This is a genomic window from Labrenzia sp. THAF35 (genome assembly GCF_009363595.1).
Classification (GTDB): Bacteria; Pseudomonadota; Alphaproteobacteria; order Rhizobiales; family Stappiaceae; genus Roseibium; species Roseibium algicola.
Window position 1 is genome coordinate 4,098,562 of record NZ_CP045380.1, and the last position, 57,671, is coordinate 4,156,232.

The 57,671-nt window shown below is 58.2% G+C and carries 40 protein-coding genes (1 of these 40 running past the window's edge); 16 read left to right on the forward strand and 24 right to left on the reverse strand.

The genetic code is table 11. The features are described from left to right. Positions 1-571: the 5' portion of a PspA/IM30 family protein gene (locus tag FIU93_RS18840; RefSeq protein ID WP_055654589.1), read on the reverse strand. It extends 128 nt beyond the left edge of the window; 571 of the gene's 699 nt are visible here — the first part of the coding sequence; it begins with the start codon at positions 569-571; its stop codon lies off the left edge, out of view. Positions 572-682: 111 nt separating this feature from the next. Here FIU93_RS18840 and FIU93_RS18845 point away from each other — a divergent pair, with 111 nt between their 5' ends. Then, a complete protein-coding gene (locus tag FIU93_RS18845; protein ID WP_022998342.1) occupies positions 683-1,270 on the forward strand; it encodes a TetR/AcrR family transcriptional regulator in 588 nt (195 codons plus the stop codon). Positions 1,271-1,312: 42 nt separating this feature from the next. On the opposite strand, the gene FIU93_RS18850 is transcribed toward FIU93_RS18845, so the two are convergent. From FIU93_RS18850 to FIU93_RS18860, 3 genes are all read right to left on the reverse strand, one after another. Continuing rightward, positions 1,313-3,376 carry a M13 family metallopeptidase gene (locus tag FIU93_RS18850; protein WP_152506433.1) on the reverse strand — a complete coding sequence of 688 codons (2,064 nt, stop codon included), beginning with the start codon at positions 3,374-3,376 and terminating at the stop codon, positions 1,313-1,315. Positions 3,377-3,532: 156 nt separating this feature from the next. Beyond that, a complete protein-coding gene (locus tag FIU93_RS18855) occupies positions 3,533-5,014 on the reverse strand; it encodes a protein adenylyltransferase SelO (protein WP_152506434.1) in 1,482 nt (493 codons plus the stop codon). 126 nt (positions 5,015-5,140) lie between these two features. Continuing rightward, positions 5,141-5,788: a TetR/AcrR family transcriptional regulator gene (locus FIU93_RS18860; RefSeq protein ID WP_055654581.1), complete on the reverse strand. Its 648-nt coding sequence runs from the start codon at positions 5,786-5,788 to the stop codon at positions 5,141-5,143. Between the two features lie 442 nt (positions 5,789-6,230). Between FIU93_RS18860 and FIU93_RS18865 the strand changes: the two genes are divergently transcribed. After that, positions 6,231-7,526 (forward strand): HlyD family secretion protein, encoded by a 1,296-nt coding sequence (locus tag FIU93_RS18865; protein ID WP_209010167.1) that lies wholly within the window; start codon positions 6,231-6,233, stop codon positions 7,524-7,526. A 216-nt stretch (positions 7,527-7,742) separates the two neighbouring features. Further along, on the forward strand, positions 7,743-9,299 hold the full coding sequence (locus FIU93_RS18870; protein WP_152506436.1) for a DHA2 family efflux MFS transporter permease subunit: 1,557 nt from the start codon (positions 7,743-7,745) through the stop codon (positions 9,297-9,299). Between the two features lie 42 nt (positions 9,300-9,341). On the opposite strand, the gene FIU93_RS18875 is transcribed toward FIU93_RS18870, so the two are convergent. From FIU93_RS18875 to FIU93_RS18885, 3 genes are read right to left on the reverse strand one after another with little or no spacing between them, the layout of a single operon-like run. After that, entirely contained in the window at positions 9,342-11,396 is a 2,055-nt protein-coding gene (locus FIU93_RS18875) for a hypothetical protein (RefSeq protein WP_152506437.1), read from the reverse strand. Between the two features lie 32 nt (positions 11,397-11,428). After that, positions 11,429-12,718 (reverse strand): phosphatase PAP2 family protein, encoded by a 1,290-nt coding sequence (locus tag FIU93_RS18880; RefSeq protein WP_152506438.1) that lies wholly within the window; start codon positions 12,716-12,718, stop codon positions 11,429-11,431. A 45-nt stretch (positions 12,719-12,763) separates the two neighbouring features. Beyond that, positions 12,764-14,563 carry a FlgO family outer membrane protein gene (locus FIU93_RS18885; RefSeq protein ID WP_152506439.1) on the reverse strand — a complete coding sequence of 600 codons (1,800 nt, stop codon included), beginning with the start codon at positions 14,561-14,563 and terminating at the stop codon, positions 12,764-12,766. 772 nt (positions 14,564-15,335) lie between these two features. On the opposite strand from FIU93_RS18885, the gene FIU93_RS18890 reads away from it, so the two are divergent. The 3 genes from FIU93_RS18890 to FIU93_RS18900 are packed head-to-tail and all read left to right on the forward strand — an operon-like array spanning position 15,336 to position 19,155. Continuing rightward, a complete protein-coding gene (locus FIU93_RS18890; RefSeq protein WP_152506440.1) occupies positions 15,336-16,784 on the forward strand; it encodes a tyrosinase family protein in 1,449 nt (482 codons plus the stop codon). 1 nt (position 16,785) lies between these two features. After that, on the forward strand, positions 16,786-17,610 hold the full coding sequence (locus FIU93_RS18895; RefSeq protein WP_152506441.1) for a DUF2182 domain-containing protein: 825 nt from the start codon (positions 16,786-16,788) through the stop codon (positions 17,608-17,610). An 18-nt stretch (positions 17,611-17,628) separates the two neighbouring features. Beyond that, complete coding sequence (locus FIU93_RS18900) at positions 17,629-19,155, forward strand: hypothetical protein (protein WP_152506442.1); 1,527 nt, start codon at positions 17,629-17,631, stop codon at positions 19,153-19,155. Here the strand turns inward: FIU93_RS18900 and FIU93_RS18905 are convergent, their stop codons facing one another. The 3 genes from FIU93_RS18905 to FIU93_RS18915 all read right to left on the reverse strand — a co-directional run bounded on the left by FIU93_RS18905 (position 19,156) and on the right by FIU93_RS18915 (position 22,493). Next, entirely contained in the window at positions 19,156-19,641 is a 486-nt protein-coding gene (locus FIU93_RS18905) for a hypothetical protein (protein WP_139314078.1), read from the reverse strand. Between the two features lie 411 nt (positions 19,642-20,052). Further along, positions 20,053-20,634 carry a dienelactone hydrolase family protein gene (locus tag FIU93_RS18910; protein ID WP_152506443.1) on the reverse strand — a complete coding sequence of 194 codons (582 nt, stop codon included), beginning with the start codon at positions 20,632-20,634 and terminating at the stop codon, positions 20,053-20,055. 323 nt (positions 20,635-20,957) lie between these two features. Beyond that, complete coding sequence (locus FIU93_RS18915; RefSeq protein ID WP_152506444.1) at positions 20,958-22,493, reverse strand: arylsulfatase; 1,536 nt, start codon at positions 22,491-22,493, stop codon at positions 20,958-20,960. A 495-nt stretch (positions 22,494-22,988) separates the two neighbouring features. On the opposite strand from FIU93_RS18915, the gene FIU93_RS18920 reads away from it, so the two are divergent. Next, entirely contained in the window at positions 22,989-23,969 is a 981-nt protein-coding gene (locus tag FIU93_RS18920) for a transporter (protein WP_286202368.1), read from the forward strand. 252 nt (positions 23,970-24,221) lie between these two features. Here FIU93_RS18920 and FIU93_RS18925 read toward each other — a convergent pair whose 3' ends face one another. Next, positions 24,222-27,905, reverse strand: coding sequence for a vitamin B12-dependent ribonucleotide reductase (locus FIU93_RS18925; protein WP_152506445.1), 3,684 nt, complete (start codon positions 27,903-27,905; stop codon positions 24,222-24,224). A 641-nt stretch (positions 27,906-28,546) separates the two neighbouring features. Here FIU93_RS18925 and FIU93_RS18930 point away from each other — a divergent pair. Both FIU93_RS18930 and FIU93_RS18935 read left to right on the forward strand, forming a co-directional pair. Then, positions 28,547-29,257 (forward strand): response regulator, encoded by a 711-nt coding sequence (locus FIU93_RS18930; RefSeq protein ID WP_075282094.1) that lies wholly within the window; start codon positions 28,547-28,549, stop codon positions 29,255-29,257. Positions 29,258-29,462: 205 nt separating this feature from the next. Next, positions 29,463-29,849 (forward strand): NADH:ubiquinone oxidoreductase subunit NDUFA12, encoded by a 387-nt coding sequence (locus FIU93_RS18935; protein ID WP_022998394.1) that lies wholly within the window; start codon positions 29,463-29,465, stop codon positions 29,847-29,849. Positions 29,850-30,097: 248 nt separating this feature from the next. Here FIU93_RS18935 and aat read toward each other — a convergent pair whose 3' ends face one another. The 5 genes from aat to FIU93_RS18960 all read right to left on the reverse strand — a co-directional run bounded on the left by aat (position 30,098) and on the right by FIU93_RS18960 (position 35,354). Beyond that, positions 30,098-30,778, reverse strand: a complete 681-nt coding sequence (aat, locus tag FIU93_RS18940) for a leucyl/phenylalanyl-tRNA--protein transferase (RefSeq protein ID WP_022998396.1) — start codon at positions 30,776-30,778, stop codon at positions 30,098-30,100. A 141-nt stretch (positions 30,779-30,919) separates the two neighbouring features. Further along, on the reverse strand, positions 30,920-32,266 hold the full coding sequence (gene accC, locus FIU93_RS18945) for an acetyl-CoA carboxylase biotin carboxylase subunit (RefSeq protein ID WP_022998397.1): 1,347 nt from the start codon (positions 32,264-32,266) through the stop codon (positions 30,920-30,922). 15 nt (positions 32,267-32,281) lie between these two features. Next, positions 32,282-32,752, reverse strand: a complete 471-nt coding sequence (accB, locus tag FIU93_RS18950) for an acetyl-CoA carboxylase biotin carboxyl carrier protein (protein WP_031268390.1) — start codon at positions 32,750-32,752, stop codon at positions 32,282-32,284. A gap of 321 nt (positions 32,753-33,073) precedes the next feature. Beyond that, a complete protein-coding gene (locus tag FIU93_RS18955; RefSeq protein WP_152506446.1) occupies positions 33,074-33,877 on the reverse strand; it encodes a DsbA family protein in 804 nt (267 codons plus the stop codon). Positions 33,878-33,935: 58 nt separating this feature from the next. Then, positions 33,936-35,354 carry a M48 family metalloprotease gene (locus tag FIU93_RS18960; protein WP_200863737.1) on the reverse strand — a complete coding sequence of 473 codons (1,419 nt, stop codon included), beginning with the start codon at positions 35,352-35,354 and terminating at the stop codon, positions 33,936-33,938. Positions 35,355-35,611: 257 nt separating this feature from the next. Between FIU93_RS18960 and FIU93_RS18965 the strand changes: the two genes are divergently transcribed. Then, a complete protein-coding gene (locus FIU93_RS18965) occupies positions 35,612-36,781 on the forward strand; it encodes a pyridoxal phosphate-dependent aminotransferase (RefSeq protein WP_152506447.1) in 1,170 nt (389 codons plus the stop codon). A gap of 78 nt (positions 36,782-36,859) precedes the next feature. On the opposite strand, the gene FIU93_RS18970 is transcribed toward FIU93_RS18965, so the two are convergent. Next, positions 36,860-39,682, reverse strand: coding sequence for a ribonuclease E/G (locus FIU93_RS18970; protein ID WP_152506448.1), 2,823 nt, complete (start codon positions 39,680-39,682; stop codon positions 36,860-36,862). A 688-nt stretch (positions 39,683-40,370) separates the two neighbouring features. Between FIU93_RS18970 and FIU93_RS18975 the strand changes: the two genes are divergently transcribed. The 3 genes from FIU93_RS18975 to prfB all read left to right on the forward strand — a co-directional run bounded on the left by FIU93_RS18975 (position 40,371) and on the right by prfB (position 45,600). Beyond that, complete coding sequence (locus FIU93_RS18975) at positions 40,371-41,648, forward strand: N-acetylmuramoyl-L-alanine amidase (RefSeq protein WP_152506449.1); 1,278 nt, start codon at positions 40,371-40,373, stop codon at positions 41,646-41,648. Between the two features lie 188 nt (positions 41,649-41,836). After that, entirely contained in the window at positions 41,837-44,308 is a 2,472-nt protein-coding gene (locus tag FIU93_RS18980; RefSeq protein WP_035909305.1) for a penicillin-binding protein 1A, read from the forward strand. Positions 44,309-44,468: 160 nt separating this feature from the next. Then, positions 44,469-45,600, forward strand: a protein-coding gene (prfB, locus tag FIU93_RS18985; protein ID WP_139314079.1) for a peptide chain release factor 2 whose coding sequence is annotated in 2 segments (ribosomal slippage) — positions 44,469-44,534 and positions 44,536-45,600 — 1,131 coding nt in all. Because the reading frame shifts where the segments join, the coding sequence is not laid out codon by codon here. A 72-nt stretch (positions 45,601-45,672) separates the two neighbouring features. On the opposite strand, the gene FIU93_RS18990 is transcribed toward prfB, so the two are convergent. From FIU93_RS18990 to bcp, 3 genes are all read right to left on the reverse strand, one after another. After that, positions 45,673-47,025, reverse strand: a complete 1,353-nt coding sequence (locus FIU93_RS18990) for a M23 family metallopeptidase (protein WP_022998406.1) — start codon at positions 47,023-47,025, stop codon at positions 45,673-45,675. Between the two features lie 90 nt (positions 47,026-47,115). After that, positions 47,116-47,928: a ferritin-like domain-containing protein gene (locus FIU93_RS18995; RefSeq protein WP_209010431.1), complete on the reverse strand. Its 813-nt coding sequence runs from the start codon at positions 47,926-47,928 to the stop codon at positions 47,116-47,118. 56 nt (positions 47,929-47,984) lie between these two features. Continuing rightward, a complete protein-coding gene (gene bcp / locus FIU93_RS19000) occupies positions 47,985-48,452 on the reverse strand; it encodes a thioredoxin-dependent thiol peroxidase (RefSeq protein ID WP_152507637.1) in 468 nt (155 codons plus the stop codon). A gap of 245 nt (positions 48,453-48,697) precedes the next feature. On the opposite strand from bcp, the gene FIU93_RS19005 reads away from it, so the two are divergent. Further along, positions 48,698-51,943 carry an AsmA-like C-terminal domain-containing protein gene (locus FIU93_RS19005; RefSeq protein WP_209010168.1) on the forward strand — a complete coding sequence of 1,082 codons (3,246 nt, stop codon included), beginning with the start codon at positions 48,698-48,700 and terminating at the stop codon, positions 51,941-51,943. Between the two features lie 126 nt (positions 51,944-52,069). Here the strand turns inward: FIU93_RS19005 and tyrS are convergent, their stop codons facing one another. Both tyrS and FIU93_RS19015 read right to left on the reverse strand, forming a co-directional pair. Then, complete coding sequence (gene tyrS, locus FIU93_RS19010; RefSeq protein ID WP_152506450.1) at positions 52,070-53,323, reverse strand: tyrosine--tRNA ligase; 1,254 nt, start codon at positions 53,321-53,323, stop codon at positions 52,070-52,072. A gap of 123 nt (positions 53,324-53,446) precedes the next feature. Further along, on the reverse strand, positions 53,447-53,665 hold the full coding sequence (locus FIU93_RS19015) for a hypothetical protein (protein WP_022998411.1): 219 nt from the start codon (positions 53,663-53,665) through the stop codon (positions 53,447-53,449). Positions 53,666-53,848: 183 nt separating this feature from the next. Here FIU93_RS19015 and FIU93_RS19020 point away from each other — a divergent pair, with 183 nt between their 5' ends. Together FIU93_RS19020 and FIU93_RS19025 are read left to right on the forward strand one after the other, a co-directional pair. Continuing rightward, complete coding sequence (locus FIU93_RS19020; RefSeq protein WP_031268405.1) at positions 53,849-54,121, forward strand: hypothetical protein; 273 nt, start codon at positions 53,849-53,851, stop codon at positions 54,119-54,121. 110 nt (positions 54,122-54,231) lie between these two features. Beyond that, positions 54,232-55,278, forward strand: a complete 1,047-nt coding sequence (locus FIU93_RS19025) for a P1 family peptidase (RefSeq protein WP_152506451.1) — start codon at positions 54,232-54,234, stop codon at positions 55,276-55,278. Positions 55,279-55,445: 167 nt separating this feature from the next. On the opposite strand, the gene glnA is transcribed toward FIU93_RS19025, so the two are convergent. Continuing rightward, the gene (glnA, locus tag FIU93_RS19030; protein WP_055656579.1) at positions 55,446-56,855 is read right to left on the reverse strand and encodes a type I glutamate--ammonia ligase; all 1,410 of its coding nucleotides are present in this window, start codon (positions 56,853-56,855) and stop codon (positions 55,446-55,448) included. A 127-nt stretch (positions 56,856-56,982) separates the two neighbouring features. Beyond that, on the reverse strand, positions 56,983-57,321 hold the full coding sequence (locus FIU93_RS19035; RefSeq protein ID WP_006934743.1) for a P-II family nitrogen regulator: 339 nt from the start codon (positions 57,319-57,321) through the stop codon (positions 56,983-56,985). Between the last annotated feature and the right edge of the window lie 350 nt (positions 57,322-57,671).

The following is a 57,671-nucleotide window of genomic DNA, read 5'->3' on the forward strand; positions in this document are numbered from 1 at the left end:
CCGCTGCCGACAACGTCTTGAATTCCTGTTCGGCCAATTGGTCGCGTTCCTGGCGTCGGCGGATGTCCTCCAGCTGTCCTTCTGCAAGGGCGAGTGCCGACTGGCCGGTACTGGAGCCAAAGGACTGTGCTTTCTGGATCTGGTCGCGAACTTCAACGGTGCGTTCACCGCGCTTGAGGGCGCGCAGACGGCTCTGGGCGCGGTGCAAGGTTTCCGTGAGGCTTGAAAGATCGCCGTCGAACGATCGGATCGCGTCTTCGAGCGCCGACTTTTCGTCTTCCAGAAGTGCGATAGCTTCCGCAGCCTCTCTCGCGAGGGGTTCAAGACCTTTGAGGAGGGCGTTGCGAGCCCTGTTCTCCAGATCTTCGAGGGATGCATTGATTTGCCACAGCCGCTTGCGGTCCTGCTGCTGTTCTGCTTTGGCGCGGGCCAGAGCAACCTGGGCAGCCCGGACGGAAGCGGCGGCTGTACGCGTGTTGATGGAGAGGAGAGCAAGAGACTGATTGTCCCGGCTTTCCTCGGCGCTGGTTAGAAACAGCGCCTTCAGTTGGTTCATGAATGGCTCAAACATCGTGCCTCCCTCAAAAGGTGAACGTTGTTCACTATTTGACAAAGCCACATGATTTTGATTAGGTCAAGCATAAAAATGAACAAAGTTCACTTTTGAGGTGCGATACGGTTAATGGCCGGAGTTCAAAAAGCAAAAAGCGAAGAAACCCATCGCCGCGTTCTGGAAGCGGCGATTGCCGCTGTGGAAGCAGGGGGCATGGAAGCGGTCAACATCAGAAAGATCGCGGCTGATGCCGGTTACTCGGTGGGATCGGTCTACAAGCATTTCGCGGACCAGGATGCGTTGTTGCTTGCAGTCAACTCGGTGACGCTCGGCCGCATCAAGGATCTGATGGCATCGAAAGTCGAAACCGTGGATGAGCCCTTGGTCCGGCTCAAGGTGCTGGCGCTGGCCTATCTGGCGTTTGCGCGCGACAATCGAAACCTCTGGATGACATTGTTCAGCCATCACTTGCCTGAAGGCAAGGCGGTGCCTGAGTGGCATATTCAGGAAAATATCGCGCTTCTCGGTTTCATCGCAGCACCGTTGCGCGAACTCGATCCAAGCATGATGGAAGAAGATCTCGCAGCCCGGACCCGCACCGCTTTTGCGGCGGTACACGGTCTCGTCACGATCAGCCTGGAGGCACGGTTCGTCGGCCTGTCCGGAGAAAAGCTGGAGCAGGAAATGAACTTTCTGGTCGAGCGCCTGGCCGGGTAGGGAGGTCCCTGGCTGCCAGGCCGTAGATTACCCTGATGGGGCTTACCAGGCTCTCACCCGTTTCTCCGGTGGCAGCCACATCGGATCGCCCTCCTCGATGCCGAAAGTCTCGTAGAACGCATCGACATGCTGCAGGGCGGCAAAAGCTCGATAAGGGCTCGGAGGATGCCCGTCACCGGCGACAAGCATGCGCAGGAACGGATCGGAAGCCTTGGCCGTCCAGAACTGTGCCCAGCCGATGAAACAGCGCTTGGCCGGTGACAAGCCATCTATCTCGACATTTTCCTCAGGGTGCTCGGCCAGATAATCCATCAGGCTTTCATAGGCGAGCGTGATACCGCCGACATCGGCCATGTTCTCTCGAACATTCAAGGGGCCGTTGGCGTTAAGGCCAGGCAGCACTTCGAACGCGTTGGCCTGGTCGATCAGTTTCTGGGCCTCGCTGTCGAAGGCCTTTGCATCTGCTTCCGTCCACCAGTCACGAAAGTTGCCTTCCGCATCGTATCGGCGGCCACCACTGTCGAAACCATGGGTCATTTCGTGGCCGATGACCGCGCCGATCCGGCAGAAGCGCAAGGGAGCGTCCATGTCGTGGCTATAGGCTGGCGGCTGGGTGATGGCCGCATTGACCTCGAAGCCGTTGATGGAGGGCGTGTAGCCGGCATTAATGACGATCGGCAGCGTCGTCTGCGTGTTGAATTCCTCGTGCACGACGGGTTTTTTGATTTTCTCCAGCATGCGGTTCATGGAAAAGGCTCCAAGATTGCGCATGTTTTCTACGGGATCGTCCCCGATCTCGAGTTTGGAATAATCGACCCATTCATCGGGATAACCGACTTTGTAGTAGAAGGTGTCGACCTTCTTCAGGGCTTCGGCACGAGTATCTTCCGACAACCAATCCCGCGTTTCGACGCGCTCGCGAAACTTCCCGTGAATGCGCTCGACCATCTTGATGACTTCGGCCTTGGTCTCGTCGGAATAGTAGGTTTCCACGAAGAGCTGGCTGGCAGGATGGCCGAGGTTCTCTTTCAGCAGGTCGTACATGTGCTCCTGACGAGGGCGGTCCGTTCGGGCACCGGTCAGGACAAGATTGAACTCCTTGGCGGGTTCTTCGAAGGCTGACGTCAGGAATTCCTTGTAGTTTTCAATAACCCGATAAGCCGCATAGGCTTTCAGATCTTCAAGCGGTGTTTCCTTCAGCACTTTTGAGAGTTCTGGCAGAGCCCTTGGTTCGAACATGAAGACTGCATCGGGTTTCTCAAAGCCGACTGTTTCAAGATAGAGATCGAGGTCGAATTCCGGCACCTGTGCCTGGACCTCTTCATAACCAAGTTTGCTGTAGCGGTTGCGTGGATCGTTGCCTTCTTCGGGCGTCAGTATCCCGGCATAAAGCGCTGTTTCTATTCGAAGTGTGATGTCGGCGATGCGAGCAGCATCGTCCTCCGGATAACCGGCGACCTTCATGATTTCCGCCACATAGGCACGGTAGGCAGGAATGCGCGGATCGCCTTCCTTATTGCGCAAGAGTTCGAGATGGTGGTCCTCAACGCCGAAACTGGGACCTACTGAAAAAATTGCGTAGCGCTTGCTGTCCGCTGGATCTGCACTGGGTGCGAAAATCGCGAACAGGGCCGGTCCGGACATTGCGGCCTGGTCAGCCGCGAACCGGGTGAGGTCATCCAGGGTTTCCAGGGCTTCGATGGCGTCCAGGTCGCTTTGGATCGGTTCGATGCCTGCAGCATCCATCGCCTCGACATTCATATAGGCTTTGTAGAAATCGCCAACGAGCTGCGTCGGGCTGCCCTTGGGCGCTTCCGCGGTGCTCTCGCTTGCCTTTTTCGCAACAGCTGCAAGCTGCTTGATCAGTCTTTCGCCGATGATCGAAAAAATATCCCAACGCGCCTTGTCCACTGGCCGGTTCACCCGGTCGAGCCACTTGCCTGAAGCATAGCGATAAAAATCGTCGGCTGGATCCACAGAGGTATCCATATTCTCGGGCGAGAATTGAAGGTCGTCCGGGGTCAGCGGGGGGAGGCTGTTTTCCTCAGCGAAGGCAGATCCGGAAAGCAGCAAGGTGCTCGTCAGCAGAAGTGGGATTATTTTCATTTCAGCGCCCCCGGGAATGCTTGTTACCCCCGCGTAAGAATAGAGTTCCGGCTGCAGATGGCAATCCGATTAGTGCAAGGGTTGTGGTGACGGCGTTCGAGAGCGAAGTGGCACCTTGCGCAATCGGACCGACTGTGTCGGGCGCCAGGTTTGGTCTTACGTTCCGCAGAAGGTTTGATAGGGACCAAACGCCTCCGGGGCAGGAAGGGCATAGCTCTCAAAGCCAGTTCGTTCTTCATACGGAGTTTTTAGAACATCCAATAACTCATTGAGCATAAAATACTCTCCAGTTTCCGCGCTCTGGAGTGCCTCTTCCACCTTGTGGTTCCGTGGAATGTAGAGCGGATTGACAAGGTTCATCGCCGTTCTGGTATCTGCAGGCGCTCTGCCTTCACTTTCGAGACGTTGCATCCAGCGCTTCAGCCAGCCGTCTATCTGTGTCGGATCGACAAAAAGCTCGCGCAGCTTTTGCGGGGCGCCGACAGCAGCCTCGCTCAGGTGCCGGAAGAAGAGCGTGTAGTCGACCGATTGTTCCTGCAGGACCGAAAGCATCGTTTCGAACAGGTCCTGATCTTCCGCGGTTTCTTCCACTAGACCCAGCTTTGCACGCATCCCGTTAAGCCAGGCTGCGCGGTAGATATCAGGAAAGCGGCCGAGTTCGGCGCTTGCCAGTTCGACTGCCTTGTCCAGATCATCGGGCTGGATCAGGGGCAACAGGGTTTCGGCAAGCCGGGCAAGGTTCCATTGCATGATGACGGGTTGGCGGCCGAACGCGTATCGTCCACCATGGTCGATGGAGCTGAACACGGCTGCCGGATCATAGGCGTCAATGAAGGCACAGGGGCCATAGTCGATTGTTTCGCCGGAAATCGTCGTGTTGTCGGTGTTCATGACACCGTGAACGAACCCGACAAGCACCCAATTGGCGACCAGCGCTGCCTGGCGCTCGACTACTCCCCGAAACAGCCGGATATAGCGGTCCGGCTGTCCGGCAAGATCCGGATCGTGGCGGTCAATGGCGTAGTCGGCGAGCTGGCGGACTTTGTCCGTTTCACCGCGTGCCGCAAAATACTGGAAGGTACCGACCCGCAAATGGCTTGCGGCGACACGGGTCAACACAGCGCCCGGTTTCGGACCATCCCGGTAGATGGTTTCTCCGGTGGTTACGGCTGCCAGTGCTCTTGTCGTCGGGATGCCGAGTGCATGCATGGCTTCGCCGAGGATATATTCGCGCAAGACCGGTCCCACCACAGCCTTGCCATCTCCACCACGGGAGAAGGGGGTCGGTCCCGACCCTTTCAGCTGAATGTCCTTCCGATTGCCGGTGCTGTCGATGATCTCTCCCAGAAGAAGCGCGCGGCCATCCCCCAGCTGTGGCGAGAAGCCGCCAAACTGGTGGCCGGCATACACCTGGGCAAGGGGGGACGCGCCGTCCGGCTGACGGACCCCGGCAAAGATCTCTGCGCCTTCGGATGTTTCCAGAAGGTTGGAATCAAGGCCGAGTTCTTTTGCAAGTACACGATTCAGCACCACAAGCTGCGGCGTTGGCACCTTCGCGCCTTCCCAGGCCACATAAAAGCCGGGCAGGTCCCGTGCGTAGGAATTGTCGAACTGGAAAATGGGCGGTCGGGCGGTCATGGAACCTACAGTGTGCGGTGGCAATTGCTTTACCGCTTAATATAGGAAGTTACGCCCGTCTGTCCGCCCCGGTCAGGTCGGAAATCGAATTCATGTGAACTTTGAGGGGGGAGGCAGTGCGGCCTGTCACGCTGCGTAGGCCGCCAGAAACACCTTCACCGCTGCCGCAACATTGGTTTCGATTTCTTCTTCGCTCGGCTTTGGGCCGGCATTGAGCAGCATGCGCCTTAGAACGCCCGCCACACACAAGTCGAAAAACTGGCCTGCCGCCAGTTCGACATCGCAGTCCTTCAACTCGCCGCGGTCGATCCGCTCCTGGATGAAGGCACCAAGGTCGCGTCGGCCCTGGCATGGACCGGCTTCGTAGAGCAGAACGCCGAACTGAGGGAATTTTTCCGCAGCGCCGACTACCATGCGGAGGGTCGACAATTTTTCCGGATTCGCCATTTTCTGCAGATAACTGCGGCCGATACGGTGCAGATCGCTTTTCACGTCAGCCCTGCTGACGAGGGCTTCCCGCAGGATTTCCGCCTGGCTGAAACGTTCTTGCAGAATCAGCGCCTCGAACAGCGCTTCCTTGCTGCTGAAGTAGACGTATAGCGTGCCTTTGGAAACGCCGGCTTCCTTGGCGATAACCTCCATACTGGCGCCATCGAATCCCTTTGCCCGGAAGACTTTTCGTGCTCCGGCAAGAATCTGCCTGCACTTGGCGTTGTCGGTCTTCTGAGCCGGATCTTCGGCTGTCGCCGGTAGTTCCTGTGTTTCGGTTGTCATCGCAATCTCGAATTTCTGCCGTCTTTCAGTAGTTTACCGCTAGTATTCTGTCAAACACACGGTTTTTCTCAAAAAGCATTCCCATAAATGCAAAGGTCAACTGTTCGGCAGGTGGTTGGTCAATCTCAACACTATCGGCCAACAGGACGAACCATTCAATCTTTCCTGGTCAAACCAGCTGTGACTGCAAGTCAAAACGCCCCCTAGAAAATATCTTCGACAGGATCCGACTTCCGGACAGGTGATGCGTCTCGCGTCCCCCTCCCAAAGTGTCTTGTTGCCGTCTTGATCAACCAGGTTGTTGAACAGGGGGCTCTTGTGCATTGCGAAAAAATTCGCCGGAACCCTTGCGTTCGCCAAGGGGATGAACATATAAATGCCATTGACCGAACCGTTCAGTCAATGCCTGGGCGGTCAAGAATTTTGGGCAAAGGATACCATCGTGGCACTCAGAGAAGGCCGCAACGAAAGCGGCGCGATCGGTGGTGGGCCGCAGGCTGCGAGCCGCCAGGATCAAGACAACGAGACTTCAGTAGCCTCGAATAGCGGACAGGCAACACCATCTTCCGCGAAAGACACAAGCGATAACAAAGGCGGGCAGGTGGCAGTTTCGTCTCAGGCACAGGTAACAACCGCAACGACCACCACAGAAGCGCCTCCACCGAAAAAGAAGGGCAAGGCCAAGCGGGTCTTCACGCTGGTTCTGCTCGCCGGTCTCGGCTTTGGCGGTTATGAGGCGTACCATTGGTGGACCGAAGGCAGATTCATTGCCAGCACGGACGACGCCTATGTGACCGCGGATATCACCGTCATCCTTTCCAAGGTGTCCGGTTATGTTGCGTCTGTCGCTGTCGGCGACAATCAACGCGTGAAAGCCGGTGACGTGCTGCTGAAGATCGACGATGGCGACTACAAGCTTGCCGTCCAGTCCGCAAAGGATTCCATCGACAGTGCCCGTGCAACGGTCGATCGTATCGCGACCCAGATTACGGCGGCCAAGGCATCCGTGCTGCAGGCTGAAGCGTCTGTTGCTTCTGCCAAGGCGCAGAAGGACGAAGCTTCCGCGAACTACGATCGTCAGAAAAGACTGGCGGACAACAAGTTTGCCAGCCAGGCAACGCTTGATACCGCCGATGCCTCACTGAAAGGCGCGCAGGCGGATCTGGAGAATGCGCAGGCAGCGGTGACGCTGGCCAAAGCCAATATCGATGTGCTCAACGGCCAGAAGAAAGAAGCCGAACAGGCAGTGGTTGCTGCCAAGACAGCTCTTGAGAAAGCCGAGCGCGACCTCGCCTTTACCATCATTCGGGCACCGGTCGATGGCATCGTCGGCAACAGGGCAGCCCAGGTCGGCTCCCTGCTGCAGCCGGGAAGCCGGATTGCCGCGATCGTGCCGCTGGCCGACACTCACATCGATGCGAATTTCAAGGAAACTCAGCTCGAGGGAATTCTGCCCGGGGCAGAGGTTGAAATTTCCGTCGACGCTTATCCGGACCAGCCGATCAAGGGAACCGTGGAAAGCATTGCGCCTGCGACCGGTTCCGTCTTCAGCCTTCTGCCGGCCGAAAATGCGACAGGCAACTTCACCAAGGTGGTTCAGCGCGTGCCGGTGAAGATCAAGGTTCCGGAAGAAGAAATAACAAGCGGACATCTGCGAGCTGGCATGTCGGTGGTTGTCGAAGTCGACACCAGGACAGGTGGCCAGAAAGACAACGTCGCCCTGTCGGCGCTCCACTAGACCTTCAGATGCGGATCAAGGGTCCGTATCAAATCAAGTCCTCCCCGCGGCCTCCAACCGCACAAGCCCGGTATCCGCATCTTGCGGATGCCGCCCCTTTGAAGAGCAGACCGTCGACAGCAAGACCTGCGCGGATGTTCCAACAGTATCGAATGATCGGCCACAGGCCATTCCGTCTCTTTCGGCTGAATGACCGCCGGTTCAAGGCTACGTCACATGAGCGAGACGGCACAAAGCGCATCCATCGACGGACGCAAGCTGTTCACCTTCCTCTGCATGGTGTTCGGCATGTTCATGGCGATTCTGGATATCCAGATCGTGTCCGCGTCCCTGTCGGAAATCCAGGCCGGGCTGGGAGCTTCCCAGGACGACATTCCCTGGGTGCAGACAAGTTACCTGATAGCGGAAGTCATCATGATCCCGTTGTCCGGATACCTTTCGCGCATGCTGTCGACGCGCTGGATGTTCGCGCTGTCAGCGGCCGGGTTCACGGTAATGAGCCTGATGTGCGCCACTGCCTCCACGATCGAGGAAATGATCGTCTACCGTGCCTTGCAGGGGTTTCTCGGTGGCGGCATGATCCCGACGGTTTTCGCGACGGCTTATCTGATTTTCCCGCGTGAGAAATTCAACGTCATCTCTCCCGTGATCGGTCTTGTGGCAACGCTGGCACCGACCATCGGTCCGACGCTCGGCGGTTATCTCACCGAATTCGGCTCCTGGCACTGGCTGTTCCTGATCAACGTGGTGCCCGGCATCTTCGTTACGCTTGCCGCTGTTACCCTGATCGATTTCGACGAGCCGGATCTGTCTCTGCTCGATCATTTTGACTGGTATGGTTTCGCGGCCATGGCCATCTTCCTCGGTTCTCTGGAATTCGTTCTTGAAGAAGGCTCGGGCGAAGACTGGTTCCAGAGCGGCGAGATCGTTTTCTTTTCCGTAATCACTGTGCTGGGAGCTGCGATCTTCTTCTGGCGGGCGTTCACGGCGCGAGAACCCATTGTCGATCTGAGAGCGTTTGCCGACAAGAACTTCGCCATGGGCAGTCTTTTCAGCTTCATCATGGGGGTGGGGCTCTACGGCCTGACGTATCTTTATCCGGTCTATCTGAGCGGCGTTCGCGACTACACCTCGCTGCAGATTGGCGAGACCATGTTCGTGAGCGGTCTTGCCATGTTCCTTACAGCCCCGATTGCGGGGCGGCTGATGTCCGTGCTCGATCCGCGTGTGATGATGGCAATCGGCTTCTCGGGCTTTGCGATCGGCACCTACATGGTGACCGGTATTACGCACGACTGGGATTTCTGGGAATTGCTGGTTCCACAGATCCTGCGTGGCTGCTCGCTGATGCTGTGCATGGTGCCGATCAACAATATCGCCCTTGGTATGTTGCCGCCGCAGATGATCAAGAACGCATCTGGCCTGTTCAACCTGACCCGGAACCTGGGAGGTGCCGTCGGACTTGCGGTGATCAACACGCTGCTGACCAATCGGCAGGATTTCCACTACGAACGTATTTCCGAAACGGTCAACTGGTCGCGTCCCGTCGTCAATGAGACATTGACCAACATGACACATGCGTTCTCGGAACTGGGTCAAAATGCGGAAACAGCGGCCTTGAAGACGTTGTCTGGCATCGTCACCCGCGAAGCGTTCCTGCTTTCCTTCTCGGATATTTTCCTGATCCTGACAGGCTTGTTCCTCGCTCTTGTCGCCGCGCTCTATTTCGTGGAGCGACCGAAACCGGCACCTGCCGGTGGTGGCGGTCATTGATTTCGAGATAGTGGATCATCCGGACGAGCACTGCCGTGTCGATCAGGCCTTTCTGTCCGGTCCGAAACGAATTCTTCGTTGCATCCGGCCGCCGCCAATTCGCGTATTGGCCGGTCTTGACGGTGGCGGATGATCGTCAAATGCAGCCTGTGCACTCACGTCACCCTTCGTTGCGGTTTGGCCTTGTGCAAGCCTGTCGGCCATCCATCGGGCAACCTGAGGTGTCGCGACACTGGTTCCGTCGAGAGACACCAGCGATCCGCAGCGTGATCCGGCACTCAATATGCCTCGCAGGACGGGTGTGTCGTCGCTGACCGCGGCTGCATCCGGACCGTTTCTCGTCGGACCGGTTGCATTGAATGCCGTTGTTACCGGACCGGCGGCAGAATAGCCGGCCAAATCGTTGCGGGTTTCGACATATCCAGCAACAACGGCGGGAAACTCGCCGCAGGCAAAGCCGCTTATGGTGCCGCTGCGCTTGACCAGGCAATCGGATCCGGGCGGATCGATCGGCAAGGGGGCACCAAAGCTGTCGAAACGCTGATAGTCGTCATTATCGAAATAGGATTGACGTCCCAATGCTGGGAACCCGGGCAAGGTTTCGTCGCGCCGTATCCAGACCTGAACCCGATCAGTTTCGGTCAGGGCAACATTCTCGATTTCGATTTTCCAGACACCGGAAGGTGCCAAATCATCCGTGACGTCGTGATGAAAGGTCGGATGAACGCCGACGACAATGCAACCGCGCCAGGTTGGCGCGTGGGGAGGTGTGTAGAGGATCCGGCCGAATTCCACGTTGTCTCCGGAATGGAGGATCGCAGTCTCTCCAGGCACTGTTGAAACCGGCGTACTCCTCGGTCCCACGGGAGGCGTAACGCGCACTCTCACTAGGTTGTCAGGGTTCTCCTTCGGCGGCATCCAGATTTCGACGTAGCTCGCGCTGCGGTCGTCAGGTTGAATGCGCCAGTCTAGGCTTGCGGGCCTGACGTTACCCGTATCCTCATCCGTAAAGGTAATCTCCGCGTGGGTGCGCGCCAGATTGCCGTTCCCGGCAGGAAGAGCCACCTGGATTTCACGCTGGGTGGTCGAGTGAAGCTCGTGATCGATCTTCGCTTCGATCAGACCGGTACCATCGTGCGGTCCTGCAAAATTCCCGAAACTGAAATTGACCACCAGCGGGATTTGCTTGCCGTGATCGGTCTCGAGCCGGAAGCGTTCCGCGTGTATCTTGATGAAGTCGATCGCGCGTCCGAGAGCTGGCAGGATCTGCGCTCCGCTGACATCCATGGTGAGATCGGTTGGCAGCTGCACGCAGATGATGGGGCGCGTGTTGTCCTTCGTGCCGGGTTGGTAACCGGCGGCAAGTCCCATCACATGGGTGCCGTGGGACACTCGCATGGCGGCCGGCTTGAGGCCGGGCCAGCTGTAGTCGATCAATCCGCACTGACTGTAGAAGCGGTTCTCATCGAGGAGCCCGCTGGCCGTGTTCGCGGCAAGCAACCCGTCGATTTCGCTCCTGGCAAGGGCGTGGCCCTGCGGGACGACGAGGGTGCCGGTCCGCGGTTTGGCGTCCATGATCCAGGCAAAGGAAACGCGTGACGTATTTGGGTCGGTTTTCCGGAAAAGTTCATGGCCGAACGCGATGCCGTTGTCGATGACAGCGGTAACAACGGAACCATCCTCGACAAATATTTCCGGCAGATTGCCGGGCATGATCTGCGCGCTCGTGTCGAGCTGTCCAACCGGAACGACAGTCCCAAGAATGATGCGCTTTATGCCGAGTTGTCCCGCGTTCCTCGTCGCTTCCTGCAAGAAGAGGTCTTTTGCGTAGAGTGAGGGATACAGGATCGCTTCTTTGGCCGCCCGCTGTTGCGCGGTATAGAAATTCGGGATGAGGACTGCGTCCTCAAGCCCGTTGCCACCGCCGATATCCTTGGCCCTGGCGATCAGGTCATCGAGTGAGATGTCATCGAGCTCGACGAGGATGTCCCACCAAGTGTCTTCTTCTCCGGTTCCGAACTTTGCTGCAACAGCCAGCCGCCAGTTCGTGACCGGATCGATTGAAAATTCATCAAGGGTTCCGTTGGTATCCGACATGACTTGACCTCCGGTTCGACTTTGCTATGCGATCACGAGCCGTCGTCTTCCAAAGGCGAGGCACCATCACCACCATCCTCAAGTGTTCCGCCACCGCTGCTGCCACCGGCACAGGGTTCCCTCAGGTCCAGCCATTCCTGCTTTGCGCGGTTCCACAGCCAGGCCAGCGGCCTGGATTGAATGGTCGTGCCGGTGAGGGATGTTGTGGTTTCGTCGGCCCAGGCTCCCGGGTCCTTCTGCGTGTGGGTTGCCGGATCGTAGAGCTGTGTCCAGTCGAAATCCCGGCTGTCAGGATACTGGTCGCCGTGGAAAGCCCATCCCTTGATTTCATTGGAACCCTGGCACCGACCCGCGAAATAGGCGCCGAGTGTAAGCCCGAGAATTGCGCCGGCCTCGCTGTCGACCGGAAAATGTACACCCGCGACGGTGCGGTTTACTGCAATGCGCGAGGCCTGACGCATGAACATCTTGCCCCAGATCGTGTCGTCATAAGGCACGACACCGGCATCCCTCAGAAGGAGCCAAAGAACCCGGGCCAGCGTGAAGGCTTCCGTTGAATGACCGCTCGGCAGGGTGCCATGCGTGGGCGTCAGGATCATCGGCTGGATCTGCGGGGAGAATTCTATCGGACGCTTGCAGGCCAGGGCATACTTGATCCGCATCTCCACCAGGTTGGCGAGACCCTGCGCGGTTGCCAACAGCTCGATCGTATATGGTGTTCGAGCCGGTGCGATGAATGCGATTGAGCGCAGAAATTCAACAGGTGTGCTGAGTTGGGCGATAATTTCAGCCGCACGATCCTGCCGCAGGTCTGCATAATTTGCTACAAGATCGAGCTGCTTCTTGAAGATCGCCATGGTTGGGCGAGACATCCTGGCGAGCATGGCATAAGCCGCGTGTGGCGTATCGGTCCCGTCAGGGTTGCTGGTCACGTTCAGGTGCCATACCTGAGCCGTTCCGGAGCACGTTCCCTCAAACTTGAAGGTGAAGCCGAGCCTCGATGCCAGTTCAAGTGCGTAAATGCTTTGCCGGACTTCCGGAGAGAGGCGGCCTAGAAAAGCATCGTATTCCGGGCAGTTCTCCTGGATGGCCGCCGTTACAGTCTGCCAGGTTCCGGCAATGCCATCGTGATTGGTGATCAGCGCGTTCACGATCAGCGGTGAATCGAAGGAAGGGGTGCCGCCGAACCCGCCAAAACCGCCAAATCCCCCGAAGCCCCCAAACCCTCCGAACCCGCCAAATCCCCCGAAGCCGCCGAAGCCCCCAAATCCTCCAAAGCCCCCGAAGCCGCCTGCCGGATATGCTGTTTCCCTAGGTGTCATGACTAACTCTCCCTACCTTTTCGATTGGCCGGTTCCGCCCCATTCTCAGGGCGGCAGTCCGGCTTGCCTTAGGGTTTCGGCGAAGTCCTTCCCAACCTGAAACTGCGCACTTGGCGAATTTTTCAGCCAGCGGCTTACGGTCAGATCCGGCTGACGCTCGCGCAGTTCGCTGATGGTCTGAGCTGCCAGTTCGGTGTGTCCAAGGCGCATTTCCGCGACAGCCTTGGCACGCAGCGTCGAGGTGTGCGCGCGGTTGGAGCGGAGCGACTGGTTGGCGAACTCGAGAGCGCGGTCATATTTTTCGGCCGTAACGCAAGCGGATGCCGCAAGCGACAGGAAAAAGTACCTGTAGGGATCGATGGGAGACAGGCGGAGGGCCAGTTCCGTGTCCTTGACAGCCTCCTTGCCAGCTCCCTTGAACGCGAAGAGAGTGCCGCGCAGCAGGCGACCCATGGCGTAATTCGGATTGTACTCGAGGGCCATGTTGTAACGCTGTTCAGCTTCTTCGAGCTTGTGCGCGAGATTTGTGAGGGCAAATCCTTCGGACACAAGGGCCGTGACATTTGTCGGGTCGTGGTCGAGCGCGGTTTGCGTGCAGCTCAAGGCAAGGGATTTTTCGCGCTCGGGCGAATCCGTCCACCCCTGTTGAACCGCCAGAACGTGCCATTTTGCCTTCCATGCCAAGGCCATTGCGGGTTGGCGCGACGAACGGTGAATCAGTTCGTCAAGAAGTTCGGCGGCGTATTCGAAATGGTGGCGCGAGAGCCTGTAGATCAGTCCGATCGCGCTCATGAGAAGCGAATAGGCATCGAGTGTCTGCATCGGGCAGGACAATGCCTGTTGCACCTCGCTCCGGAAGATTGCCGCGTGGCAGTCCTTGGCGAACTGATACATCACGGATGAATCGCTAAGGAGGGTAGGAACCTCCTCGCTCAGGCGATCCGACCAGATCACGCGACCGGTTTTTGCGTCGGCGAGTTCCGCGTCCAGAATTACGTGGTTCGCATCACCGCTATAGGTCCCCGACAGGACAAAATCCGCCTGAAGCGTCTCCGAGATCTTGGCAAGGGAGATGTTCCGCATGCGAAAACCTGTCGTCGACAGGCGGGAAATGACATTGAGTTCCGAGGAACGGGACAATGCGACAATCAATTCCTCTGCGAGCACTTCACCGAGCACGTAATTGTCTCTTGATCTGCTGCGTGGCGTGAAGGGAATAACCGCGACGGTGGGGAACAGGTCTTCGAATTGCTGTAACGGAAAAATGCTCGGGTGGGTTCCCACGGGATGAACCCTGAAGGCCCGCACCGTCTCGGCGACATTCTTGAGGTGGCAATCACCAAGATCCTCGAATTCCGCGTCGAGTTCGCTTGCCAATGCATCCCTGACCTCGGCGGAGGCAACAATCTCTCCGGGGCGGGCAAGTGACATGAGACGGGCGGCAATGTTCACGTGGCTGCCATAAATGTCGTCATCGCCGGTGGTGAGCACGTCGCCGGTGTCGATACCGATGCGAACCTGCAACCGGTTCATGGCAGGGAGTTGCTCGTTGATCTTTGCCAGTTCCGTGGTGAGACGCATTGCAAATCGGACTGCACTCGTTGCGTGCTCTATTTCAGCCAGAATGCCGTCGCCCAATGACTTCACGAGCCTGCCATCGTGTTCCGGCAGAAGGTCATCTTTCAGGTAGGCGACAAAGGAGAGCCAAGCTCCTATGGATGCATTGTCGGCAGTCGTAAACAGCCGCGCAGATCCAACTACGTCGGCAAAAAGTATTACTTTCTGCCGATTCTCCCATTTTTCGAATAGCCGTACGGGCTTTCGGTATTCAGCGGCTGCCTGCATGAATTCCCTCGTAGCGACAAAATCGCTCCACCTGAAAACAGTCTAAAATCAAATATTAGGCACCAATTTTTCGTAGAATAATGAGGTAATTAACAATGATTGTTTCACGTAGACAGATTTTCACACGCATTTTCAACGCGAGCTGCGCCATGGACAGGCGAAAGCGCTCTGTGTCCACTTGCGCGTTCGATAATATATTTCCTTTTGTCGCTTCTAGCTTGCCTTCAATCTAGTCGTCTGTAAAGCAATACATTTATTACGCTAGGGAAGTTTTTCTTAAATATTTGAATTAGATTGTTTTGGATGCTCACTTGCACGCGGTCGTCGGAAAATAGGGAGGCGATGTGCTCTCGGTGCAATTGGCACTCGTGAAGCCTTCCGGCTGTCCTTTTCGGCTGTTTTCCTGATCCTGACAGGCTTGGTTCTTGCCTTTGTCGCCGCGCTCTCTTTCGTGGAGTGGCCGAAACCGGCACCTGCTGGTACCGGCGGAGGTCATTGATCCGTGTGGCCGGCTATCTAGCCCGTCGAAGTGAATTCTTCTTCGAGCGCCGGGAAAAGGGGGATCTTGGAATATTGCAACTTTTAATACACGTAATGGTATTGCTGTCGCATTCCGTCAACCTAGGGCGTTACATCTTCGTTATTTCATGCTAACGTAGCTGCCTGTTTGAAAAACAGATTGATGCGCTTTTGATTTGCAGGCGCCGCAAGTAAATTTTCGCTTTTCAAAATTCAGATGACTGTTCTCTCGAGTTTTCAATGGGAGGAAATAATGGCAGGCATAAGAAAAGACATTGCCAAGCTCGGCGGGCCATGGTCCGACACGATGCTTTGGTATGCGCGAGCCGTTGGTGAACTGCGGTCGCGCCAGTTGCGTGATCGGACAAGCTGGCTCTACCTGGCAGCGATCCACGGCATCAATCCTCAGGGCTGGATTGATCAGAACATCATTTCACCGACCACGCCGGCGCCAAACGCCGACGAGCAACGATTGATGTTCAACCAGTGTCAGCATGCGGGTTGGTTTTTCCTGCCCTGGCACAGGGGCTATCTGCATGCGTTCGAGGCAATCCTGGCAGACTGGATTGTCAGCCAGGGCGGTCCGACTACATGGGCTTTGCCCTACTGGAATTATCTCAACGGGTCTGATCCAGCGTCGCGAGACTATCCGCAGGAGTTTCTGGACAGCACCATTCCGGGTGACAACACGCCGAACCCGTTAGCCAACGCGTTTCGTGGCCCTGCCGTGAAACTTGGTCCGCAGGCCTGGATCAATGTCGACATTTCGCTCGACGCGCAAACCACGCAGACCGTTTATACATCAATCCCCGGCACGCTTGGATATGGCGGTCCTATCAGCGGTTTCGACCAGCAGGGCAATGCCTATGGTGCGGTCGAAAGTGACCCGCACAATTTCGTGCATGTCATGGTGGGCGGCAACGTACCGCCCAGTCCGACCGGCTGGATGTACGATCCGGATTTTGCCGGTCTCGATCCGATCTTCTGGGTTCACCATTGCAACATCGACCGCTTGTGGGCCGCCTGGATGACCGGGGGAGGCAACTCCCAGGAAACCAGCCGGCCCTGGCTCAACGGGCCGTTCCCGCGCCAGTTTGCGATGCCGGACGCACAGCAAAATATTTCCATTTTCACGCCGGAAGACACGCTGCCGGGCGCGGCTCTTGCGCCGGTCTATGATAATCTGATCGATGGAACGGGCATTACGCCCACCGTGGGGATTGCAATGGCCACCACACCGACAGGTCGGGGCACTTCGACACTCGTCGGGGCAAACGACGAGGTGCTGCAGGTTACCGCAAGTCCGGTAACGGCACGCGTGAAACTGGCTGCAGCGCCAACTGCGGCCCCTGCTGCTGCAGCCCCGGCCGCAGCGGAGCGACTTTATCTCAACGTTGAAGGTGTCCGGGGGAACACTCCGAGCGGTGTTCTTTCCGTTCGTGTTGTTGCGCCAGGCATACCGGATGCGGAAATCAACGAAACTCTGGTGTTCTTCGGCCTTGGAAAGGCCAGTTCAACCGACGGTTCGCACGCAGGCAACGGCCTGTCATCAACCGTGGAAATCACCGACAAGGTTGCGGCCATGCAGGCGCGTGCTGGTGCTGCAATCCAGGAGCTTGAAGTTAGCCTCGTTCAGCCAGAGGGGGCCTCGTCGGAAATTACCGTCGACCGGATCAGCATCTACCGTCTCAGGGTTAGATGACATGTCCCGGCTGGCGGCCTTTGCCGTGCAGACCAGTCGGGGCGCAATGCCCTGGCTGGTTGCCTTGAGCGTGGGCAGCTACCTCCTGCTCGGTTTCGCGCAACCTGCTTCGAACGTCGCGGCTCTTTGCGGGCGTCTGAATGTTGCGCAATCCGTTTTCCTGCCCGCACCGAACCTTCAATTCTCGCAGATCTTGCAAGCGGTAGCTGCGGACTGGATCCTGATGGTCGTGGCCATGATGACGCCGCTGGTTGCCGCCAATCTGTCTTATGTCGGACGAGTGGTGCATGCGTCCCAAAGGGGGGCTGCAAGTATTGCCTTTCTGCTCGGTTATCTTTGCGTCTGGATTTTGTCGGGCCTGTTGCTTGTGCCACTGGCGTTTGTCCTGGCGCTTGCCGGCGCCTGGATCGACCTGTCGTTGGCGTTCGGTGTCGCTGTCGTTTGGAGCATGTCCCCGCTCGCCCAATGGGCCAGAAACAGGTGCCACGGTACCAGCCGGATGGCAGCTTTCGGACAGGAGGCACAGGCTGATGGTTGCTGGTTCGGTCTTCGAACCGGGGCGGCTTGTGTGTTTGCTTGCTGGCCCTGGATGCTTGTGCCTTTGCAGGTGGAGACCGGCCATATTGCCGTGATGGTGCTGACAGGTCTCTATCTTTTCGCCGACCGGATTGCACCGCCTGCCGCGCCAGTCTGGCGCCTGCCTCCGGCACTGGAAACTGTCCTGGGGGTTTCGCTCCTGCCAGGAGGACGCGGCGCGAACAGGCACAGTCTGCGCCACACCAAGCCGCTTGCTGCAACAAGCCAGCCCGTCCGGACACGCCATTGACGGTCAGAGGAGGAAATCATGCCGATCAATTTCATTCCGAACGACCCGAGAGCCGGACTCCCGCCTGCAGCCGTCATCGAGGCGCATGCTGAGCGACCAGATGAACTGGCCCGCTATGTCTATCTGGGCTCCCTCCCGGAAGACACATATCCAACTGACAGCGACGGCTTTCTGTTCTGGCAATGCCGCGAGGCCGCTCTCAGAGCCATCGACCTTTGGGAGTTGATCGACGGGAGCACGCTGACCACGTGGCAAAACGGGAAAACCTTGCGGTTGAAACACAAGACATCGGGGCAGCCCCAGCTCAATGCCTTTTACGACAGGCTTTCGCTCTCCTTTTTTCAGGTGGATGCTGCCGGGGGAGACAGTTACCGCTCAGGGGCAAGTACGGATGTTGTCGCACACGAGGCGGGTCATGCCTTTCTGGATGCAATTCGCCCGGATCTTTGGGGTGCTTTTCAGGCGGAACCGGGTGCTTTTCACGAAGCCTTCGGAGACTGCATCGCAATTCTTGTCGCGCTTCAGGACGAGGCGACCCGCAAGGTGCTTCTCGATCAAGGGTTGTTGAGACAGAAGAACTTTGTCGAGACCACTGCAGAGGATCTGTCCCACGGTATTGCCGTCCTGGTCGACGCAAATCACAATGCGGCGGTCCCACGGCGCGCTCTCAATACACATCAATGGGTGATGCCGGCCTCCTTGCCGGTGTCAGGTGGCCCGGGCGTTCTGATCAACGAAGTACATTCGCTGGGCATGATCTTCAGCGGTTGTTTTTACGACACGCTGACGAACATCTATCAGTCGCGCGGTGTGGAGAGCGAAAAAGGATTGCTGGCGGCGGCTAGGACGGCGGGAGAGTTGCTGGTTGCTGCCGCGCGTACGGCGCCACTTAAACCTCGATTTTTCCAGGCTGTCGGCAACGCCATGCTGATTGCGGACGGAATGCGCAATGCCGGGGTCAATGCCCAGGCGATCCGGGACGGGTTCGAGAGCCATAATGTGCTGTTGAATGCCGAACAACTGACATCCCCCACAGTGGTTCTGGCTGGTCGGCCGCCTTCGGAAACCGTTCATTCCGTTCGTGATGTACTGACACAGGCGTCCCGCCGCAGCCTGCTGGAAGTCACCGGAGATGATACGGATCAACGGTTCTACGGCAGCCGGGTTCAGCTTGGCGACCAGTCGGTAGCAGCCGTTCGGCGGCGCCAGAAAGTCTCGCTCGCAGATGTCGCCAGCGATCTGGAAGGCGTCTATTGCTACGTTGAGGAAGACGTCCTCATCGGTGAGCAAAACGGGAATGCCGCCCTGCTGGGCGAGGTGGAGACGGTACGGCAATCCGCTGTCGAGGCGCAAAGCTTTGTCTTCAGCCTGCATGCCGCCGGTCAGATTTCAGAAGAGGCCCACAGCCAGGCGGGCGTCGATACGATCGGTGCCGTGAGCCATGTGGTCAGTAACGTGGGGGAGGAGCGTCGATTGCTCCGAAAGCGTTTCAATTGCCGGTGTCACGCTCTTCCAGGCACGGCAAGGGCCTTCCTGTGCACTTGATCAGTTGAAGCCCCTTCGCCGAAGTATGCGTCTGCCGGTCTCATCAGTTTCGACATAGTGCGTCGGTTGACCGAGCAGTGGCGACGCCATGCCTTCAAGCTCTCCTGCTTCAGCTTGGCCTGTCTCACCTGGTGCCATCTCAAGCTGGCCATTGGCCCGCAGACTTTGAATGTAGGCCTTTGCCTCCTGGATCGTGTCTTCAGCAACCTCTTTGAATGCGACAGGGTGAGGGCTGTCGGGCTGTTCAATGACAAACGAGGTGGGAAGGTTCAGGAACAGGCCGGATAGGGCGCCAAGTGCGCTGTCTTCCACGGATATCAGGCAATGACCTTCTGCTTCGATCCGCTCCGGGCGGAACGAAACTTGCTGGAGGTCGACAACACCTTCCGCGGCCGCCAGAACCGGCAGCACCAGTTGCAGGTTCTCGGCCGCGTTTCTTCCGGTTTTCCGGGCAATCTTCAATAGCATTGCCGGCCAGCCAGACATTCCATCGGCGCCAGTCTCCTCCAAAAGAAGTTTCGGTAAACCTGGCGGGAGAGCGGCGTCCGTGCTGCCGGGTCTGGTGTCGACCAAAACACATTCCGACGCGGGATCACTTACCGCGAAACGTTCCTGCAATTCTCTCAGGATTGTTGCGTCAACACCGGGTTTGTTCGTCTCAATGACCTGGGAGGGGCCAGCTGGAAGCCGTAGCTCTCTCAAGGTGGACAGGACTGCAGCTGCGTCATTTGACGTGCGAACAACCAGCGCAAAGGCAAGCCGAGCTCCCGTTTCATCTCTCATCTGGCCAAGCGCCTCCAGTGCCTCACAGACGAAGGGTCTGAGGGCGCCATGCGGGTCAAGAAGACTGTCCGGCGTCAGAAGCAGCAAGCGCAGCAGTTTGGCCTCCTGGTTTCCTCAGACGCGTTGCAGGAATTCAATGACCCGCCGGGTGAGCAGGGCAGACGCTTCTGCATCAAACGATGGTAGCGAGCTGTCGGCGAAATAGTGCTCCTCTCCGGGATAGAGAAAAAGAGCCGCATCCTCTGCTGTTTCAACGATCTCGCGTGCAGCATCGATGTCACCTTCGCCGACGAAAAAAGGATCATTGTCCATTGCGTGGATTTGAACAGGGACGCGGTTAGGCCAGGGCCCAAAAGACCAGTCACCGCTGATCGGCAGGCAGGAGTGGAACAGCAAGGCAGCCCGTGCTCCAGGCCGGGTTTGAGCTAGCTTCTGCGCCGGCAGCACACCAAACGAGAAACCCGCGTAGACGAGATCGTGGGGGAGTTCATCTGCCAAACGGACACCGCGTTCACGCATTTCGTCAAAGCCGGTTTTCTCGATGAAGGCGAGGCCCTTCTCGATGCTGTTGAACGTATTACCCTCGAACAAATCCGGCGTGTGCACTTTGTGGCCGGCCTGTCGCAGATCGTCTGCAAACTTCAGCACCCCGGCAGTCAAGCCAAGCGCATGGTGAAACAGCAGAACCTCAGACATCTGGCTCCTCCAGAAGTGGAAAATAGCACGCAGCAAGGCATCGTGTCATCGGTGGGCGCATGCAACGGCGCGACCCGTCTCCGGAGACGCCTGTACGTCGGACGGACTTCTGACTTTCCGAAGCTGATTGGCAGCGAAAGCGGTAACAGGCGGGACTGCGCGCGGGCAGGAAGGAGGATGAGCGATCCCTGTTTTCCTTTCGGGGTGGCAGATCTCCCGGTGCTCTTCGCACGCCGCGCCTGTTGCCTCATAGTTTAGCCTCCCGGCCTTATTCGTCCGGAAGGCTGTATTGGTGGAAATGAAGATCCGCCGCTTGCTTAGGCTTACTGCGGTGGCGGCGCAGCGTTCATGATCCGCTTCGACATGTCCTCAACAGACGTGGAGAAACTGGCAATCCGCGGCGGGAATTCCTCGAAGGAGGCAACAAACTTGTTCACCAGGCCGAGTGCCGGACCGATGGCCCAGGACCTGTTCTCCTGCCATTCGTCAAATCCCCGGGCGTCGTGGAACCGTTCAAAGGGATCGAGATCGAGGCGCGTGATCAACGGGGAGGTCATTTCGTATTGGTTGCCGTTGAACCAACGGTCTTGGCTGGTGAACAGGAACTTCCATTCCCCGAACCGCAGGCCGTGGAAAGTGGTTTCAGTGAAATAGAAGAACTCCATCCGGTTGGAAGGCCCGGTTTGGGTCAGCAACGGGGTCTGGTCATAGCCGTCCAGATGAACCTTGAATGTTTTGCCGCCAATGTCCGCACCTGCCAGCAGCTGTTCCTTGATGTCGGGCTGACCCAGTTGAGACATGATGGTCGGGATCCAGTCCTCCATGGTCATAAGTTCGCCGGTGGTGGTTCCTGCCGGCGTTACTCCGGGCCAGCGCACTGCCATGGGCACCTTGAAGCCGCCTTCATAACCGCCCACGCCCTTTTCCCCCCGGAAAGGCTGGTTGCCGCCGTCGGGCCAGGAATTGGACGCCGCACCGTTGTCGGTGGAGAACATCACCATCGTATTGTCGGCGACGCCAAGTTCGTCCAGCAGGTTCAGAAGCTCACCCACGTCGTCGTCCAGTTCCACCATGCCGTCGGCATAGACATTGCCGGTGCCGGTGATGCCGTCATAATGGTCGTTCAGGTTGGTGCGATAGTGCATGCGGGTGGTGTTGTGCCAGACGAAGAACGGCTCGTTGGCGGAGACAGCCTCCGTAATGAAGCGCTTGCTTTCTTCAAGCACGTCCTGGTCCAGGTTGCGCTGAACTTCCTGGCCGAAGGGCCCGAGATCCTCGATCTCCTGACCACCATCTGCTTTTGCAAAGCTGTGAATGATGCCTCGCTGTGCCAGGTTCGCATTTTCGAAAGCCTGTGCCGGATAATCCACCTGCTCGATATATTCCCCGGCGTTCAGGTGGTAGAGGATCCCGAAGAATTCATCGAACCCGTGGTTGGTGGGTAGATGTTCGTCCCGGTCACCAAGATGGTTCTTTCCGAATTGTCCGGTGCGGTACCCCAGGGGTTTGAGCATCTCGGCCAATGTCGGATCTTCGGTCGAAAGACCTTGCGGCGCACCTGGGAGACCGACGGTGGACAGGCCGACCCTAAGCGGGTACTGGCCCGTGATGAAGGCCGCCCGGCCTGCGGTACAGGACGCCTGGGCATAATGGTCCATGAAGAGCATGCCTTCGTTTGCGATCCTGTCGATATTGGGCGTCTCGCCTGCCATCATGCCTCGGTGGTATGCCGAGATGTTCCACATCCCGACGTCATCCCCCCAGATGACGAGAATATTTGGCTTGTCTGGCTCCTGGGCTGTGGCATCTACCGGGGCCAGGCAGGCAGCAAGTGCTGCTGCCGCAATAAGTTTCAACATCACGCGGCTCCTTCACGAACGATAAGTCCATCAAACAGCCCAATGATCCCATACGTCAAATGGATTGCAAAAATTCTGTATGCAAACTTTGGGTGTGAGTTAATGCGAGTGTTCAAACAAGAAGGGTATATGCCACCGGAAAGTGAGCTGCTGATTTCGGGACATGGTGGCAATGACTTCCAAAGTTGCGCCGACCAGACAGATCAGTGAACGTTGACGATTTACCCCAAGCGAAGTCCAATTCGTTGCTGGATAATATCCCGGAAAAATTGCATACTGTAGCTTCGCTACCAAATTGAAGTTGCTCTTTTTCTTCGGGTGATGGGAGCTCGTGTTGAAAAGGTGGCCCGGCAGACTGGCGAGTATGAGAGTAGAGGACTGCCTTCATGCAAAAATCGGTCTGTCAAACGGGCGGTAAGTGCGCAAGCAAGTGGAAATCGACACACAGGGCCATGCAGCAAACCCGTAGCGACTTTTGAGGCAGGAGAGGCGGACGTGGGCGAGACAAGAACCAGCAAAGCACGCAGACACTCACTCACCTTGAAGGTGTCGCTGTTCGCACTGATGTGCCTTGCGGGCACATCGCAGCAGGCAAACTCGGCTGAAAGCGGTGTCGGTTTTTATCTGCTTGGGTCCAAGGGGCCATTTGCGGCGGTGCTGCCCGGGCCGGGTGTCTACTTTCAAAATGACGTCTATTTCTATTCAGGATCTGCCGGGGCGAGCCGTGACCTGCCTGTTGGCGGCAGGGTTATCGGCAATGTCGACGCGATCGCCTATATCGATCTCGCAACTGGCTTGTGGGTTGTGCCGACAAGCGTACTTGGGGGCAGCCTTGCCTTGCAGGCGACGGTTCCTTGGGGTGGACAATCCGTCGATGCTTCACTTGATGCCGGCGGAATTCTTGGAGCCTCTGTCAGCGATACGGTGTTCACGATTGGTGACCCAGTGGTTGGCGCCTCGCTGGGCTGGCACAACGGCAATTGGCACTGGACGACGGGTTTCCTCGTCAACGTGCCGGTGGGGGACTACCAGAAAGGCGAGATTGCCAACGTTGCCTTCAACCGTTGGGGGCTCGACATCAACGGTGGCGTAACCTGGTTCGATCCCAAAAGCGGTTGGGAGGTTTCCGGTGTAGCCGGTTTCACCTTCAACGGCGAAAACCCGGCCACGAACTACACCACCGGAACGGAATTTCACTTCGAAGGGGCACTCACCAAAACCTTTTCACCCCAGTTCTCGGCGGGGCTGGTCGGCTATTACTACGACCAGATTACAGCCGACAGCGGATCCGGCGCCAGGCTCGGCGATTTCGAGGGACGCGTTGCCGCTCTTGGTGGCACGGCCGGCTACAATTTCCAGCTTGGCCAGACACCGGTCTCGACACGCGTGAAGGTTTACCGGGAGTTCGCTGCGGAAAACCGTTTGGAAGGGACTTCGGCGTATCTCACCCTGACGATCCCGCTAAGCGTAAAATAGTAGATCGGGCATAGCCCAGTCAATTTGTGGTCAATGCGAAGTGGCAACTTATTCGAAAGCCTGCAACTAGTCGCACAGTCAGGCTGAACAACCAAAACCCGCCCGATCGTTTCCGATGGGCGGGTTCTTTCGTCTGGGCGCCGGGAGCCGCGCTGTGGCCGGTGGGAACCGACCTGGGCGAACTCCCGGCTAAGCTTTGTGTGCGATGGAATTCAGATTTCCGGCCGGTGTCGGCCAGAAGTCTGTTGATCGTCAGCTGCAGCCGCTGGTGGAGCCGCAGGTGTCGCACTTCAGGCAGGTGCCGTTGCGCACCATGGTGAAGTTGCCGCATTCCGAGCAGCTCTCGCCTTCGTAACCCTTCATTCGGGCCTGGGCGATCTGCTGAGCCGCGGTTTTCACCTGTGGGGCAGGGGCCGAGGTCACTTCGACAGCGGCAGCTGCTTCCGAGCCGCGGGCGAAAGCCGTTGCGACGGCGGAGGTCTGGGCGGCGATTGTTGTGCCCAGTTCCACTTTCACCGCTTCGGTGATCTCGCCGGAAGGCTCGTTGCCGGCGACGAGACGGAAACGCTCGGTCTGGCCGCGGACGAGGCCATGGGAAACCACACCGCCTGAGCTGCCCTTGTCCATGGTCTTGACCGCGCCAGCGCTGACCGGGCCGCTGAAGGCTTCCGGCGGGACGTGGGCAAGGTCGTGACGACCGAGATAGGATACTGCCAGTTCACGGAACACGTAGTCGAGGATCGACGTGGCGTTCTTGATCGCATCGTTGCCCTGGACCATGCCGGCCGGTTCGAACTTGGTGAAGGTGAACGCGTCGACATATTCCTCGAGCGGCACACCGTATTGCAGACCAAGCGAAACCGAGATCGCGAAGTTGTTGATGAATGCCCGGAGAGCCGAACCTTCCTTGTTCATGTCGAGGAAGATTTCGCCAAGGCGGCCATCGTCATATTCGCCGGTGCGCAGGAAGATGGTGTGACCACCGATCTTTGCCTTCTGGGTGTAGCCCTTGCGGCGGGTCGGCAGTTTTTCCTGTTCGCGGACAACGCGTTCGACGATCCGCTCGACGATGCGTTCGGCAACCACTTCGGCCTTTGCAGCCATCGGCTTGGCGGCCAGAGCTTCGAGGGCCTCGTCCTCGTCTTCGTCCTCATCGGCCAGTAGCTGGGCGTTGAGCGGCTGGGACAGTTTGGAACCGTCGCGGTAAAGGGCATTCGCCTTGAGCGCGAGTTTCCAGGACAGCATGTAGGCTTCCTTGCAGTCCTCCACCGTCGCATCGTTCGGCATGTTGATCGTCTTGGAGATCGCGCCGGAGATGAACGGCTGGGCCGCTGCCATCATGCGGATGTGGCTTTCCACCGACAGGAAGCGTTTGCCGATACGGCCGCACGGGTTGGCGCAGTCGAAGACCGGATAATGCTCTTCCTTCAGGAACGGAGCACCTTCCAGGGTCATCGCACCACACACGTGGGTGTTGGCGGCTTCGATGTCAGCCTTGGAGTAGCCGAGGAAAGTCAGGAGATCGAATTCCGAATCTTCCAGCTGCTCGTCGGTAACGCCGAGGGCCTTCATCTGCTCGTCGCCGAGGGTCCAGCGGTTGAAGACGAACTTGATGTCAAAGGCCGACTTCATGCCGTCTTTCAGCTTGGTCAGGCTCTCGTCGGTGAAACCCTTGGTCTTCAGCGCGGACGGGTTGACGCCCGGTGCCTGATCGATGGAACCATGGCCAACGGCGTAGGCTTCGATCTCGCCAATCTCGCTTTCGGTGTAACCGAGCTTGCGCAAGGCTTCTGGAACAGCGCGGTTGATGATCTTGAAGTAGCCGCCGCCGGCCAGCTTCTTGAACTTCACCAGCGCAAAGTCAGGCTCGATACCGGTGGTGTCACAGTCCATGACCAGACCGATGGTGCCGGTCGGGGCAATAACGGTGGACTGGGCGTTGCGGTAGCCGTTCTTCTCACCAAGCTCAAGGGCACGATCCCAGGCCTTCTTGGCCCGCTCGACGATCACCTGATCCGGGCAGGAGACGTGGTCAAGAGCAACCGGAGCCGTGTTGAGGCCTTCGTAGCCGTCCGCTTCGCCGTAGGCGGCGCGGCGGTGGTTGCGCATGACACGCAGCATGTGGCTTGCGTTTTTCTTGTAGCCCGGGAAGGCGCCGAGTTCACCTGCCATTTCAGCGGAAGTGGCATAGGCAACACCGGTCATGACCGCGGTGAGGGCGCCGCAAAGTGCACGGCCTTCGTCGCTGTCGTACGGAATGCCGGAGGTCATCAGCAGGCCGCCGATGTTGGCATAGCCGAGACCGAGGGTGCGGAACTTGTAGGACAGTTCTGCAATTTCCTTGGACGGGAACTGAGCCATCAGCACCGAGACTTCCAGAACAATGGTCCACAGGCGGACGGCATGTTCGTAGTTGTCGATGTCGAAGGACCGGTCTTCCCGGCGGAACTGCATCAGGTTCAGGGACGCCAGGTTACAGGCCGTGTCGTCCAGGAACATGTATTCCGAGCATGGGTTGGATGCGCGGATTTCGCCATCGGCAAGGCAGGTGTGCCAATCGTTGATCGTGGTGTGGTACTGCAAGCCCGGATCAGCGGAAGCCCAGGCGGCATAGCCGATCTGTTCCCAAAGTTCCTTGGCCTTGACGGTCTTCAGAACGTCACCGGAGCGGCGGGCGGTCAGGTCCCAGGTGCTGTCGTCAACAACGGCGTTCAGGAAGCCGTCGGTCACACGCACCGAGTTGTTGGAGTTCTGTCCGGCAACCGTCAGATAGGCTTCGGAATCCCAGTCCGTGTTGAACGTCGGGAATTCGATCTTGGTGAAGCCCTGCTTTGCAAACTGGATGACGCGCTGGATGTAGTTTTCCGGTACCATCATCTTCTTGGCAGCACGGATTTCACGCTTCAGGGCCGGGTTCTTGGCCGGGTCGAAGCAGTCGCCGTTGTCCGCCTCGCAGTTGACGCAGGCGCGCATGATTGCGCCGAGGTGCTTCTGGCAGATCTTGGAGCCGGTGACGAGCGCGGCCACCTTCTGCTCTTCCTTGACCTTCCAGTTGATGTATTCCTCGATATCCGGATGGTCGACATCGACAACGACCATCTTGGCCGCGCGGCGGGTGGTGCCGCCGGACTTGATCGCGCCGGCTGCCCGGTCGCCGATCTTCAGGAAGCTCATCAGGCCGGAGGACTTTCCACCACCGGACAGGCGCTCGCCTTCTGCACGCACGTGGGAGAAGTTGGAGCCGGTGCCGGAGCCGTATTTGAACAGGCGTGCTTCGCGGACCCAAAGGTCCATGATGCCGCCTTCGTTCACCAGGTCGTCGCCGACGGACTGGATGAAGCAGGCATGCGGCTGCGGATGCTCATAGGCGCTCTTGGACTTGACGAGCTTGCCGGTCTGGAAGTCGACATAGAAGTGACCCTGGCCCGGGCCGTCGATGCCGTATGCCCAATGCAGGCCGGTGTTGAACCACTGCGGAGAGTTCGGCGCCACCTTCTGGGTCGCCAGCATGTAACGCAGTTCGTCGTAGAAAGCCTGAGCGTCGGATTCCTTGTCGAAATAACCGCCCTTCCAGCCCCAGTAGGTCCAGGTGCCGGCTAGACGATCAAAGACCTGGCGGCCGTCAATTTCAGAGCCGTAGCGCTCGTCCTCGGGCAGGTCTGCCAGTGCGGCCTCATCGGCCTCATGGCGCCACAGCCAGGACGGAACGGTGTTTTCTTCTACGGCCTTCAGCTTGGCGGGCACGCCGGCCTTGCGGAAATACTTCTGAGCCAGAATGTCGGACGCGACCTGTGAAAACTGGGTCGGGACCTGAATGTTCTCCAGACGGAACACGATGGATCCATCAGGATTCCGGATTTCGCTGGTAGCGTTCCGGAATTCTACGCTGGCGTAAGGCGATTGACCTTCCTTGGTGTAGCGCCGCTCGATCCGCATCTTCTCAAGTCCCCTTTTAGATTACAGCCGGTTCCCCCGAACCGGGCTTGACCGCATTGCATCCGAACTGGCGTGGCCGCCTGCCTCTGTTCTCGAATGCCGCCCTGCAAGTTACAGGCTTCGAGCCTGTATGTAGCGTATCTTGTGTTTCTATCCACTATATATAGTGGTCATCAACAGGTTTGTCACGACATGCGCCTTGAAGTCGGCACAACAAAACCCGTCTCCCGGCTTTGGGGTCAAAGACCTGGAGCGGTACTCTTGGATACTGATGGTTTTGGATGACCGGAGCGCCCGGATAGGCACCCGACTACGCACATCGCAATGATGAGAAACTAATGTAAACGAATTCTTAAGGTCAAGGACCGAGTGACAACAGCTAGTGCCTGGATTGTGGGCAAACGCAAAATCTTGTGTGGTCGTGTGGATAATGGGGAACGGAGCGGGGACAGCGTTTTAGCAAGGGATTTAGCGCTTGCTTTCCCGGCGAAGGAGTGCCCGCCAGGAAGGCACAAGACCCTGTGGATGACGATAGACCGCATTTAATGAAAATTTGAAGAAAATGGCGGTGATCGATTTCAACCGGGTTTAAGCCGGGTCTGGTTTCATGATGGCGGGATAGGGAAAAAGGTCCGCAATTCATGAAACATCACGCCGCATTCGGACTAGCGATGGAGGACATCGATGCTGTCGTCGTCGAGGACAGCAAGCCGATGCAGACGATTCTCCGGTCGATATTGCTGAGCTTCAAGGTTGCGCGTGTGCGGGTGTTCGATTCGGTCGACGAAGCGCTCGAGGCAAGTCTCGCCGAACCACCCAACGTGATTCTCACCGACTGGCGCATGGCGCCGACATCCGGCTACCAGTTCCTGCGTCTGGTGCGGCATCGCCACATGGAGCCGCTTTGTTATGTGCCGATTCTCTTCATTACGGCACATGGCACGCGGCCGTTGGTCGACAAGGCTTTGCGGGCAGGTGCGCACCATGTGCTGGTCAAGCCGGTTTCGCCGTCGACGCTTTTCAAGCGCCTCAAGTGGCTTCTTGCAGACGACCGGCCGATGATCCTGGAGAACTCCGGCTTCTACAATATCTATGGCATTCAAAAGGCCATGGATGAACAGGCGGAAAAGATGCAGTCGCTTGCCGGAGCCCGGCTGCACCACCGCGTTGCCACGCAAAAGCGTGCGGAAGTGGAAGGAGCCGTTGAGGCGGCATTCGACTCCAAGGAAGAAGAGCCGGAAAAGGTCTTTGCCGGTGTGAAGAAGGAAGCGCCTCCCAAACAGCATTCCGCCGCTGCCAAACATATCCGCAATGCCGGCTTTGCGCCCTTCAAGGGTTTGAAACTTCACTGAAGCAGTCTGTTTGTGATCACCTGGGTGCGGTGTGCACCGGGCGTGACTGCGGCAATCGGCCCGCAGGCGCAAAATCCCGTTCTTTTCTGGCTGCCAAGTCTGGACAGATGCGGCCGTTGTCGCCATAGTCCGCGAAATTCCGTCCTGTCATGTTGGCGGGGCTACGGATGTTTCCGACTTGCAATCAAGGGACCTTCAAAGGGCCATGAAAACTCTGCTGCTAGAATTGTTCACCTGGTGGAACAGCCAGACAATGGGCACCCGCTTCTTCACGTGGCGCAAGGGTGAGTTTGTCGGTGAGGATGAGTTCGGTAACAAGTACTACAAGGAACGCGCAGGCAAGAAGCGCTGGGTGATCTATAACGGTCTTGCCGAAGCCTCTGCCATTCCCGCGGGCTGGCACGGCTGGATGCATCACCGCGTTGACACGCCGCCGTCCGAAGAAACCTATCACGCCAAACATTGGCAGCAGGGTCACAAGGCCAATCCGACGGGCACCCCGGCCGCTTACCGGCCGCACGGTTCCATCCTGACCCCGGAAAAACGCCCGGATGTGACCGGCGATTATGAAGCCTGGACCCCGGGCAGCTGATATCCGCGCATTGCGAAAATCAGGAATGAAATAGCCCCGCAATTGCGGGGCTTTTTTTGTTCGTTCATTCTTTTTGGGGAGCCATGACTTTGCCAAGAGGATCTGACTGTCAGGTCTTGTGTACGGGCTAGATGGTTGTCGATGACGCAGCGAAAATTGCAGGGTTGCACCCTGCGATGGCGATCGGTGAACCCGTGAGGCCATTGAAACGTGAAGGGTCACAAATCGCGTGGCACTTGAGCGCAAAACTAACGCTCGTACCAACTATCGAGCACCGCCAAAACCTCCTCACCACTGGCTTGAGGTGACAGGGCGTAGAAATCGGTTTCCAGCTTCAGGGCTTCGCTGAGCAGCTCGTTATAGGCAGCTTGAGGAACTTCCTCGGTGCCGAACTTGCTGAGGTGCTCGGTTACGAACTGAGTATCGAGCAGGGAATAGCCGCCGACGATCAGCCGGGCAACCAGATGCGCAAGGCACACCTTGGAAGCGTCGGTGCGGAAGGTGAACATGCTCTCGCCGAAAAAGGCGCCGTTCAGGCTGACACCGTAAAGCCCCCCGACAAGTTCGCCATCCTGCCATGCTTCAATGGTGTGGCAATAGCCCATGTCGAAAAGCTCGCCGTAGAGGCGCCTGATCTCCCGGTTGATCCAGGTTTTCTGGCGTCCGGGCATGGGCTCGGCACAGCCATCGATAACACCCTGAAAATCCGTGCTGACCCGCACCTCGAAAACGTCGTTGCGAATCGTCCGGCGCAGGCGGCGAGGCAGGTGAAAGTTGTTGAGGGGAAGGATGCCGCGACGCTCTGGCTCCAGCCAGAAGAGGCCGGGGTCGTCGGCAGATTCTGCCATCGGAAACAGGCCGCAGGCATAGGCTTTCAACAGCACCTGCGGTGTGATTTCCATGATGATGTCGTCTTTGTAACCAGCCATGAGGCCTCACTTACCAGACGGGATGGGCAGATCAGCAGGTGTCGACTTGAGCACCCAAAATCTGATCGGCCGGAGTGCCGGAGCACCTCATGCGCATTCCTTGGAACACGCGATGCTCCCGGCACTCGTCCCAGGATCCGGTCAGCTGGACTTCTTCGCCAGATATTGTTCCAGCCAGTGGATGTCGTACTGACCGTTCGCTATGTCCTGATTTTCCACCAGATCGCGGAAAAGCGGAATAGTCGACTTGATTTCGTCAACCACAAATTCGTCCAGGCAACGACGCAGACGCATCATGCATTCCACTCGGTTACGGCCATGAACGATCAGCTTGCCGATCAGACTGTCATAATAAGGCGGGATCTTGTAGCCCTGATAGACACCGCTGTCGACGCGAACACCCAGACCGCCCGGCGGGTGGTAGTAGGTGATTGTGCCTGGTGACGGCGTGAAGTTGACCGGATCTTCCGCGTTGATGCGGCATTCGATGGCGTGACCTTCGAACGTGATGTCGTCCTGGGTCATATCCAGCGATCCACCTGCGGCGATGCGGATCTGCTCGTTGACGAGGTCGATGCCGGTGATCATCTCCGTAACTGGGTGCTCAACCTGCAGACGGGTGTTCATTTCAATGAAATAGAACTCGCCGTTCTCATAGAGGAATTCCACCGTGCCGACGCCGCGATACTTCAGCTTGCGCATGGCAGCAGCGACGATCTCGCCGATTTCCTTGCGCTGGCTGGCATTGAGGCTCGGGGAGGGAGCTTCTTCGAGCACCTTCTGGTGGCGGCGCTGCAGCGAGCAGTCACGTTCACCGAGGTGAACCGCATTGCCCTTGCCATCGCCCAGAACCTGGATCTCGATATGCCGAGGCTTGCCGAGGTATTTTTCCATGTAGAGTGCGTCGTCGCCGAAGGCAGCCTTTGCTTCGGAACGTGCCGTGGACAAGGCAGTATCAAGCTCGGCTTCGGTGCGGGCAACCTTCATGCCGCGTCCACCGCCACCTGCAGCTGCCTTTACCAGAACCGGGTAGCCGATCTCGCGGGCGATCGCGTGGGCGTCGTCACCAGCCGTAACGGCACCGTCGGAGCCAGGAACAACCGGGATGCCGAGGTCCTTGGCCGTCTGCTTGGCCTGGATCTTGTCACCCATGATGCGAATGTGTTCAGCGGTCGGGCCGATGAATTCGATACCGTGTGCTTCCAGGATTTCCGCGAAACGGGCGTTTTCCGACAGGAAGCCGTAACCCGGGTGGACAGCATCCGCTCCGGTGATTTCACAAGCCGCAAGAAGCTGCGGGATGTTCAGGTAGCTGTCGCGTGCGGCAGGCGGGCCAATGCAGACGCTTTCGTCTGCCAGGCGCACATGCATCGCATCCGCATCAGCGGTGGAGTGAACCGCGACGGTGGAGATGCCGAGCTCTTTACAGGCGCGCAGGATGCGCAGGGCGATCTCGCCGCGGTTGGCAATGAGAATCTTGGAGAACATGGCCACAACGGCTCCTTATTCGACGATAATAAGCGGTTCGCCGAATTCCACCGGCTGAGCGTCGTCCACAAGGATCTGCTTGACGGTGCCCGCCTTGGTGGCAGGAATGTGGTTCATGGTTTTCATGGCTTCGATGATCAGGATCGTCTGGCCTTCCACCACCTTGTCGCCAACCTGAATGAAGGCCGGTGCGCCCGGTTCGGCGGCGAGATAGGCCGTGCCGACCATTGGCGAGGTTACGGTCGTGCCGGCGTGGGCCGGTTCGGCGGCAGGCGCTGCTGCTGCCGGGGAAGCCGCTGCGGCCGGCGCTGTCGGTGCGGCCATAGGTGCTGCAACGTTCACCGGTGCGCTGATCGTCATCTGACGGGCCACGCGAATGCGCGTGTCACCCTGTTCCAGTTCGATTTCCGAGAGATTTGTCTCATCCAGGAGAACGGCGAGGTCCCGGATCAGGGCCGTGTCGAATTTCTTGTTATCATTACGCATCATGTTTGGCTCTCATACTCGGTCCGCAAGACACGCAGCTGGCCGGCTCGCCGGGTGACCGCTCCATACCGGGATGGGGTCAGACCCGAAATATCCAGCCCTGCAACTCGATCAGGGTCCGTAAGGCCGGGGCCGCAACCACGCTCTTGCTCCGCCGTTGTTGGGCGGACAAAGATCTTCGGCCCGTCTCTTCCTGGAGGCGAGCCACGCTTCTTATAGGGATTCAATTGGAACAGGAAAACCCCCGATTTCTCACTGACATGAGGAATGGGGGTTTCCAACAGGCAAGTGAACGCCGAAACACTGTTTCGGCTCACAGGTTCAGCAAGTGGTCTGGCCGCAATTCTGCAGCGCGTCGAGCTTCTGGCTCAGTTCCTCATAACCGACCGCGCCCATGACCACGTCGTTGCCGACCACATAGGACGGAGTGCCGGTCAAGCCGAGACGGTTGGCCAGGGAGTAGACTTCTTCAATCGTCTGGCCGGCTTCGTCGGTTTTCATGGACGCCAGGAGATCGTCTTCCGAAATGCCGACGGACGTCGCTGCGGCGAGGGCGCTGGCCCGGTTCGCCTGGCCGCGGCTCAGCAGCAGTTTTTCATGGAATTCGCCGTATTTCTCCGGCGCCACAGAGTTGACAGCGACAGCCACCTGGGCAGCTTCGACAGAGCCCTGGCCGAGAACCGGGAATTCCTTCAGGACGACTTTAAGGTCGGGGTTTTCATCGATCAGCTTGACCATGTCGCCATGCGCGCGCTTGCAGTAGCCGCAGTTATAATCGAAGAACTCGACCAGGGTGACAGACCCTTCCGGATTGCCCAGCACCACCTGCCGCGACGAATTGAAAAGAACGTCGGCGCTTTCGTTGAGGGCTTCCACGCGCGCAACTTCTGCAGCTTCCTTTTCACGGCGATCGAGTTCGGTCAGCGCTTCGGCAATCACTTCAGGATTCTCAAGCAGGTATTCCCGCACGATTTTTTCAATCTCACCGCGGTTCAGATCCTGAGCGGCAACCGGGCCAGCCAGCAGGGTAAGTGCAAGCGCGCAAGCCGACAGGACGCGCAGCAGCATCGGCGGGCAGAGCGACCCGGTCTTCAGGATCGGGATCTTCGGGGAAGTGTCGGTCATTCAAGGCTCCTCAGGTAACCGTCTTTCGTTCGAACGGCACCCATATGTGTCTGAGATATCAGCGGCCGTTGTTAGGCAGATTAGGTGGGTTGTACGCTACAATGTCGTCCGCTTGAAGCCATGCCGGCGTTCCTCTCTTCAAACTTTTTTGAGCACGCGCCGCGTAGCGTTTCGCAGCCTGGAAATCGCCACTCACCATCAGGCCTTTCGCAGTTGCCAAATCAGCTTCCGCACGCTCGCCCTGGCGGCCGTGGGCAATGGCCAGCTGACTGTAGGCAACGCCCGAGTTCTGGTCCCGCTGGATCGCCTCTTTCAAGATGCGTTCTGCCTCCGGCAGATTGGACTTGTCATTCGAAGCAACCAGCGCATACCCGAGCCAGGTGAGGAACTGCGGTTCGGTCGGTTTGAACGACAGAGCCTTGCGGAAGGGAGCGATCGCGCCTTTGGGATCGCCGCCTTCGATCAGGGCCTGTCCCTTGAGCTCGTAATAGTAGGGGTTGTTCGGCTGCGTGCGGATCAGGGCGTCTATCTCCTTGACCGCGCCTTTTCCCCGGCTCTTCATTGCGGCAATAGCGCGTGCGTATTGTGCCTGGGGGCTTTTGTCGCTGCGCGGATAGGCTCGCAACGTGGCGGACGGATGGCTGGTGAAGGCGAACAGCTTGGCTCGCACCATGTCGTGCCTGTATTGCAGCACATAGTCTTCCGGCTGGTTGAAGTATTTCGATTTCTGCGCGTCGGTTGCCAGACTGTTGTAGCGGTCCTGTGCCATCGGGTGGCTCTGGGCATAAGGGTCGGCGTATTTGCGGGTGAACATCTGCTGTTCCGACATGCGCTCGAAGGTCTTCAGCAGGCCGCGCGGGCTTTGGCCGGTGGCACTCAGGTATTTGAGTGCGGCCCGGTCGGCTGCGGCTTCTTCGCCGCGCTGATAGGACAGGAACGACCGCTGGCCGACGGATCCCGAGCCCATGATCACAGCGCCACCGCCCGAAGCAACCTCACCGGACCCGGAGGCCGCACCGGCTGCCGCGGCCCCCGCACCGAGAATCATGCCGATGACAGAGATGATCTGGGCATTGGCGGCAGCGGCACGCAGGCGCACGAGATGACGACCGGCGATGTGGCCCGATTCATGGGCAATCACGCCAATCACTTCACCGGGTGTTTCCGATTCCATGATGACACCGATGTTGATGAACATCCTGCGGCTGTCGGGAACGAAAGCGTTGAAGCTCTTGTCGTTGACCAGAATGATTTCCGGTTCTGAATTGGAAATGCCGGCAGCCTTGAAGATCGGCGTCGCATAGTCCTTCAGAAGATGTTCCGTTTCTGCATCGCGCACGAGCGGCAGGCTGCGCCCCTGTGCCATCGCTGGTACCGAAACAAGAGGCAGGGCGAGGGCGCTTGCACAGGCAAGTGCGACAGCTTTACGCGCAAGGCTGCGAGGAAAATCGATTTTCAAAATGGCGGAACCAGGCACAGGTGCAAAACTCCAATCCGGACCGGAACGCTTTCCAGGCTCATCTTTGCTCAGATGTTATCCTGGTACATGGATGTGTGGCGAAGGTATGGAGGTGTGCGATGCGGGTCAAGGAAGCCGGCATGACAAAAAAGTAAGGTGCCGGGCCGTTGTCGTGCCGGAGCAGCCCGAAAGTTGCAACTGGCCGCACGCGTTGCATCGGATGGAAAAATCCGCGATAGGGTGAAGCCAGTTTCTCAGCCGGATTTTCAGGACACATGAACCAGCCTCTTTTTCAACCGTCTCGCCGCAGTGACGTTGCCCCCTTCATCGCAATGGATGTTCTTGCCGAAGCGGCACGTCTGGAAGCGCAGGGGCGCAAGATCATTCATATGGAAGTCGGGCAGCCATCGGCCCCGGCGCCCAAGGCTGCGTTGGATATGGCGAGAAAAGCTCTGGATCATGGTCGTCTCGGCTACACCGAAGCGCTTGGCATCCGCCCGTTGCGCGCGGCATTGGCTGCGCATTATCGAACGACCTATGGCGTCGACGTGCCTGTCGAGCGGATCATGGCAACCACGGGCTCATCCGCCGGGTTCAATCTCGCCTTCCTTGCCGCATTTGATCCCGGGGACCGAATTGTCCTGACGGCTCCCGGTTATCCGGCCTATCGCAACATCCTGAAAGCCCTTGGTCTCGTTGCGGTCGAGATCGAAGTCGGGGAGGAAACCCGGTGGAGCCTGACGCCAGCGCATCTGGAAGAGGCTCAAAAAGAAGGTCCTGTGAAAGGCGTCCTGGTTGCCAGTCCGGCCAATCCGACCGGAACGATGATGACGGCCGATGCGCTGGAAGACCTGATCCGCTATTGCGACGAGGCGGGCATATGGTTCATCTCGGATGAGATCTACCATGGGCTTTGCTACGACGGTGAAGAGAAGACCGCGCTGGAAACATCGCAGAATGTCATTATCGTCAACAGTTTTTCGAAATACTATTGCATGACCGGCTGGCGCATTGGCTGGCTGGTGTTGCCGGAGCAACTGGTGCGCCCAACAGAGCGGATTGCCCAGAGCCTCTATATTTCTCCGCCAGAGCTGTCCCAGATCGCTGCGGGAGCAGCACTCAACTCGGTGCAGGAACTGGAAGCGGTCAAGGCAGGGTATGCTGCCAACCGCGCCTTGCTTCTCGACGGGTTGCCGAAAATCGGTCTCGACAAGCTTTTGCCGGTAGATGGGGCCTTTTACATCTATGCAGATATAAGCCGGTTCAGCTCGGACAGTCTCGATTTCGCCAGGCGTATGCTGCACGAGGCAGGTGTCGCGGCAACGCCCGGTGTCGATTTCGATCCCGTGCACGGTCATGAGTTCTTGCGCTTTTCCTTTGCAGGTGCGCATGACGATATGAAGTTGGCGCTTGAGAAGCTCAGGGGTTTTCTCAAAGCAGTCTGATCATCGATCGCATCGGACAACAAAAAAGGCGGCACACTGGCCGCCTTTTCCATTTCAAAGCTGGTTGATGTCACCGGTTCAGAAGAACGACCGGCCACGCTGCCACCAGCCGCCGCGTTTTGGCTTGTCTTCCTTGTCGTCGTCTCCAGATGTTTCGCTGGTTACGACAGGCTCGGCCGGCGCCTTGCGCGCAGGTGCTTCTTCTTCGGCGTCGGCATCGGCTTCGCTGGCAATCGGCTGCTCGGAAGTCGGCGTTTCGACCACGATGGTTTCAGCTTCAGCCATCACCGGTGTCTCATCTGCCGCATCGGCCTCTACAGGAACGGCGGCACCGTCCTGCTGCGCAGTTTCTTCCGCAGGGCTTTCGCCGCTAGCGTCCGAAACCGTGTCGCCATCGACGGCCTTTGCCTCATCGGCCTGGGCACCATCCTGTGATGCGGCACCCGCAGCTTCTGTTTCCTGACCGCTTTCGGCGACGGCTACGGCTTCAGAACCGGTCTGATCGTCCTGCTGTTCTTCAGAGGAAGCGGCATCCCGAGTTTCGTCATTGGTCTCGCCGTCGTTTTCAGCGCCACCTTCGGCCTGCATATCGTCACCGTTGCGACGGCCGCGGCGACCACCACGGCGTCCACGGCGGCGCTTGCGACGCGGTTCATCGTCACCGTCCTCATCACCACCGGAACGGGCTTCCTGCGGCTGCTCGTCATCGCCGTCGGCGTCGTCTGCCTCGGCGTTGACCTGACGCGATTCGCCATCGTCCTGCTGGTTATCGGAACCACCCCTCCGGCGCTTGCGCCGGCGGCGCCGGCGGCGGCCGTCATTGTCGTCTTCCTGGGCGAATTCCTCGATGTCCGGCTGTTCGGTGTCTTCGTCGATGATCTCGATCGTATCCGGCTGGACAATCGCAGGAACCGGCATCGGCACACGGTCGCGATCGACCGGTGCACCGCGCTCCAGAACGTAGAGCTGGCCATTGACCATGTCGTCCGCATGCACTTCGACATCGATGGCGAAGCGGGTTTCCAGATCGACCAGGTTCGAACGTTTCTGGTTGAGGATATAGAGCGCTACCTGCGTAGTGGTGCGAATGATCAGGTTGTGGGACGCGCCTTTCAGAAGGTTGTCCTCAACCGAACGCAGCACGTGCAGGGCAACGGATTCCACAGACCGGATCATGCCGGTGCCCTGGCAATGCGGGCAAGGCGTGGTCGAGCTTTCCAGAACGCCGGTGCGGATGCGCTGACGCGACATTTCCAGCAGGCCGAAGTGCGAGATCCGGCCAACCTGGATGCGGGCGCGGTCGTTCTTCAGACAATCCTTCAGCTTGCGTTCGACCGACCGATTGTTCTTCGACTCTTCCATGTCGATGAAGTCGATGACGATCAGACCGGCAAGATCGCGCAGGCGTAGCTGTCGGGTCACTTCTTCCGCCGCTTCCAGGTTCGTCTGGAGCGCGGTGTCCTCGATATTGTGTTCGCGGGTTGACTTGCCGGAGTTCACGTCGATCGAGACCAGAGCTTCGGTCTGGTTGATGACGATATAACCACCGGACTTCAGCGTTACCTGCGGCGAGAACATTGCATCGAGCTGCGGTTCGACACCGTAGCGGATAAATAGCGGCGAAGGGTCGCGGTAGGGCTGGACGTTCTTCGCATGGCTCGGCATGAGCATGCGCATGAAGTCCTTGGCCTCACGGTAGCCTTCTTCGCCCGCAACAAGGACCTCGTTGATGTCCTTGTTGTAGAGGTCGCGGATCGATCGCTTGACCAGACTGCCTTCCTCGTAGACGAGGCTTGGAGCACTGGATTTCAAGGTCAGCTCGCGAACGTTTTCCCAAAGCCGCATCAGGTATTCGAAGTCGCGCTTGATCTCGGCCTTCGTCCGGCTTGCACCGGCGGTGCGCAGGATCACGCCCATGCCTTCCGGCACATCCAGTTCGGAGGCGATCTTCTTCAGGCGCTTGCGGTCAGTCGGCTGGGTAATTTTGCGCGAAATGCCGCCGCCACGGGCGGTGTTCGGCATCAGCACGGAATAGCGGCCTGCGAGCGACAGGTAGGTCGTCAGTGCGGCGCCCTTGTTGCCGCGCTCTTCCTTGACCACCTGCACCAGAATGATCTGGCGGCGCTTGATGACTTCCTGAATCTTGTATTGCTTGCGCAGCGGGATAATGCGCTCAGGAACTTCTTCCATCGCATCTTCCGCGCCGACGGATTCGACGGCATCGACATCATTGTCGGCATCATCGTCATCGTCGTTCTGACGCTGGCGGCGACGGCCGCGCCCGCGGCCACGCGAGCGAACCGGAGCCTCTTCTTCTTCGTCTGCTTCTTCCTCGGAAGAGGATGCTTCGTCTTCTTCTTCGTCGGAGGCGTCTCCGTCTGTGCTGCGCGCCGATACGCCTTCGCCATCCGTTTCGTCGGCAGAGGTCTCTTCGGAAACTGCGTCAGTATCTTCTGTGGCCTTTACGGCCTCTTCGTCGCCTTCTGCGGTGTCTTCGGAGGCATCCGCCTCAACCTTGTCGCTGGCAACGGTTTCAGCAGCCTCGTTTCGTGCTGCACGGGAGCGGCGGCGGCGCTTTGGTTTTTCTTCACCGTCCGAATCATCACGCTGTCTGTCGGCTGCTTCCGCAGCCAGAAGTGCTTCCCGGTCGGCAACAGGGATCTGATAGTAGTCAGGGTGAATTTCGCTGAAAGCGAGGAACCCGTGGCGATTTCCGCCATATTCGACGAATGCGGCCTGCAGGGACGGTTCGACCCGGGTTACCTTGGCAAGATATATGTTTCCGCGCAGTTGCTTCCGATTAGCTGCTTCAAAGTCGAATTCTTCAACCCGATTGCCACGCACGACGACGACCCGGGTCTCTTCCGGGTGGCCCGCGTCGATCAGCATTTTGTTTGCCATTATTGAACTTCTCCACGGCAGCACTCATGGGCGCATGTGCGAAACGCGCATCGCGCAGCAGGAGGATGTCTGCCGTATTTGTTATGCTAAGATGAGAAAGAGCGTCTGCGCCCGGCGCGGTCGTATGATCAACGAAGGCAGCCGCTGAAGCGGTACCTTGCTGTATGTTGATCACCATGTGCATCGCGCGGGTCCTTCAGGCAACGCAGGCCCTTTAGTTAAGTCGTTGTACCTTCTGCCGGTATGCAGCCTGGCTTCGCCAATGGGCCTGCATCCGGTTCCGGAATGGGTCCGCTCCTAACGGCCGCCGAAAACCTCGCCGGGGAAACTGCCGTTTTGTAAGGGCAACACGTCGCGAGGCGGGGCGGTCTCAAAGAGGTGCCGATACCAGATCCACTGTCTTCCAGGGCTTGTCTTTAAGCGGCAGAACGGCCTCTGTTCTGTCGTTAGAAGGCCTGGGAATGCGATAGCGTTGTGGATAGACACCCATGTCAGCTATCTGGAAAGGTATCGGTTTCAAACCGAAATCCGTAAGGTACTTTTACGTTCCGTCGCAGCGCATTGCAAGCAATGTGAATTGGATATGGCATTTTCCTTGCGTGGCGGATGGCGTATGACAGGGCTGACGGGGGCTCAACACGCGAAGTTTTCGAGCGACATGGCCGAAATAATTGAGTTCAAGGACAGAATGAAACCGCAAGTAGACCAGGGACCGGGCACTGTTTTGAGACTGGCGACGTCTTTCGCAGTGGTTTTGAGCATCTGCGTTGCTGCGATTGCCGGCCTGACTTGCGCCGCATCTGCCGAACCGGAAAAGGCCCGGGTAACCGGAGCGCGCGTGGCGGGAGACGAGGCGCGCACGCGATTCGTTCTTGATATGAACCGTCAGGTGACACCGACCATCTCCGGCCTTGCCAATCCGGCCCGGCTGATCATTGACCTTCCCGAAGTGACATTTTCGCTGCCGGCCGATTCTGGCGAGAGCGGGAGAGGGCTTGTCACCGACTGGCGCTTCGGCCTCTTTGCGGTTGGAAGATCCCGTGTGGTGATGGACCTGACGGGACCGGTGAAGGTCGACAAGACATTTTTCCTGCCGGCTGTAGATGACCAGCCTGCGCGGCTTGTTGTTGACCTTGTCAGCGCGACAGCCGACGAATTCGACACCTTTGTCGAGACCTCAAGGCCCAAGCGCGTCGTCGCCGGGAGTGATTCCGCACCGAAAAGTGACCGTTTGACCGCTCCAAAGAACAGAGACAAGCCGCTAATCGTCCTCGATCCGGGGCATGGCGGTATTGACACCGGGGCGACAGGCGTCCACGGAACTCTCGAAAAGGCGATCGTTCTCGACTTCGCTCAGCTGCTCAAGGAAAAGCTGGACGAAAGCGGGCTCTACAACGTTCAACTTACCCGGGATGATGACACATTCATCCCGCTGGGGCGCCGAGTTGAAATCGGTCATGAACTCGAAGCCGATCTCTTCGTCTCCATTCACGCCGATTCTGTCCGGCGCGGGCAGAAATTGGCGCGTGGCGCGACCGTCTACACAATTTCAGACAGGGCGTCGGACCAACTGGCCGAAGATCTGGCCCAATCGGAAAACATGTCGGACGTCATCGCCGGTGTGGATCTGACGGAAGAGCCAACAGAGGTGACAGATATCCTGATCGATCTTGCGCGACGCGAAACGAGGTCGTTTTCGGTCTATTTCGCCAGGTCGCTGGTGGACGAACTCAAAAGCGCTGTCCGGCTGATCAACAATCCGCATCGTTCTGCGGGTTTCCGGGTGTTGAAGGCCCATGATGTGCCCTCGGTGCTGGTCGAGCTCGGCTATCTCTCCAACGAACATGACGAGAAGCTTCTGATTTCCGACGAATGGCGTGAACGCATGGCGAATGCCATGACCGAGGCTGTTCACGGATTTTTCCGGCCGCGGCTTGCGCGGCAACAAGCAGCACCGTCACAGTAAAAATCCTTGCATTGCTTTCAAAATGGCAGGTTAGCACTGGCGATTGCCTCAGCATCGCCATATTGGTGCACGAGGAAGGCAGACAAGTTTGTGCGACTGTCGGCATCGGTGATGCTGAGCAAATGTTTCCGTGTTAAAAAGCTGGAAGCGCTAAGAACGGGGAAAGACGAGCCCGCGGTATGAAATTTTTGGTGAAGTTTTTTGGCTACCTGTTCGGAATCGGCGCGATCTTTGCGCTGCTGATTGCCGCCGGGGTCTGGATGTACCTGCAGGACCTGACGAAGGATCTGCCGGATTATACGGCCCTGAAGAACTATGAGCCACCGGTCATGACGCGTGTGCATGCCGCTGACGGTAGTCTTATGGCCGAATACGCGACTCAAAGGCGCATGTTCCTGCCGATCCAGGCAATCCCGGATCGCGTCAAGCAGGCGTTTGTCGCAGCCGAAGACAAGAATTTCTACACCCACATCGGTGTTGACCCGGAAGGCATTGCCCGTGCGGCGGTGCGTTTCATCCAGAACTATGGATCCGGCCGTCGTCCGGAAGGTGCTTCGACCATCACGCAGCAGGTCGCAAAGAACTTCCTCTTGTCCGATCTCGTGAGCGAAGAGCGTGAACGCCGTTCCGCCGCGTATGAGCGCAAGGTGAAGGAAGCGGTTCTTTCCCTGCGCATCGAGCAGGCCTACACCAAGGACGAAATTCTCGAGCTTTATCTCAACGAGATCTATTTCGGCTTCGGGGCCTACGGCGTCGCAGCCGCTTCGCTGATCTATTTCGACAAGTCGGTTCACGAACTGTCGCTTGAAGAAATCGCCTATATGGCAGCGCTGCCGAAAGGTCCGAGTAACTATCATCCTTACAGGAAGACAGAGGCCGCCATTGCGCGCCGCAACTACGTGATCGACCGTATGATCGCAGATGGTTACGTAAGCGCCCAGGATGGCGAGGAAGCCAAACAGAAACCGATTGTCGTCAAGCCGCGTGAAACCGGATCTCGCCTGTTTGCCGCCGAGTACTTCACTGAGGAAGTCCGCCGCGAAGTGGCCGACATCTTCGGCGACAAGCGCCTGTACGAGGGCGGGCTTTCGGTGCGATCGACGCTTGACCCCGAAATGCAGAAACTGGCCCGCAAGTCGTTGATGGACGGTTTGATTGCCTTCGATCATCAGCGTGGCAGCTGGAATGGCCCTGTCGACAAGATCACCCTTGGTGCCGACTGGGGCATCGATCTGGCCAAGGTGGAAGCCCTGAGCGATCTGCCGGAGTGGAAGCTCGCAGTGGTTCTGGAAGCCGGCGGCGAAGAGGCCAAGATTGGCGTTCAGCCGGAACGGCAGGTCAGTGGCCAGCTTTCCGAAGAACGCAAGACCGGCCCGTTGTTCCTGAGCACCATGAAATGGGCCCGGGTCAAGGGCAGGGCACCGAGCGCCGTTTCCGATGTGCTGACGCCTGGCGATGTTGTTTATGTTCAGGAAAGCCCGGTTGCGCCGGGAACCTATGAACTTCGTCAGATCCCGAAGGTGTCGGGCGCTCTGGTGGCGATGGATCCCTATACCGGCCGTGTCCTTGCACTTGTCGGTGGTTTCAGCTTTGCACAGAGCGAATTCAACCGTGCAACGCAGGCCTACCGGCAGCCTGGTTCGTCCTTCAAGCCGTTCCTTTACGCTGCCGCTCTCGACAACGGTTACACGCCGTCCTCAGTTATCATGGACGCGCCTCTGGAAATCAGCCAGGGCCCGGGTCTCGGCACGTGGCGCCCGCAGAACTATGGCGGCAAATTCTACGGTCCGTCGACCCTGCGCACAGGCATCGAGCTGTCACGAAACGTCATGACCGTTCGGCTCGCTCAGGACATGGGTATGCCGCTGGTCGCAGAATATGCGAAGCGTTTCGGCATCTACGACAACATGCTTCCGGTTCTGTCCATGTCACTTGGTGCGGGGGAAACCACCGTGCTGCGGCTGACCACCGCTTATGCGACCATCGCAAATGGCGGCAGGAAAGTTCGACCGACCCTGATCGACCGTATTCAGGACCGTTACGGCCGCACCATCTACAAGCATGACAGCCGTATCTGTGACGGCTGTACGCAGGATGTGTGGGAAGGCCAGGACGAACCGACCCTGATCGACGACCGCGAGCAGGTACTCGACCCGATGACTGCCTATCAGATCACATCGATGATGGAGGGCGTGGTTCAGCGCGGTACGGCAACGTCCGTTCGTGCGGTTGGTCGTCCGGTCGCCGGCAAGACCGGTACCACCAACGACGAAAAAGACGCCTGGTTCATGGGCTTTACGCCGGATCTTGCGGTCGGCGTGTTCGTGGGTTTCGACAATCCGAAACCGATGGGCCGTGGGGCAACCGGCGGTCAGGTGGCGGCGCCGATCTTCACCGAGTTCGTCAAGACTGCTCTGGCCGACAAGCCGCCGGTGGAATTCCGTGTACCCAAGGGTCTTCAGCTGATCCCGATCAACCGCCGCACCGGTCTTAGAACCGCTGCCGGTGATCCGGGTTCGATCCTGGAAGCCTTCAAGCCTGGCATGGCCCCGCCGGACAGTTACTCCGTCATCGGGTTCCAGGACACCATGGGAGTTCCGACTGCGGTTTCTCCGGAAGCGCAGCAGGCCGTTACGGTCGGCACAGGCGGTCTTTACTGACCCGCCTTGCCTAGCAGGGGCTGGCTGACTGTCGGGTCATCGCGAGATCCTTTTCGACGGTTTACAGCGAAGTCCTGCTTGGGTAATGTCCCGCTCCAATTCTCGGCCCGGTGCCTCTTGCAGGAGACCGGGCCGCTTCACATCAAAAGCGAGGTATCCGATGCGCGCCGAAATGGAAGCGATCGTCGATGAAATCAAGCAGGCCATAAGCCTGCTGAGGAGGCATCTTTGACTGGGATCAGGCCGTCGTCCGACTGGAAGAGCTGAACGCCCTTTCCGAAGATCCGAACCTCTGGAATGAGCCGTCCAAGGCCCAGAAGCTGATGCGCGAGCGTCAGCAGCTTGATGACAGCATTGGTGGCATCAAGTCGCTGGAGCAGGACCTTTCCGACAATATCGAACTGATCGAACTCGGCGAAATGGAAGACGACAAGTCCGTCATTACCGATGCCGAGGAAGCGCTTCGTGGTCTCAAGGGCAAGGTCAACCAGCTGCAGCTCAATTCGCTGCTGTCCGGTGAGGCCGATGCGAACGACACGTACCTGGAAATCAACTCCGGTGCCGGTGGTACCGAGAGCCAGGATTGGGCGTCCATGTTGCTTCGCATGTACCGCCGGTGGGCGGAAAAGCGGGGCTTCAAGGTCGAAGTGCTGGAATATCATGACGGTGAAGAAGCGGGCATCAAGTCTGCGACCTTGCTGATCAAGGGCGAGAATGCCTATGGCTGGCTGAAGACCGAATCGGGCGTGCATCGCCTCGTGCGGATTTCGCCCTATGACAGCAACGCCCGCCGCCACACCAGCTTCTCCAGTGCCTGGGTCTATCCGGTGATTGACGATTCCATCGAGATCGACATCAACGAGAGTGATTGCCGCATTGATACCTACCGCGCCTCCGGTGCAGGTGGTCAGCACGTCAACACGACCGATTCCGCCGTGCGTATCACGCACCAGCCAACCGGTATCGTGGTGCAATGTCAGTCCGAGCGCTCACAGCACAAGAACCGGGCAACGGCCTGGTCGATGCTGAAGGCCCGCCTTTATGAAGCGGAGTTGAAGAAGCGCGAAGAAGCGGCCAACGCCGAAGCTGCCTCGAAAACCGACATCGGATGGGGGCATCAGATCCGCTCTTACGTGCTTCAGCCCTATCAGTTGGTCAAGGACCTGCGCACGGGTGTTGAGAGCACGTCTCCGGGCGATGTTCTCGATGGCGATCTGGATGAATTCATGGAAGCTGCGCTGGCACAGCGCGTCTTTGGTGGAGATCCGGTCGAAGTCGCCGATATCGACTAAAGGCACAGTGGAAAATACAAATGAAAGCGGGGCCATTCGGCCCCGTTTTTTTGTTTCGGCCTTGTTCACCCTTCAAAGGTCGAGTGCCGAGAAGCGATCGCCTGCCGCCAGGAAAGCTGCCGGATTGCCGGGCTTGTCATGCCGGCGGATCTCGTAGTGGAGATGTGGACCTGTGGAGCGACCGGTGGAGCCGACATTGCCGACGAGATCGCCCGCCAGAACATGGTCACCTTCCGATACCTGGATGCGGCTCATATGAGCATAGCGGGTGACAAACCCGTTCGCATGACGGATCTCCACCATCTTGCCGTAGCCACCGTTACGTCCGGCGCTGATCACTGTGCCGGGCGCCGTTGCGAATACGCGTGCGCCGTAAGGGGCCTTGAAGTCGATGCCAGTGTGCATGGCCAGCCGGCCCAGGAACGGATCAACCCGAGGACCGTAGGTGCTTGACACAGAGCCGTTCCGGACGGGCCGTTTGATCGGCAGACGCAGTGCGGTAAATTTCACGCGGCGCAGAGTGTCCAGGGCTGTGTTTGCGCGGTCCAGGCGGTCTGGAAAGTTCTCGTCGTTGATCGGCTGGAACGGGCCGCCGAGGGAGGTCTTTTCACGCAGTGTGGCGTTGAGTCCGGGCGTGATAGAGCGCGTGATGCGGAGGATGTCCTCAATACGGCCTTCCGTCGCGATGGTGATCGCATCGACGGCCGCCGTACTTTCTTCGTCCATCATGGAGATGTCGGCCTTTACCGCGTCGAGGGCAGCCTGTTTCTCAGAGTTTTTTTTTACGTCGGTATCCGGCGTTGCGGTATCGGTTGCCGGCTGCTGCAGAATAGCCAGTGGATCGAAGGACCTTGTGGAACCGTCGCGCAATCCCAAGGCTTTTACCGGTTCCTCGATCAACTCGCTTTCGCCGCCGATTGCAGACTTGTCGCTACCATCCAGGGAAGCGAGGTTACGCTCGTCGAGCGAAGGTTTCTCCGGGGGCAGGGGCTTGTCGTTGCTAAGGTAGATACCGACGCTTTCCGCCCTGGCAACCAGGTCGGCCACGATGGCATGGCGCTGGTTGAGGTCTTGCTGCCGGCGCAGAACGTCCATTACCTGGATCTCGACGGTTTCCCTGTCGACCATCTGGCGGCTCGTCAGATTTGCAATCTCGGTACGCAGGCGGTCGATGTGATCCTGATACTCCAGCACCAGCTCGGTTCTTTCAGCGCTGGCCTCGGCCATCATGTCACTGCGCAGAGCGTAGTAGCCAATTGTGCCTGCAACCGCCAAGGTTGCCGTCACGCAGCCGATTGCACCGCAAATAAGATGAACCGGCCTTACACTGTACGTGGTCGTCTTCTCGCCCTTTTCCAGAACCGGATGATGTGGCTCTGTCCGGGGGGCTTGATAGGTCCGCGTCGATTCTTGGCGCTGTTGCATTGTCACTCAGTCACTGCCTGCATTCTGCAAAAGATCTGAGCCTGATTAGAATTTGGTAAGGTTAATAATTCGTCTTCACGGCAGTGAAATTTATCCGATGAGAGGCGCAAGAGGCTTGTAAAAACCGGGAGTTAGTCCGGCTTCGGACCGCGCGCGATCGTTGAAGGGAGGTTTTAACGGACCCCTGAAGTGACGGCGCACGTAGGTGTGGAATGCCGACTCAGGCCTGATTCCCTGCCGGTCACACAGAAACCGGAACCACTTTGCGCCAAAGGCGACATGGTTTTTCTCGTCCCGATAGATGATGTCGAGACATTTGGCGGTGTCTTCGTCATCGATTTCGCGGGCTTTTTCGATCATCGGTGGCGTGATGTCGAGGCCTCTTGCCTCGAGAACCAGCGGAATGATGGCAAGGCGGGCAGCAAGGTCGTGTCCGGTGTCCTGCGCTGCCTGCCAGAGACCGTCGTGGGCAGGCAGGTCTCCATAAGTGGCGTCCAGTTTCGCCAGGCGCTCCTGCAGCATGGCAAAATGCTTGGCTTCCTCAAGCCCGACTCGCACCCAGTCGTCATAGTAGGACCTGGGCAGCCTGACGTGCGCGAAGCGTCCGATCAGGTCCCATGTCAGGTCCACTGCATTGAGCTCGATGTGTGCCAGGGAGTGAATCAGGGCAAGGCGGCCCGCCTTGCCCTTCAAGCTGCGTTTTGGCATGTCTCGCGGTGCAAGCAGAACAGGTTTTTCCGGCCGGCCCGGCCGATCCGGCATCGCACCATCTCTCGAGGGAGATCCGAGAGCGAGTTCACGCTGAAACCAGGCCCTTGAGACAGCATAGGCAAGCCGCACTTTTTCGGCTGTATCGGAAGCGCACACGATCGCTCGCGCTCCGGCAACCAGAGTGTGCGGCAAGTTGTCCCTTCCGGTCACCACCCTGGCGCTGCCGGTTGCCGTTTCCAGTGGGGAACTCACAGGGCCCGCGCAGCCTCAAGAACGGCATCCGCGTGCCCTGGAACTTTCACCTTGCGCCAGATCTCGGCGATCTTGCCGTCTGCACCGACGAGAAAGGTGGTGCGTTCCACACCCATGTATTTCTTGCCGTACATGGATTTTTCCACCCAGACCCCGTAGGCCTCCGCGACTTCCTTTTCCGTGTCCGCCCCCAGTCTGATCGCCAGATTGTGCTTGGCGATGAACTTGTCGTGTTTGGCGGCTGTGTCAGGCGAGAGCCCGATAATGGTCACGCCAAGTTTTGCAAATGCATCGGACTGTTCAGTGAAGGCAATAGCCTCCTTTGTGCAGCCCGGCGTGTCATCCTTGGGATAAAAATACACTACGACGGGTTTTCCTTTGAGGGCGCTCAGCGACACTTTGTTGCCGCCATCCCCTTCCAGTTCGATATCCGGTGCGACATCCCCGACGGCCAATTCGCTCATCATGCCTTCCTTCTGTCAAAGTTTGTGCGTTAATGCCGGTTTCCGGCTGCGTCTACAATGGCTGCGGTCGCTTTTAGCAAAGCTTTCGCAGTATCATCAATCGCTCAGCGACTCGTCCGGAGCTGCAGTGAGGTAACCCGGCGCTTTGCTCCGAACCCGAACCCAAGCGCCTGTCTTACGCATGCAGGCGGAAGATTGGATTGACGTATTTGCCTAAAACCGGCGGATCTCAGGACACGGCCAAAGTGACGCCGAAAAAACGCAAGCGCTTGCGCTACGTCGTCGCCGCCGTTCTGGTTGGTCTTGTTGCCGGCATCGCCATTCTGTTTGCAACCGGGCCGGTGCACATTCCGCTTCTAGGCAGCCTGCTGGCCTATCAAGGCACCCGAGGGCAGGTCGAACTTTCCATTGGCAGCGCAAGTGTCGATTTTACGGCGCCGGACGGCATCAATATCTTGATTTCGGATGCCAGGGCGGAGATCGCCGGTGGGTCACCTGTAAGCATCAGTCTTCCTGAACTGACTGCGCCGCTGAACCGGGATGCACTGCTCTCCGGCAAGCTTCATTTTTCGTCTCTAATCCTGACAAGGCCCCATGTGCGGATTGTCCTAGCTGGCGGGCCGGCGAAGTTTCCGGAAATGGGGCCGCTCATGGAAGCCGTCGACAGGGTCAGCGATGTAGTGGACGACCAGTTCGCCCGCCGAGGCCTCAGCTTCGTCAAGATCCGTGACGCTTCTTTCGAGTTGGCCGGTTCCATCCCCAGACGATACCGAGGCATTGACGCGGATATCCTGCGTGACGACAACCGTTCGATACGGGCGTTCGCGCGAGTTGCCGGCAATATCTCCACCTGGAGACTGGAGCTGGCGCGCAACGCACCGCCGGGTGCGAATGCCAAGAGCATCGGGGTCGTGGTCAACGGAATCACCCTTGCCGAACTGCTAGGGCCAAACGCGAAATCGGTGCAGGGCAAGGGGCTGGGACTCCCGGCCTCCGCCAAAATCGAGAGCAGACTGACAGGCGATGGCAAGTTCGTCTCCGCCAATGCGGTTGCGCGTGTGCGCAACGGCTGGTTCCAACTTGGCAAGACACTGGTCGCATTTGACGATGCAGCACTGTCCCTGTTGTTCGAGGCGGGACAAGACGCAATTGAAATTACCAGTTCGCACGTCATTCGCGGCAATTCACGCATCTTCTTCACGGGGTCTGTTTCGCCGGTTGCTGGTGATAGTCCGGAGTGGCAGATCAATCTGGATTCGGAATATCCGCAGTTCGGTTCAGCCGATGTTCCCGAAGAGCCGCATATGCTGGACGGCGTCCAGATTCGTGCGCGTTTCGATCCGCTTGAAAAATTGCTCTCCGTCGACCGCTTCACGGCTCGCTCTGGCAAGGCCGTCGTGCATGGTGTCGCCTCGCTGCAGATTACACCGGAAGGACCTTATCTGGCGCTGGCCGCTGATGGGGCGTTGATACCGGTTGCAGTGGCAAAGCAGCTCTGGCCGATCACGCTTGTGCCGCCGGCGCGCCGCTGGATCATCGAACGCCTGAAAGGCGGCTTGATCGAGACCGTTTCCTATACGGGTGCGCTCCGCCCGCCGGCATTTGATCCGCGGGATCCGGACCCGGGCTGGGCGGGGGACGACATGCGCCTGGACATGACGTTTTCCGATGGTGCAGTGACGCCTGTTGGGGACGTTCCGCAGATTGATGGCCTCGACGGTACGCTCACAATTGAAAACGAGACACTGACCGTGACCGCGACAGGCGGAACGGCGACGGCCTCAAGTGGCGGCGAGGTTACCCTGCCGGATGGTGTCTTCGCGATCCAGAACCTGCCTTTGCGGGACGGCAAGATGGCAAGCGTGAAGACCCGCATGGAGGGATCGGCGAGCGACCTTGGTGCGATGGTCAACAGTGCGCCTTTCCGCGTGCTGGACCGGGCTGATCTCAAGAATGATGGCGTCGAAGGGGCGGGAGAACTTGAAATCACGGCTTCGTTTCCTTTGGGCAATGAAATCGATCTTGCCGATATCGACTGGCAGGCGACAGGCCGTCTGACGAATTTCTCGGACAGCAATCCGATCATGGGGCACACGGTGCGCAAGTCGGATGTTGCGCTGGAGGCCAACAAGGATCAGGTCGCGATTACCGGCAAGGGGATACTCGACGGATTGCAGGCCGATATCGACCTTGTGGTGCCCTTGGGCGAATCCGGTGTTGCGGCACGACAGGATGTTGTTGTTGCGCTCAACGCGAAGCAGCTGAAAGAGAAGGGGGTGGATCTGACCGCCTTTCTCCAAGGCAACATGACTTTGAGCGTTGCAAAGGTCAGCGACGGACAGGAATTCGTCATCGACTTGAAACAGACGGATGTCCGGCTGCAGGCGCTCGGCTGGCAAAAAGCCAAGGGTGTTCCCGCAACGGCGTCTTTCAAGCTGGTTGAGACGGACACACAGCGCCGTGTAAAGGACTTCAAGCTGGTATCAGAGGGCGTCGATGTTGCCGGTTCGATGCAACTGTCGATGGCCGGCGATCTTGTCAGCGCATCGTTCAATACATTCAAGCTGCGTCCGGGCGACAATGTCGAAGTCGATATCCAGAAGGCGACGGACGGACGCTACGACATCATCTTCGCCGGGTCTTCCTTTGACGGGCGCGGCCTGATCAAGAGCATGCGGAGCCCCGGCGGCAGCAAGGGAGCGGGTGATTTTTCGGGCGGTGCAAGAATTGCCGCCAATATTGACCGTGTAACCGGGTTCAATAATCAGGCGATCGAGAAATTCTCGGGCAAGATCGATACCGGTGCCAAGGGACTGGTCTCTGCGGACTTGAAGGGACTTGTGAACGGCCGTGCGAATTTCGAATTCACGGTGACGGACCAGGGCGGCACGCAGGCGGCAATTGGCCGTTTTGCAAATACAGGCGCAACACTGCGTTTCCTTGACCTCTACAAGCGTATGCGCGGTGGAACCGGGGTCCTGAATGTGGCGATGGCCGACGAGAACAGCTGGGTCGGCGATTTCAACGTGCGCTCACTGCGGATCACGGAAGATCCGGCCATTCAGCGTATTCGCGAGCAGAACCGCTCAAATCGCATCCCGGACGGGCGTGCGATCAATACCAACGAAGCTGCGGACACCGCCAGTTTCGAAACTCTGGATATCAATTTCTCACGGGAAGGCGAATTGCTGACCATCAGTCGCGGGGCTCTCCAAGGCAACGCACTGGGAGGAACTGTCAGCGGCTCGGTGGACCTGTCGCAGCAGACGCTCAATCTTACCGGTACCTTCGTGCCGATCTACGCGCTCAACAATTTCTTCGCCAAGATCCCGCTGTTGGGCTTTGCGCTCGGCGGCAATTCCGGAGAAGGCCTGATCGGTGTGACCTATCGCTTGTCTGGTTCGGTGTCCGACCCGGTGCTCTCGGTCAATCCGATTTCGGCGATAGCGCCGGGCATTTTCCGCAAGATGTTCGAGTTTCAGGCGAACTGAGCAATCGCACTAGCCAATGTCTGGCGCATCAGGTTGCTGCCGAAGGCCTTTGTTCCTGTCACTCTTATTGCCGAACAAAAAAGCCGGGCGGTGCCCGGCTTTTTATCTGTTCTGGAGTGCTTCAGCTCAGACCGGCTTCAGGAGCACGTGCTTTTTCTTGCCGAGCGACAGTTTGACGATGCCGTCGCCGGTCAGATCAGCAAGCGTGATCTGGCGCTTGTCGTCCTGCTCGCCCTTGTCGTTGATCTTGACCGCGCCACCCTTGATGTTGCGGCGGACGTCTCCATTCGAGGCGCAAAGGCCTGCACTCACGAATGCGGATAGCACACCGATACCGGCTTCCAGTTCGGCCTTGGCAATTTCCACCGTCGGCAGGCCTTTGGCGGATTGGCCTTCTTCAAATGCCTTGCGGGCGGTCTCGGCAGCAGCTTCAGCATTTTCCCGACCATGGATCAGGGCAGTCGCTTCCGTTGCCAGTATCTTCTTGGCCTCGTTGATCTCCGAGCCTTGCAGTGCCGCAAGACGGGCGATTTCGTCCATTGGAAGAACTGTGAAGAGCTTCATGAAACGCTCCACGTCGGCGTCTTCCGTGTTGCGCCAGTACTGCCAGTAGTCATAGGCGGAAAGCTGCTCTTCGTTGAGCCACACAGCGCCGGCGGCAGTCTTGCCCATCTTTGCACCCGACGACGTGGTCAAAAGCGGAGAGGTGAGGGCAAAGGCTTCGACTTCTGCCAGACGGCGAACGAGATCGGTGCCGGACAGGATGTTGCCCCACTGGTCGGATCCGCCCATCTGTAGTCGGCAACCGGTGCGACGGTAAATCTCCAGATAGTCGTAGCCCTGCAGGAGCATGTAGTTGAATTCGAGAAAGGACAGATGCTGTTCGCGTTCCAGACGCAGGCGCACGCTGTCGCGCTGGATCATCTGGTTGACCGAGAAATGCCGGCCAATGTCGCGAAGGAAGTCAACGTAATTGAGCTTCAGAAGCCAGTCCGCATTGTCCAGCATGATTGCGTCTGTCGGGCCGTCACCGAAGGTGAGAAGTTTCTCGAAGACCTTGCGGATGCCGGCCTTGTTATCCTCGATCAGCTCTTCGGTGAGCATCTTGCGGGATTCGTCCTTGCCGGACGGATCACCGACGCGCGTGGTGCCGCCGCCCATGAGGGCAATCGGCCGGTGGCCGGTCTTCTGGAACCAGTGCAGCATCATGATCGGCACGAGAGACCCGGCATGAAGGCTCGGTGCGGTGCAATCGAAACCAATGTAGGCCGTTACAGTTTCTTTCGCGCAAAGCTCGTCCAGGCCCTTTGGGTCCGAGATCTGATGAATGAAACCGCGTTCTGAAAGAACGTTTAGAAAGTCCGATTTGAACTCGCTCATAGTCGCCTGTCCGTCCGTCTTGTGTGCCTGCCGGCATTCCTGCGGTCGTGCTCTAGCGCGTGCCGCAGGACTTGTAAATTGCGCCTGCCGGAAAATCAGGACGCTGCAGCGCTCTGCCGCTGGTTAGTTGCCGACCTGGCCGTTGGCGCGCACCTTCACACAGACGAATTTCAATTCGCCCCCCTCCCAGGCAAGGCGCATGCCTTCCGAGAGTGTCCGCGGAACGGCTTCGCTCAGTGCGGCCTGACATTCCGCTTCATCCTGAAAAGTGCCTTCATCGGCGACCGGCCAGACATTGGGACCGCTCAAAAGCTGAATGGATACGGCCATAATCACCCACATGGATAACTCCTACTTATTTGTGAGACCCCAGGTCCCCAACGTTTTCCCAACACGCCCCGTCACACACACTGGCGAAAGTGACGCAGCGTGATCACGGTCACAGCCAACATAGCAGGCGACGCCTACATTCAATTCATCAGCAGCGCAACGAAAGCCGCTGTTCAACAATTGAAAGGAGCCGTCATGTTTCGCAAGTTTGCAATAGCCGCCGTCGCAGTCGCCACCATGGCAACCGCTGCCGTCACCATTACCCCGAACGAAGCTCATGCCAAGAACCGTCATGGTGGCGCGATTGCCGCAGGTGCTATCATCGGCCTTGCTGCCGGCGCTATCATCGCCTCCCAGGCTCAGCCGCGCTACTACCAGCCGGTCCGTTGCCAGAACCGGCCCGTGACCCGGTGGAGCCCTTACCATGGTCGATATATCGTCGTCGGATACCAGCGCGTCTGTTACTGATCTCATCCACAGCACAAGCGAATGGCCTCCTTCGGGAGGCTTTTTCGTCTTGAGATTTGGTTGAACCTCCTTTTCAACACGGGACAGTGAAATTATTCGTCCGGTGTTCCATGTCTTCCTTTCCCTCGCTCTCTCCCACTCGCGTTCATGGCCTCATATGCGGCACTCTGGAACCCGGCCCCCTGAATACCCTTGCGGACATCGATGGTATTGCGGTTGGGCACAGAACCGTGTGCGAGGGCGACCTCAGAACCGGTTTCACGGCAATCGTGCCGCACCCGGGCAATCTCTTTCGCGAGAAACTTCCTGCCGCCGTCGAGGTGATCAACGGCTTCGGAAAGAGTGCTGGTTTGATACAGGTCGATGAACTCGGGACGCTGGAAACGCCGATCCTTCTGACCAACACCTTTGGCGTTGGAACCGGTGTGAACGCGCTCATCCGCAGGGCAATTGCCGAAAATCCTGAAATAGGCCGTTCCACAGGCACCATCAATCCTGTGGTGATGGAGTGCAATGACGGCTACCTGAGCGATATTCAGGCAATGGCCTTGAGCGAAGCCGATGCGGAAGCGGCTCTGAAGGCTGCAGGTTCGACGGTGGAGCAGGGCAGTGTCGGGGCGGGAACGGGCATGAGCGCGTTCGGCTTCAAAGGCGGTATCGGTTCGGCCTCGCGCGTCTTTGAGCTAGGAGGCCGTCAGCACAGACTTGCCGCCCTGGTTCTTGCCAATTTCGGTCGCCCCGGAGACCTTGTCCTGCCGGATGGAAGCAGACCGCATCCCAAGGAGGCGCGCCATAGCGAAGAACGCGGTTCGGTCATCGTTGTTCTGGCGACTGATGTGCCTCTTGAAAGCCGGCAACTGAAACGCATTGCCCGCAGAGCCGGGGCGGGTTTGGCGCGGCTGGGTGCCTACTACGGCAATGGAAGCGGCGATATCGCACTTGCCTTTTCAACTGCCTGCAAGATTGCCCATTTCGAGGAGGGAGATTTCGTCGTTCGCGATATTCTCAAGGAAGACAAGATCGATGTCCTGTTTCAGGCAGCAGCTGAAACGACGCAGGAGTCTGTACTCAATGCGATGATCGCGTCTCCCGCCATGCGTGGGAGGGGGCGTAGCAAACGGCCGTCTCTTGCCGATTGGCTTGACGGACACGCCTAGGTCGCTCGCGATTTTCTCGTGCAGCTTGTCATGCTGGCCAAGGCTGCTTGAGGAACCGTCGGTGGTAACCTACTCACTTTTGCGCTGAGACATGGAAAGCGGGTTGCTCGGAAAACAAAAAGGCCGGGCAAATGCCCGGCCTTTCCGCTTGTTTGAACCCGAAGGGATCAGACAGAGTAGTACATGTCGAATTCGACCGGGTGCGGGGTCATTTCGAAACGCTCGACTTCTTCCATCTTCAGTTCGATGTAAGCGTCGATCTGGTCGTCGTCGAACACGCCGCCGGCTTTCAGGAACTCACGGTCTGCATCGACTGCTTCCAGTGCTTCGCGCAGGGAGCCGCAAACGGTCGGGATTTCTGCAAGTTCTTCGGCCGGAAGGTCGTAGAGGTTCTTGTCCATCGCGTCGCCCGGGTGGATCTTGTTCTTGATCCCGTCGAGGCCGGCCATCAGCAGGGCGGAGAAGCAGAGGTACGGGTTCGCGGACGGATCCGGGAAGCGAACTTCAACGCGCTTAGCCTTCGGTGAGGCGGTGAACGGAATACGGCAGGAAGCCGAACGGTTACGCGAGGAATAGGCCAGCAGAACCGGTGCTTCGTAGCCCGGGACCAGACGCTTGTAGGAGTTGGTCGACGGGTTGGTGAAGGCGTTCAGGGCCTTGGCGTGCTTCAGGATACCACCGATGAAGTACAGGCAGCTTTCCGAAAGGTCGGCATACTGGTTGCCGGCAAAGGTCGGCTCGCCGTTGTTCCAGATGGACAGGTGGCAGTGCATGCCGGTGCCGTTGTCACCGAATACCGGCTTCGGCATGAAGGTGGACGTCTTGCCGTAGGCATGTGCGACCTGGTGGACGACATACTTGTACTTCTGCATGTTGTCGGCGCAACGGGTCAGGTGATCGAACTTCATGCCGAGTTCGTGCTGTGCAGCAGCCACTTCGTGGTGATGCTTTTCTGTCGGAACGCCCATTTCGGCCATGACGGACAGCATTTCGGAACGGATGTCCTGCGCGCTGTCGATCGGCGGAACCGGGAAGTAGCCGCCCTTCGTGCGCGGACGGTGGCCCAGGTTGCCCGTTTCGTACTCGGAACCCATGTTGGACGGCAGTTCGGAGCTGTCGAGCATGAAGCCGGTGTTGTACGGGTCTGCAGTGAAGCGGACGTCGTCGAACATGAAGAATTCAGCTTCCGGGCCGACGAAAATGGTGTCGCCGAAGCCGCCGGACTTCACGTAGGCTTCTGCCTTCTTCGCGGTCATGCGCGGATCGCGGTTGTAGCCTTCACCGGTGACCGGGTCGACGATGTCGCAGAAGATCGCCATGGTGGACTGTGCGAAGAACGGGTCGATGTGTGCGGATTCCGGATCCAGGATCAGCATCATGTCGGACTCGTTGATGGCCTTCCAGCCTGCGATTGACGAACCGTCGAAAGCGACGCCTTCAGCGAACATGTCTTCGTCAACGAGTACTACGTCCATGGTGACGTGCTGCATTTTACCCTTAGGATCGGTAAAGCGCAGGTCGACGAATTTCACGTCTTTTTCCTGAATCTCCTTAAGGATTTCAGCGGCAGTGGTCATAATGTCCATCCCTTTAGTTTTTCATGTGAACGGTTGGGTACTGTTCCGGCCCGGCAGAGTGTCTTAAATTTGGCTCCGTTGCGTGGGACCGGAATTCGGATTGCCGGCGAATGCCGGAATGGGTGGGTCAGATAGCGTCTATGCCGGATTCACCGGTACGGATACGGACTGCTTCTTCGATATTTGAAACGAAAATCTTGCCGTCGCCAATGCGGCCTGTTTGCGCAGCGGATCTGATTGCGTCAACGGCTTTCTCGACCATGTCGTCGCCAAGTACAATTTCCACTTTCACCTTCGGCAGGAAATCCACGACATATTCAGCGCCGCGATAGAGTTCCGTGTGGCCTTTCTGACGGCCGAAGCCCTTGGCTTCCGTAACGGTGATGCCCTGGAGACCGACCTCTTGCAGAGCTTCTTTGACCTCGTCCAATTTGAAGGGTTTGATGATCGCTTCGATCTTTTTCATCACCTTGTGTCTCTCTCCACTTTTAAGGCCGGATAATTTCGGCGTGCCCTTTTCCGATCCTGCGGGACAAAACGACCCGGTCGGGCCCGGAAGGGACCGTTGCAAGCTATAAAGCACGATGTGTGCCAAACGGCCATGACAACCCGTAAATTTTACCCGCGCAGGGAAATCCGCCACTAAAAGCGGCAAATTCCATCAGCGGGGTGGTGGTCAGTCGCCTATCTCATTTGTCATATGATCACAAAATAAGCAAAGAGCCTAAAAAATAGGCTGAATTTTAGCAATCGGATGAGATTGCCCTGCTCAGTGGTTGCATGATTTTGCACAATCTCAAGTCAATCGACAGCTCC

Bases quoted from the DNA above. Each gene is read 5' to 3' on its own strand.
- FIU93_RS18845 (WP_022998342.1), top strand. From the start codon at position 683: ATGGCCGGAGTTCAAAAAGCAAAAAGCGAAGAAACCCATCGCCGCGTT.
- FIU93_RS18850 (WP_152506433.1), bottom strand. From the start codon at position 3,376: ATGAAAATAATCCCACTTCTGCTGACGAGCACCTTGCTGCTTTCCGGA.
- FIU93_RS18855 (WP_152506434.1), bottom strand. From the start codon at position 5,014: ATGACCGCCCGACCGCCCATTTTCCAGTTCGACAATTCCTACGCACGG.
- FIU93_RS18860 (WP_055654581.1), bottom strand. From the start codon at position 5,788: ATGACAACCGAAACACAGGAACTACCGGCGACAGCCGAAGATCCGGCT.
- FIU93_RS18870 (WP_152506436.1), top strand. From the start codon at position 7,743: ATGAGCGAGACGGCACAAAGCGCATCCATCGACGGACGCAAGCTGTTC.
- FIU93_RS18875 (WP_152506437.1), bottom strand. From the start codon at position 11,396: ATGTCGGATACCAACGGAACCCTTGATGAATTTTCAATCGATCCGGTC.
- FIU93_RS18880 (WP_152506438.1), bottom strand. From the start codon at position 12,718: ATGACACCTAGGGAAACAGCATATCCGGCAGGCGGCTTCGGGGGCTTT.
- FIU93_RS18885 (WP_152506439.1), bottom strand. From the start codon at position 14,563: ATGCAGGCAGCCGCTGAATACCGAAAGCCCGTACGGCTATTCGAAAAA.
- FIU93_RS18890 (WP_152506440.1), top strand. From the start codon at position 15,336: ATGGCAGGCATAAGAAAAGACATTGCCAAGCTCGGCGGGCCATGGTCC.
- FIU93_RS18895 (WP_152506441.1), top strand. From the start codon at position 16,786: ATGTCCCGGCTGGCGGCCTTTGCCGTGCAGACCAGTCGGGGCGCAATG.
- FIU93_RS18900 (WP_152506442.1), top strand. From the start codon at position 17,629: ATGCCGATCAATTTCATTCCGAACGACCCGAGAGCCGGACTCCCGCCT.
- FIU93_RS18905 (WP_139314078.1), bottom strand. From the start codon at position 19,641: ATGTCTGGCTGGCCGGCAATGCTATTGAAGATTGCCCGGAAAACCGGA.
- FIU93_RS18910 (WP_152506443.1), bottom strand. From the start codon at position 20,634: ATGTCTGAGGTTCTGCTGTTTCACCATGCGCTTGGCTTGACTGCCGGG.
- FIU93_RS18915 (WP_152506444.1), bottom strand. From the start codon at position 22,493: ATGTTGAAACTTATTGCGGCAGCAGCACTTGCTGCCTGCCTGGCCCCG.
- FIU93_RS18925 (WP_152506445.1), bottom strand. From the start codon at position 27,905: ATGCGGATCGAGCGGCGCTACACCAAGGAAGGTCAATCGCCTTACGCC.
- FIU93_RS18930 (WP_075282094.1), top strand. From the start codon at position 28,547: ATGAAACATCACGCCGCATTCGGACTAGCGATGGAGGACATCGATGCT.
- FIU93_RS18935 (WP_022998394.1), top strand. From the start codon at position 29,463: ATGAAAACTCTGCTGCTAGAATTGTTCACCTGGTGGAACAGCCAGACA.
- aat (WP_022998396.1), bottom strand. From the start codon at position 30,778: ATGGCTGGTTACAAAGACGACATCATCATGGAAATCACACCGCAGGTG.
- accC (WP_022998397.1), bottom strand. From the start codon at position 32,266: ATGTTCTCCAAGATTCTCATTGCCAACCGCGGCGAGATCGCCCTGCGC.
- accB (WP_031268390.1), bottom strand. From the start codon at position 32,752: ATGCGTAATGATAACAAGAAATTCGACACGGCCCTGATCCGGGACCTC.
- FIU93_RS18955 (WP_152506446.1), bottom strand. From the start codon at position 33,877: ATGACCGACACTTCCCCGAAGATCCCGATCCTGAAGACCGGGTCGCTC.
- FIU93_RS18965 (WP_152506447.1), top strand. From the start codon at position 35,612: ATGAACCAGCCTCTTTTTCAACCGTCTCGCCGCAGTGACGTTGCCCCC.
- FIU93_RS18970 (WP_152506448.1), bottom strand. From the start codon at position 39,682: ATGGCAAACAAAATGCTGATCGACGCGGGCCACCCGGAAGAGACCCGG.
- FIU93_RS18975 (WP_152506449.1), top strand. From the start codon at position 40,371: ATGAAACCGCAAGTAGACCAGGGACCGGGCACTGTTTTGAGACTGGCG.
- FIU93_RS18990 (WP_022998406.1), bottom strand. From the start codon at position 47,025: ATGCAACAGCGCCAAGAATCGACGCGGACCTATCAAGCCCCCCGGACA.
- bcp (WP_152507637.1), bottom strand. From the start codon at position 48,452: ATGAGCGAATTGGCCGTCGGGGATGTCGCACCGGATATCGAACTGGAA.
- tyrS (WP_152506450.1), bottom strand. From the start codon at position 53,323: ATGAGCGAGTTCAAATCGGACTTTCTAAACGTTCTTTCAGAACGCGGT.
- FIU93_RS19015 (WP_022998411.1), bottom strand. From the start codon at position 53,665: ATGTGGGTGATTATGGCCGTATCCATTCAGCTTTTGAGCGGTCCCAAT.
- FIU93_RS19020 (WP_031268405.1), top strand. From the start codon at position 53,849: ATGTTTCGCAAGTTTGCAATAGCCGCCGTCGCAGTCGCCACCATGGCA.
- FIU93_RS19025 (WP_152506451.1), top strand. From the start codon at position 54,232: ATGTCTTCCTTTCCCTCGCTCTCTCCCACTCGCGTTCATGGCCTCATA.
- glnA (WP_055656579.1), bottom strand. From the start codon at position 56,855: ATGACCACTGCCGCTGAAATCCTTAAGGAGATTCAGGAAAAAGACGTG.
- FIU93_RS19035 (WP_006934743.1), bottom strand. From the start codon at position 57,321: ATGAAAAAGATCGAAGCGATCATCAAACCCTTCAAATTGGACGAGGTC.